The organism is Scytonema sp. PCC 10023, assembly GCF_963920835.1.
Classification (GTDB): Bacteria; Cyanobacteriota; Cyanobacteriia; order Cyanobacteriales; family Nostocaceae; genus Kalymmatonema.
This window is the reverse complement of record NZ_CAWUDP010000038.1, coordinates 1-54,749: the sequence shown is the minus strand read 5'-3', so window position 1 is coordinate 54,749 and position 54,749 is coordinate 1. Positions and strand designations below refer to the sequence as shown.

60 protein-coding genes and 2 pseudogenes are annotated in these 54,749 nt (G+C 42.4%); 40 read left to right on the top strand and 22 right to left on the bottom strand.

Annotation, left to right across the window (positions count from 1 at the left end):
- Nucleotides 1–10 precede the first annotated feature (10 nt).
- Nucleotides 11–151 (top strand): DUF433 domain-containing protein, encoded by a 141-nt coding sequence (locus tag ACM0OZ_RS22690; protein ID WP_414585075.1) that lies wholly within the window; start codon nt 11–13, stop codon nt 149–151.
- A 144-nt stretch (nt 152–295) separates the two neighbouring features.
- Here the strand turns inward: ACM0OZ_RS22690 and ACM0OZ_RS22685 are convergent.
- Nucleotides 296–481 (bottom strand): annotated as a pseudogene (locus tag ACM0OZ_RS22685) (LL-diaminopimelate aminotransferase); the annotation flags it as partial.
- A 203-nt stretch (nt 482–684) separates the two neighbouring features.
- Between ACM0OZ_RS22685 and ACM0OZ_RS22680 the strand changes: the two are divergent.
- Nucleotides 685–909: a hypothetical protein gene (locus ACM0OZ_RS22680; RefSeq protein ID WP_414585074.1), complete on the top strand. Its 225-nt coding sequence runs from the start codon at nt 685–687 to the stop codon at nt 907–909.
- A 28-nt stretch (nt 910–937) separates the two neighbouring features.
- Here ACM0OZ_RS22680 and ACM0OZ_RS22675 read toward each other — a convergent pair whose 3' ends face one another.
- The 3 genes from ACM0OZ_RS22675 to mtnC form a co-directional block, all read right to left on the bottom strand.
- Nucleotides 938–1,141: a DUF6887 family protein gene (locus ACM0OZ_RS22675; RefSeq protein WP_414585073.1), complete on the bottom strand. Its 204-nt coding sequence runs from the start codon at nt 1,139–1,141 to the stop codon at nt 938–940.
- A gap of 140 nt (nt 1,142–1,281) precedes the next feature.
- The gene (locus tag ACM0OZ_RS22670; protein WP_414585072.1) at nt 1,282–2,517 is read right to left on the bottom strand and encodes an LL-diaminopimelate aminotransferase; all 1,236 of its coding nucleotides are present in this window, start codon (nt 2,515–2,517) and stop codon (nt 1,282–1,284) included.
- Between the two features lie 180 nt (nt 2,518–2,697).
- Nucleotides 2,698–3,426 carry an acireductone synthase gene (gene mtnC / locus ACM0OZ_RS22665; RefSeq protein WP_414585071.1) on the bottom strand — a complete coding sequence of 243 codons (729 nt, stop codon included), beginning with the start codon at nt 3,424–3,426 and terminating at the stop codon, nt 2,698–2,700.
- A 119-nt stretch (nt 3,427–3,545) separates the two neighbouring features.
- On the opposite strand from mtnC, the gene ACM0OZ_RS22660 reads away from it, so the two are divergent.
- The 3 genes from ACM0OZ_RS22660 (at nt 3,546) to ACM0OZ_RS22650 (ending at nt 4,792) form a co-directional block, all read left to right on the top strand.
- A complete protein-coding gene (locus tag ACM0OZ_RS22660; RefSeq protein WP_414585070.1) occupies nt 3,546–3,941 on the top strand; it encodes a helix-turn-helix domain-containing protein in 396 nt (131 codons plus the stop codon).
- Entirely contained in the window at nt 3,919–4,401 is a 483-nt protein-coding gene (locus ACM0OZ_RS22655; protein WP_414585069.1) for an RNA-guided endonuclease InsQ/TnpB family protein, read from the top strand. Before ACM0OZ_RS22660 ends, ACM0OZ_RS22655 begins: the two co-directional genes overlap by 23 nt.
- Nucleotides 4,402–4,504: 103 nt before the next feature.
- Nucleotides 4,505–4,792 carry a zinc ribbon domain-containing protein gene (locus ACM0OZ_RS22650; RefSeq protein ID WP_414585068.1) on the top strand — a complete coding sequence of 96 codons (288 nt, stop codon included), beginning with the start codon at nt 4,505–4,507 and terminating at the stop codon, nt 4,790–4,792.
- Between the two features lie 124 nt (nt 4,793–4,916).
- On the opposite strand, the gene ACM0OZ_RS22645 is transcribed toward ACM0OZ_RS22650, so the two are convergent.
- Both ACM0OZ_RS22645 and ttcA read right to left on the bottom strand, forming a co-directional pair.
- Nucleotides 4,917–5,435 (bottom strand): pentapeptide repeat-containing protein, encoded by a 519-nt coding sequence (locus ACM0OZ_RS22645; protein WP_414585067.1) that lies wholly within the window; start codon nt 5,433–5,435, stop codon nt 4,917–4,919.
- 34 nt (nt 5,436–5,469) lie between these two features.
- Entirely contained in the window at nt 5,470–6,297 is an 828-nt protein-coding gene (gene ttcA / locus ACM0OZ_RS22640; protein ID WP_414585066.1) for a tRNA 2-thiocytidine(32) synthetase TtcA, read from the bottom strand.
- 91 nt (nt 6,298–6,388) lie between these two features.
- Here ttcA and ACM0OZ_RS22635 point away from each other — a divergent pair, with 91 nt between their 5' ends.
- Nucleotides 6,389–7,141: a CHAT domain-containing protein gene (locus ACM0OZ_RS22635; protein ID WP_414585065.1), complete on the top strand. Its 753-nt coding sequence runs from the start codon at nt 6,389–6,391 to the stop codon at nt 7,139–7,141.
- Between the two features lie 28 nt (nt 7,142–7,169).
- On the opposite strand, the gene ACM0OZ_RS22630 is transcribed toward ACM0OZ_RS22635, so the two are convergent.
- Nucleotides 7,170–9,029, bottom strand: a complete 1,860-nt coding sequence (locus ACM0OZ_RS22630) for a trypsin-like peptidase domain-containing protein (protein WP_414585064.1) — start codon at nt 9,027–9,029, stop codon at nt 7,170–7,172.
- A 47-nt stretch (nt 9,030–9,076) separates the two neighbouring features.
- On the opposite strand from ACM0OZ_RS22630, the gene ACM0OZ_RS22625 reads away from it, so the two are divergent.
- The 3 genes from ACM0OZ_RS22625 to ACM0OZ_RS22615 all read left to right on the top strand — a co-directional run bounded on the left by ACM0OZ_RS22625 (nt 9,077) and on the right by ACM0OZ_RS22615 (nt 13,660).
- Nucleotides 9,077–11,083 carry a pentapeptide repeat-containing protein gene (locus tag ACM0OZ_RS22625; protein ID WP_414585063.1) on the top strand — a complete coding sequence of 669 codons (2,007 nt, stop codon included), beginning with the start codon at nt 9,077–9,079 and terminating at the stop codon, nt 11,081–11,083.
- Nucleotides 11,084–11,119: 36 nt separating this feature from the next.
- Entirely contained in the window at nt 11,120–11,839 is a 720-nt protein-coding gene (locus tag ACM0OZ_RS22620; protein ID WP_414585062.1) for a TIGR04283 family arsenosugar biosynthesis glycosyltransferase, read from the top strand.
- A 273-nt stretch (nt 11,840–12,112) separates the two neighbouring features.
- Nucleotides 12,113–13,660: a mercuric reductase gene (locus ACM0OZ_RS22615; protein WP_414585061.1), complete on the top strand. Its 1,548-nt coding sequence runs from the start codon at nt 12,113–12,115 to the stop codon at nt 13,658–13,660.
- Between the two features lie 308 nt (nt 13,661–13,968).
- Here ACM0OZ_RS22615 and ACM0OZ_RS22610 read toward each other — a convergent pair whose 3' ends face one another.
- A complete protein-coding gene (locus ACM0OZ_RS22610; protein WP_414585060.1) occupies nt 13,969–15,147 on the bottom strand; it encodes a PAS domain S-box protein in 1,179 nt (392 codons plus the stop codon).
- Nucleotides 15,148–15,808: 661 nt separating this feature from the next.
- On the opposite strand from ACM0OZ_RS22610, the gene mgtE reads away from it, so the two are divergent.
- Nucleotides 15,809–17,209: a magnesium transporter gene (gene mgtE / locus ACM0OZ_RS22605; RefSeq protein ID WP_414585059.1), complete on the top strand. Its 1,401-nt coding sequence runs from the start codon at nt 15,809–15,811 to the stop codon at nt 17,207–17,209.
- 173 nt (nt 17,210–17,382) lie between these two features.
- On the opposite strand, the gene ACM0OZ_RS22600 is transcribed toward mgtE, so the two are convergent.
- A complete protein-coding gene (locus ACM0OZ_RS22600; protein ID WP_414585058.1) occupies nt 17,383–18,459 on the bottom strand; it encodes an RNA-guided endonuclease InsQ/TnpB family protein in 1,077 nt (358 codons plus the stop codon).
- Nucleotides 18,460–18,516: 57 nt separating this feature from the next.
- On the opposite strand from ACM0OZ_RS22600, the gene ACM0OZ_RS22595 reads away from it, so the two are divergent.
- Nucleotides 18,517–18,696: a hypothetical protein gene (locus ACM0OZ_RS22595; RefSeq protein ID WP_414585057.1), complete on the top strand. Its 180-nt coding sequence runs from the start codon at nt 18,517–18,519 to the stop codon at nt 18,694–18,696.
- A 41-nt stretch (nt 18,697–18,737) separates the two neighbouring features.
- On the opposite strand, the gene ACM0OZ_RS22590 is transcribed toward ACM0OZ_RS22595, so the two are convergent.
- Together ACM0OZ_RS22590 and ACM0OZ_RS22585 are read right to left on the bottom strand one after the other, a co-directional pair.
- Nucleotides 18,738–18,995, bottom strand: a complete 258-nt coding sequence (locus tag ACM0OZ_RS22590; protein WP_414585056.1) for a hypothetical protein — start codon at nt 18,993–18,995, stop codon at nt 18,738–18,740.
- A 186-nt stretch (nt 18,996–19,181) separates the two neighbouring features.
- The gene (locus ACM0OZ_RS22585; RefSeq protein WP_414585055.1) at nt 19,182–20,036 is read right to left on the bottom strand and encodes an SDR family oxidoreductase; all 855 of its coding nucleotides are present in this window, start codon (nt 20,034–20,036) and stop codon (nt 19,182–19,184) included.
- Nucleotides 20,037–20,879: 843 nt separating this feature from the next.
- On the opposite strand from ACM0OZ_RS22585, the gene ACM0OZ_RS22580 reads away from it, so the two are divergent.
- The 4 genes from ACM0OZ_RS22580 to ACM0OZ_RS22565 all read left to right on the top strand — a co-directional run bounded on the left by ACM0OZ_RS22580 (nt 20,880) and on the right by ACM0OZ_RS22565 (nt 26,714).
- On the top strand, nt 20,880–22,484 hold the full coding sequence (locus ACM0OZ_RS22580) for a peptide ligase PGM1-related protein (protein WP_414585054.1): 1,605 nt from the start codon (nt 20,880–20,882) through the stop codon (nt 22,482–22,484).
- Between the two features lie 93 nt (nt 22,485–22,577).
- Complete coding sequence (locus tag ACM0OZ_RS22575) at nt 22,578–24,353, top strand: protein kinase domain-containing protein (RefSeq protein WP_414585053.1); 1,776 nt, start codon at nt 22,578–22,580, stop codon at nt 24,351–24,353.
- 390 nt (nt 24,354–24,743) lie between these two features.
- Complete coding sequence (locus ACM0OZ_RS22570; protein WP_414585052.1) at nt 24,744–25,307, top strand: pentapeptide repeat-containing protein; 564 nt, start codon at nt 24,744–24,746, stop codon at nt 25,305–25,307.
- A gap of 222 nt (nt 25,308–25,529) precedes the next feature.
- Nucleotides 25,530–26,714, top strand: coding sequence for a M20 family metallopeptidase (locus ACM0OZ_RS22565; protein WP_414585051.1), 1,185 nt, complete (start codon nt 25,530–25,532; stop codon nt 26,712–26,714).
- A 113-nt stretch (nt 26,715–26,827) separates the two neighbouring features.
- Here the strand turns inward: ACM0OZ_RS22565 and ACM0OZ_RS22560 are convergent, their stop codons facing one another.
- Nucleotides 26,828–27,877, bottom strand: coding sequence for a hemerythrin domain-containing protein (locus ACM0OZ_RS22560; RefSeq protein ID WP_414585050.1), 1,050 nt, complete (start codon nt 27,875–27,877; stop codon nt 26,828–26,830).
- A gap of 257 nt (nt 27,878–28,134) precedes the next feature.
- Between ACM0OZ_RS22560 and ACM0OZ_RS22555 the strand changes: the two genes are divergently transcribed.
- From ACM0OZ_RS22555 to ACM0OZ_RS22540, 4 genes are all read left to right on the top strand, one after another.
- A complete protein-coding gene (locus ACM0OZ_RS22555; RefSeq protein ID WP_414585049.1) occupies nt 28,135–28,875 on the top strand; it encodes a DUF2993 domain-containing protein in 741 nt (246 codons plus the stop codon).
- Between the two features lie 29 nt (nt 28,876–28,904).
- The gene (locus tag ACM0OZ_RS22550; RefSeq protein ID WP_073630785.1) at nt 28,905–29,447 is read left to right on the top strand and encodes a DUF2231 domain-containing protein; all 543 of its coding nucleotides are present in this window, start codon (nt 28,905–28,907) and stop codon (nt 29,445–29,447) included.
- A gap of 83 nt (nt 29,448–29,530) precedes the next feature.
- Nucleotides 29,531–29,941: a DUF2809 domain-containing protein gene (locus tag ACM0OZ_RS22545; RefSeq protein WP_414585048.1), complete on the top strand. Its 411-nt coding sequence runs from the start codon at nt 29,531–29,533 to the stop codon at nt 29,939–29,941.
- Entirely contained in the window at nt 29,925–30,149 is a 225-nt protein-coding gene (locus ACM0OZ_RS22540) for a DUF167 domain-containing protein (protein ID WP_414585047.1), read from the top strand. The genes ACM0OZ_RS22545 and ACM0OZ_RS22540 overlap by 17 nt, the downstream gene beginning before the upstream one ends.
- Before the next feature lie 610 nt (nt 30,150–30,759).
- Here the strand turns inward: ACM0OZ_RS22540 and ACM0OZ_RS22535 are convergent.
- Nucleotides 30,760–31,383, bottom strand: a complete 624-nt coding sequence (locus ACM0OZ_RS22535; protein WP_414585046.1) for a glutathione S-transferase family protein — start codon at nt 31,381–31,383, stop codon at nt 30,760–30,762.
- Between the two features lie 203 nt (nt 31,384–31,586).
- Between ACM0OZ_RS22535 and ACM0OZ_RS22530 the strand changes: the two genes are divergently transcribed.
- The 6 genes and pseudogenes from ACM0OZ_RS22530 to ACM0OZ_RS22505 all read left to right on the top strand — a co-directional run.
- Nucleotides 31,587–32,255, top strand: coding sequence for an SOS response-associated peptidase (locus ACM0OZ_RS22530; RefSeq protein WP_414585045.1), 669 nt, complete (start codon nt 31,587–31,589; stop codon nt 32,253–32,255).
- A gap of 113 nt (nt 32,256–32,368) precedes the next feature.
- On the top strand, nt 32,369–32,890 hold the full coding sequence (locus ACM0OZ_RS22525) for a photosystem I assembly protein Ycf3 (RefSeq protein WP_414585044.1): 522 nt from the start codon (nt 32,369–32,371) through the stop codon (nt 32,888–32,890).
- A 112-nt stretch (nt 32,891–33,002) separates the two neighbouring features.
- Entirely contained in the window at nt 33,003–33,293 is a 291-nt protein-coding gene (gatC, locus tag ACM0OZ_RS22520; RefSeq protein ID WP_414585042.1) for an Asp-tRNA(Asn)/Glu-tRNA(Gln) amidotransferase subunit GatC, read from the top strand.
- A gap of 130 nt (nt 33,294–33,423) precedes the next feature.
- Nucleotides 33,424–33,558 (top strand): hypothetical protein, encoded by a 135-nt coding sequence (locus ACM0OZ_RS22515; protein WP_414585106.1) that lies wholly within the window; start codon nt 33,424–33,426, stop codon nt 33,556–33,558.
- Nucleotides 33,559–33,674: 116 nt separating this feature from the next.
- On the top strand, nt 33,675–34,934 hold the full coding sequence (locus ACM0OZ_RS22510; RefSeq protein ID WP_414585041.1) for an RNA-guided endonuclease InsQ/TnpB family protein: 1,260 nt from the start codon (nt 33,675–33,677) through the stop codon (nt 34,932–34,934).
- A 47-nt stretch (nt 34,935–34,981) separates the two neighbouring features.
- A pseudogene (locus tag ACM0OZ_RS22505) lies at nt 34,982–35,623 on the top strand (glutathione S-transferase family protein); the annotation flags it as partial.
- A 380-nt stretch (nt 35,624–36,003) separates the two neighbouring features.
- On the opposite strand, the gene ACM0OZ_RS22500 reads toward ACM0OZ_RS22505, so the two are convergent.
- The 3 genes from ACM0OZ_RS22500 to aroA form a co-directional block, all read right to left on the bottom strand.
- Entirely contained in the window at nt 36,004–36,483 is a 480-nt protein-coding gene (locus ACM0OZ_RS22500) for a hypothetical protein (RefSeq protein ID WP_414585040.1), read from the bottom strand.
- 265 nt (nt 36,484–36,748) lie between these two features.
- Complete coding sequence (locus ACM0OZ_RS22495; RefSeq protein ID WP_414585039.1) at nt 36,749–36,922, bottom strand: hypothetical protein; 174 nt, start codon at nt 36,920–36,922, stop codon at nt 36,749–36,751.
- A 431-nt stretch (nt 36,923–37,353) separates the two neighbouring features.
- Nucleotides 37,354–38,703 carry a 3-phosphoshikimate 1-carboxyvinyltransferase gene (gene aroA / locus ACM0OZ_RS22490; protein WP_414585038.1) on the bottom strand — a complete coding sequence of 450 codons (1,350 nt, stop codon included), beginning with the start codon at nt 38,701–38,703 and terminating at the stop codon, nt 37,354–37,356.
- A gap of 127 nt (nt 38,704–38,830) precedes the next feature.
- Between aroA and ACM0OZ_RS22485 the strand changes: the two genes are divergently transcribed.
- Nucleotides 38,831–39,343: a hypothetical protein gene (locus ACM0OZ_RS22485; RefSeq protein ID WP_414585037.1), complete on the top strand. Its 513-nt coding sequence runs from the start codon at nt 38,831–38,833 to the stop codon at nt 39,341–39,343.
- Between the two features lie 442 nt (nt 39,344–39,785).
- On the opposite strand, the gene ACM0OZ_RS22480 is transcribed toward ACM0OZ_RS22485, so the two are convergent.
- The 3 genes from ACM0OZ_RS22480 to ACM0OZ_RS22470 all read right to left on the bottom strand — a co-directional run bounded on the left by ACM0OZ_RS22480 (nt 39,786) and on the right by ACM0OZ_RS22470 (nt 42,164).
- Nucleotides 39,786–40,370: a thioredoxin family protein gene (locus tag ACM0OZ_RS22480; protein ID WP_414585036.1), complete on the bottom strand. Its 585-nt coding sequence runs from the start codon at nt 40,368–40,370 to the stop codon at nt 39,786–39,788.
- 15 nt (nt 40,371–40,385) lie between these two features.
- Nucleotides 40,386–40,832, bottom strand: a complete 447-nt coding sequence (locus ACM0OZ_RS22475; RefSeq protein ID WP_414585104.1) for a YidH family protein — start codon at nt 40,830–40,832, stop codon at nt 40,386–40,388.
- A gap of 147 nt (nt 40,833–40,979) precedes the next feature.
- Nucleotides 40,980–42,164 (bottom strand): RNA-guided endonuclease InsQ/TnpB family protein, encoded by a 1,185-nt coding sequence (locus ACM0OZ_RS22470; protein ID WP_414585035.1) that lies wholly within the window; start codon nt 42,162–42,164, stop codon nt 40,980–40,982.
- A gap of 44 nt (nt 42,165–42,208) precedes the next feature.
- Between ACM0OZ_RS22470 and ACM0OZ_RS22465 the strand changes: the two genes are divergently transcribed.
- Entirely contained in the window at nt 42,209–42,373 is a 165-nt protein-coding gene (locus tag ACM0OZ_RS22465) for a ribbon-helix-helix protein, CopG family (protein ID WP_414585034.1), read from the top strand.
- A gap of 200 nt (nt 42,374–42,573) precedes the next feature.
- On the opposite strand, the gene ACM0OZ_RS22460 is transcribed toward ACM0OZ_RS22465, so the two are convergent.
- Nucleotides 42,574–42,789: a chlorophyll a/b-binding protein gene (locus ACM0OZ_RS22460; protein WP_414585033.1), complete on the bottom strand. Its 216-nt coding sequence runs from the start codon at nt 42,787–42,789 to the stop codon at nt 42,574–42,576.
- 252 nt (nt 42,790–43,041) lie between these two features.
- Here ACM0OZ_RS22460 and ACM0OZ_RS22455 point away from each other — a divergent pair, with 252 nt between their 5' ends.
- From ACM0OZ_RS22455 to ACM0OZ_RS22440, 4 genes are all read left to right on the top strand, one after another.
- Nucleotides 43,042–44,538 carry a thymidylate synthase gene (locus ACM0OZ_RS22455; protein ID WP_414585032.1) on the top strand — a complete coding sequence of 499 codons (1,497 nt, stop codon included), beginning with the start codon at nt 43,042–43,044 and terminating at the stop codon, nt 44,536–44,538.
- Nucleotides 44,538–45,089, top strand: a complete 552-nt coding sequence (locus ACM0OZ_RS22450; protein ID WP_414585031.1) for a deoxycytidylate deaminase — start codon at nt 44,538–44,540, stop codon at nt 45,087–45,089. The genes ACM0OZ_RS22455 and ACM0OZ_RS22450 overlap by 1 nt, the downstream gene beginning before the upstream one ends.
- A gap of 39 nt (nt 45,090–45,128) precedes the next feature.
- Nucleotides 45,129–45,851, top strand: coding sequence for a dCTP deaminase domain-containing protein (locus ACM0OZ_RS22445; protein WP_414585030.1), 723 nt, complete (start codon nt 45,129–45,131; stop codon nt 45,849–45,851).
- 75 nt (nt 45,852–45,926) lie between these two features.
- Entirely contained in the window at nt 45,927–46,406 is a 480-nt protein-coding gene (locus tag ACM0OZ_RS22440; RefSeq protein ID WP_414585029.1) for an XRE family transcriptional regulator, read from the top strand.
- Between the two features lie 51 nt (nt 46,407–46,457).
- Here the strand turns inward: ACM0OZ_RS22440 and ACM0OZ_RS22435 are convergent, their stop codons facing one another.
- The gene (locus ACM0OZ_RS22435) at nt 46,458–46,994 is read right to left on the bottom strand and encodes a P-loop NTPase family protein (protein ID WP_414585028.1); all 537 of its coding nucleotides are present in this window, start codon (nt 46,992–46,994) and stop codon (nt 46,458–46,460) included.
- Nucleotides 46,995–47,290: 296 nt separating this feature from the next.
- Here ACM0OZ_RS22435 and ACM0OZ_RS22430 point away from each other — a divergent pair, with 296 nt between their 5' ends.
- The 8 genes from ACM0OZ_RS22430 to ACM0OZ_RS22395 all read left to right on the top strand — a co-directional run bounded on the left by ACM0OZ_RS22430 (nt 47,291) and on the right by ACM0OZ_RS22395 (nt 53,281).
- On the top strand, nt 47,291–47,422 hold the full coding sequence (locus tag ACM0OZ_RS22430; RefSeq protein WP_414585027.1) for a hypothetical protein: 132 nt from the start codon (nt 47,291–47,293) through the stop codon (nt 47,420–47,422).
- A gap of 35 nt (nt 47,423–47,457) precedes the next feature.
- Nucleotides 47,458–48,015 (top strand): adenylate kinase family protein, encoded by a 558-nt coding sequence (locus ACM0OZ_RS22425; protein WP_414585026.1) that lies wholly within the window; start codon nt 47,458–47,460, stop codon nt 48,013–48,015.
- A 201-nt stretch (nt 48,016–48,216) separates the two neighbouring features.
- Nucleotides 48,217–48,957 carry a ribonuclease PH gene (gene rph, locus ACM0OZ_RS22420; protein ID WP_414585025.1) on the top strand — a complete coding sequence of 247 codons (741 nt, stop codon included), beginning with the start codon at nt 48,217–48,219 and terminating at the stop codon, nt 48,955–48,957.
- Nucleotides 48,958–49,197: 240 nt separating this feature from the next.
- On the top strand, nt 49,198–49,917 hold the full coding sequence (gene pgl / locus ACM0OZ_RS22415; protein WP_414585024.1) for a 6-phosphogluconolactonase: 720 nt from the start codon (nt 49,198–49,200) through the stop codon (nt 49,915–49,917).
- A 189-nt stretch (nt 49,918–50,106) separates the two neighbouring features.
- Complete coding sequence (locus tag ACM0OZ_RS22410) at nt 50,107–51,081, top strand: FHA domain-containing protein (protein ID WP_414585023.1); 975 nt, start codon at nt 50,107–50,109, stop codon at nt 51,079–51,081.
- A gap of 221 nt (nt 51,082–51,302) precedes the next feature.
- Nucleotides 51,303–52,046 (top strand): M50 family metallopeptidase, encoded by a 744-nt coding sequence (locus tag ACM0OZ_RS22405; RefSeq protein ID WP_414585022.1) that lies wholly within the window; start codon nt 51,303–51,305, stop codon nt 52,044–52,046.
- A 49-nt stretch (nt 52,047–52,095) separates the two neighbouring features.
- Entirely contained in the window at nt 52,096–52,266 is a 171-nt protein-coding gene (locus ACM0OZ_RS22400) for a hypothetical protein (protein ID WP_414585021.1), read from the top strand.
- 229 nt (nt 52,267–52,495) lie between these two features.
- A complete protein-coding gene (locus tag ACM0OZ_RS22395; protein ID WP_414585020.1) occupies nt 52,496–53,281 on the top strand; it encodes a DUF4058 family protein in 786 nt (261 codons plus the stop codon).
- A gap of 115 nt (nt 53,282–53,396) precedes the next feature.
- On the opposite strand, the gene ACM0OZ_RS22390 is transcribed toward ACM0OZ_RS22395, so the two are convergent.
- Nucleotides 53,397–53,783, bottom strand: coding sequence for a hypothetical protein (locus tag ACM0OZ_RS22390; protein ID WP_414585103.1), 387 nt, complete (start codon nt 53,781–53,783; stop codon nt 53,397–53,399).
- Nucleotides 53,784–54,323: 540 nt separating this feature from the next.
- Between ACM0OZ_RS22390 and ACM0OZ_RS22385 the strand changes: the two genes are divergently transcribed.
- On the top strand, nt 54,324–54,563 hold the full coding sequence (locus ACM0OZ_RS22385) for a hypothetical protein (protein WP_414585019.1): 240 nt from the start codon (nt 54,324–54,326) through the stop codon (nt 54,561–54,563).
- Nucleotides 54,564–54,749 lie beyond the last annotated feature (186 nt).

The window sequence follows — 54,749 nt, the reverse complement described above, 5'->3', positions numbered from 1 at the left end:
AGATTTAATCATGGTTCAGGCTACAGAGCATATCTATATTGTTAGGGATGATGCCATATTGGGTGGTGAACTTATTATTCGCGAAACACGCACACCCGTGAGAGCTATTGTGGAAACAGAGTTGTTTTACCAACACCACCTTTATTGTTAAAAACAGAAATTAATTTCATATAATCTTCTCCTTGTCCTAATAAATCTAGTCAGATAGGGTGGACAATGCCCACCGGAACCTCTGAGAGTTGTATATCGAGTTTAACGCAGGTGTAGAAATTGATACTGTAAAACTACCGCCCGACAGCTTAAACTTCTCCGTAATCCGCTGCATCGCCTCCTCGACATTCTCCCTACTATTAAAAGCCGAAATACGGAAGTAGTCTTCACCCGCTGCACCAAAACCTGAACCGGGCGTACCTACGACATTCATGGTGTGCAGCAACTTATCGAAAAAATCCGAACTGGACAAATCATAGGGCGTTTTCAGGGGAACTGAAAACCCATGTCTGGGGAGAGCGATCGCCCGGAGCGCAATGCTAAACGCGATCGCTATTTCTCAAACAGCAATAATTATGGTAGTAATTACTCTCACTAAATAGTATAAAATTTTGTTTTTTGTGCGGTTGGTGCGAAAAGCTATAGGAATGACTTAATAAGTATATTAAGTCAATTATTCTACCTGTATAAAATATGAGAAAACGCGACCAGATTAAGGAATTCGTACTAACTCATGTTGGCGCAAACTCTCCACCTAACCGTAGACGCAAGAGAAGAAAGGTTGCTCGATACGTTGCCTACAAAGTATTGGGGCTAGAGACAGAACAAGGGCGGCTAAATGACTCGTATAAATCTCTAGAAACAAATTACGAGACGGATTGTATTTATTGGGAAATAATGCGACAAATGTCAAAATAATTCAGTTCTACTTAACCCCGATATTCGGCTAACCATTATCACTCATCTGCTGACGAATTGCAGCTTGGATTTTGGCATCAAAATCGGGATCGTTCACATTTGTGATGACTGAATTGGAGCGCTGATGGCGACGATCCAAGTAAGCTTTCAATGCAGCTTCGCCGCCCCGATGTTCAAGCATATATTGCTTCAAATGCTGGTCAGACATTGCAGTATAGTCAATCTGACTCATTAAAACACCTCCCCATTAGGAGTCACTTCAAATTCGATGTCTTGATTGTCTAACAATGAAACCGCCGACTGCGGTTTAACCCTCTTGTTATGAGTATTATCCCGCAGACAGCAGCCTATCAATTTTCAAGAAGTGACGCCCTACACCTTAAACTTTTCCGTAATCCGCTGCATCGCCTCCTCCACATTCTCCCGACTATTGAAAGCCGAAATACGGAAGTAGCCTTCGCCAGCTGCACCAAAACCTGAACCAGGCGTGCCTACAACATTGCAGGTGTGCAGCAACTTATCGAAGAAATCCCAACTGGACAGAGCATGGGGTGTTTTCACCCAAACATAAGGTGCATTCTCACCGCCAAAAACTCCTAATCCCGCATCTGTCAGTTTCTTGCAAATAATTTTCGCGTTTTCAAGGTAAAAGTTGACTAATTCCTTAATTTGTGATCGTCCTTCTTCAGAGTAAACCGCTTCGGCACCGCGTTGCACGATGTAAGACACGCCATTGAATTTGGTGGACTGGCGGCGGTTCCACAGCTTCCACAGTTCCACATCAGAACCATCAGCTGCTTTTGCTGTGAGGTTCTTCGGTACTACGGTGAACGCACAACGGGTGCCGGTAAACCCTGCATTCTTAGAGAAAGAGCGAAATTCAATCGCACAGTCCCTTGCTCCTTCTATTTCGTAGATGGAGTGGGGAATTTCTGGATCGGTGATGTAGGCTTCGTAAGCGGCATCAAAGAAAATGATAGAGCCATTTGCTCTGGCATAATCTACCCACGCCTTCAGGTGTTCTTTGGAGGCGACGGCTCCTGTGGGGTTATTGGGGAAGCACAGGTAAATTAAATCGACTTTTTGAGAAGGAATTTCGGCAGTGAAGTTGTTTTCAGCCGTAATTGGCAGATACACTAAGCCCTCGAACTCGCCCTTATCGTTGGCGTCTCCTGTATTTCCCGCCATTACATTAGTATCTACGTATACAGGATATACAGGGTCTGTGACGGCGATGATGTTGTCCTTGCCGAAGATGTCGAGAATATTGCCCGTGTCGCATTTGGAACCGTCGGAGATGAAGATTTCAGATGCATCAACCTCGCACCCCCGCGCTTGGAAATCTTGAGCGGCAATTTTCTCCCGCAACCAAGCATAACCTTGCTCTGGACCATAACCCTGAAAGGTAGCGCGATCGCCCATTTCTTCAACTGCCTTAATCATAGCTGTGCGGCAAGCTTCCGGCAGTGGTTCTGTAACGTCACCAATCCCAAGCTTGATGATCTTAGCGTTACTGTTAGCTTGTGCGAAGGCATTCACCCGTCGCGCAATTTCGGGAAATAAATATCCTGCTTTTAGCTTGAGGTAGTTGTCGTTAATCGTTGCCATAGTCGTTTGTTACAAATGCGATAAATAAACAGCTTACTGCAATTGCTATGTGTAATTTGATGAATAACGTATTGAATATAGCTAGCAATTAAGTATCTTGCAATCCATTGCATCGATACAGCTCATGCATAGCATCGATACATTTGTAAAGACAATCTTGAAATAGCAGTACAAACCGACTCAAACGCTATCAAAATTCTGAATCGCCACAAATTCTTCGGACTCCGACGAGTGATTTCCTGGTCGTATGGAAAAGAGCGTTTGCATTCCAGCCACTTGAGCAGCTTTCAACTCAGCTGTTACGTCTGAGATAAAGAGAATCTTTTCTGGCACTACTCCTATAGCATCGGCTATTTTGTGATAGCTCTGAGCCTCCCTTTTAGAACCAGTTTGGGTGTCAAAGTAACCACTGATAAAACCAGTCAAGTCTCCTACTTCACTGTATCGAAACAGGAGCTTTTGCGCCTGAACACTGCCAGATGAGAAGATAAATAGCCGCTTAAGCGCCTTTGTCCAGCGTTCAAACGCGGGTTTTACGTCTGCAAAAATCTGCGATCGCAATGTACCATCCCGATACCCTTGCTCCCAAATCTTGCCCTGCAACGATTTTAACCCTGTTGATTTGCGGTCAATAGCAATCAAATGGTGTATGTACGCAACAACAGCGGTTGCCTCAGTTCCTTGCCAATCAGGAACTGATAACCCCTGTACCAAATCAGTTTCGTACTCTTGCCTTAACCATTGCAAATCGGTTTGTACCTCTACTTCCTGCTGATGAGTTGTGAGAAAATCGGCTACATAGTCACGGGCAAACGGAAATAACACGCCAAAGACATAGTCAACTGGGGTAGTTGTGCCTTCAATATCCACGAGGATAACGTCTGCTGTATCGGAATAGTGTGCAGTCATGACCGGAAATAATGGGATACAAGCCCCGCCCTTTAACGATAGTGGAGGGCGGCTTTTTCTTTGTTCTAAAAATTATGAATAAATGCAGCAGCGTTTGTTCATTATGTTATAGTAACTCCATGAGTATAACAGTAAACTACGAGTACAAACTTAAACCAACAGCGCAACAAGTTAAGACTTTCGAGGCATGGTTAACCGTGTGCAAGAAGGTCTACAACTTTGCTTTGCGAGAACGTAAGGATTGGGTCAATTCTCGCAAGTCTGCTGTTAATGCTTGTAGTCTAGTTTCCGAATATATACTTCCAGCGGATGCACCGCGACCAACCTATTACAGTCAATGTAAATCTTTAACGGCAGCAAAGAAAAATATCGAGGAACTCACAGAGCCACATATTCACGTTTTGCAGCAGACTTTAAGACAATTAGAAGCTGCTTTCGTATCAATGTGGGAACGTGGACATGGCTTTCCTAGATTCAAAAAGAAAATGCGCTATGATTGTCTATCCAGATGTTAAACAGAGTGCTGTTGAATCAGGAAGAGTCAAGCTACCAAAGATTGGTTGGGTAAAGATGAAAATGTCTCGTCCACTGCCTGTTGGCGAAGCCTGCCGGAAGGGCTTAGGCTTTATCCTCAAGCAGATTAGGGTAGTCAAGAGAGCAAGTGGCTATTTTGTTATGCTCACTTATCAACTAGGTGTACAAGTACCTGATGTGCCATTCTCAGGACACCCGCTAGGAGTAGATATCGGACTAGACAAATACTTGGCGACTTCAGATGGGGAATTAGTTTCTAGACCACGATTTTTTAACGCACTTCACCGCGAGTTGAAATTACTGCAACGAAGACTAAAGCACAAGAAAAAAGGTTCTAGTAATTGGCTAAAACTCCAGAGGAAAATAGCTAGAGTTCATCAAAGAATTAATGATACCCGAAAAGATTGGCATTTCAAATTAGCGAGCACGTTTATGCGATAATTCCGGAGCAATATTTGTTGAAGACATCAACTTTAAAGCTTGGGCAAAAGGGCTATTTGGAAAGCACACACTTGATGCTGCCTACGGACAATTTTTCAATATTTTGTCTTATATCTGTTGGAAGCGCGATGTCTTTTTTCTTAAAGTCAATAAAGACTACACAAGTCAAATTTGTCCTAACTGCGGTACGCATACAGGCAAAAAAGACTTGAGTGAAAGAATTCATCGCTGCAATGTGTGTAACTACACCACCTATAGGGATGTCGCCGCAGCACAAGTAATTAGAAATCGTGGTGTCCTCGCTGTCGGACAGCCAGTGGGGTTGCAAATTGCTTCTGGAGGAGTTCTGTCGGGGGCTAGTAGCAATGCTAGTCTAGATAAGATCCCGTGAGAGAAGAATCCTCATGCATCGACGGCTGAGGAGTGTCAATAAATCAGTAAACAGTTACCAGTTAACAGTTACCAGTTAACAGTTAACAGTATCAACTGATAACTGATAATTGATAACTGACAATTCAGCGACATCCTAAGCTATCACGAGTTGAGACGCCTGTCACCGGATTGACTCCATCAGCACGTTCGCACATCAACTTCGCTTCGTAGGTATCAAGAATTGCACCAGAAAAATCTGCTCCTGTAATGACCGCTTTTAAGAAGCGACTGCTGGTGAGAATAGCATCGGTAAAATTGGTGTTCGTTAAATTGGCTTCAGCAAAAATGACGCGATCAGCAAATGTTCCCGCAAGATTTGCTCCGCTTAAGTTTGCTTTCACGAACGACGCTTTGGTGATAATAGTTCCACTGAGATTTGCTCCTTGAAAGTTTGCCTCCTGCATATTTGCACCTGCAAAGGACGTTCCGTGTAAATCTTTATTGGAAAAATCTTGATATCGTAAGTCGGCAAGCGTATAGTTGACAGTATTTTCCTGTGCCAGAACAGCAGGGGTATTTACGAGCAACCAGCCAAGAGTCAGCCAAAGGAGCAACAGGGCACCGCAAATAGAGTGTAACCAAGTTTTAACTTTCTGCATCATTGATAGTCTCCCAAATGCATCATCATTTCAGATACTACCCTTCGGCATAGCTTGATTGAGCGTCCTGCTTTGTACTTAAGCTGGCAAAATCGAATAACTGGGTATCCGCGAGATGAGATGGGCAAACATTCTGAAGGCTACTAAATAAACTCTCAATCCTACCAGGGTTTTCTTTTTCCCACGCTTGCAGCATTTGCTTGATTTGTGTTCGTTGTAAGTTTTCTTGAGAACCGCAAAGGTTGCATGGAATAATCGGAAATTGTCTGAGCTTGGCGTATTGCTCAATGTCATGCTCACAACAGTATGCTAGTGGTCGAATGACTACGTGTTGCCTGTCGTCACTCAAAAGCTTTGGTGGCATGGCTTTGAGTTTTCCCGCATGGAACATATTCAGAAACAAGGTTTCCACAATGTCATCCCGATGATGTCCTAGTGCAATTTTCGTAGCCCCTTCTTCGCTTGCGATACGGTAAAGAATAGCACGCCGCAAGCGTGAACATAAACCACACATCGTCTTTCCTTCCGGAATAACGCGTGTCACAATGCTGTAGGTATCTTCTTCTACTATCCTGTAAGGTACACCTAGAGATTCCAAATATTCTGGCAATACCTGTTCTGGAAAACCTGGTTGTTTCTGGTCTAAGTTTACCGCGAGAATCTCGAAGTTTACTGGGGCTCTGCGCTGGAGGTTGAGCAGCAAATCAAGCATTGTGTAAGAATCTTTACCACCTGATAGGCACACCATAACGCGATCGCCATCCGAAATCATGTTGTAATCACTGATAGCTTTTCCTACCAAACTACGCAGGTGTACCTCTAGCTTTTTCAAGGTTTTGGAAGTGAAAACCTCTGTTGCTTCCATCAAATACCCCCCTAATTTTAGGATACTGCTTCTAAAATCTAAAGTAATTTACAATAGCCACTCCTCTAATTAAAGTTATTCCCCAGTAGTTATGTCTCAATCAGATCCGTCTTCAACACACAATGTCTTCAACATTTCAGGTAGTCCAATTACAAACCTGACTGGCTCCGGTTCAATTCATTATAATGAGGCAATTCTGAGAACAGAGAACGAGAGTTCTCAAGCTCCCAGTGCACAATCAATCGATGAACTAAGTTCACGGACGACAGTGCTTTCAGTCAAAACCATCCTATTCCTAGCAGCCAATCCCAAAGGTTCGCCCCAACTTCGCTTGGATGAGGAGGTGCGAGAGATTGATGCTGGGTTACAGAGAGCTAAACGACACGAGCAATTTGTGCTGCAACAGAGATGGGCTGTGCGTACTAGAGATATCCAACGGGCGATGCTAGACTTCAAACCCCAAATTGTCCATTTCTCCGGACATGGGGAAGGCGAAGAAGGCTTGGTACTGGAGGATGAAACTGGAAAAGCAAAGTTTGTAGACGCAGATGCTCTAGCGGGATTGTTTGAATTATTCTCAAATAGGGTGGAATGCGTTGTTCTCAATGCCTGCTACTCAGAGGTTCAAGCAGAGGCGATCGCTCGCTATATCCCTTATGTGATTGGCATGAACAAAGCGATTGGAGATAAGGCTGCGATTGAATTTGCTGTAGGTTTCTATGATGCTTTGGGCGCTGGGGAATCTGTTGAGTTTGCTTATAAGTTTGCCTGTAGCAGCATCCGCATGGCAAGGATTCCAGAATATTTGATTCCGGTTTTGAAAAACAAGCCCTCATCTTTGTAAGAATTTGTAGACTATCGATGACAAATTCTTAAGTATCAAACTTGGGCAAGACTGGGATTGGACTGAGGCTATCACCCCATGCTAGGAGTCCTTGAGTAATGACTGAGGCAATAACTTCACTTTTTTCAGTAATGATTTTCCAGTCATCTGGGTTATGGAGAAACCCTAATCGCATTCTTAGGGAAGGTATTCTTAAATCACGACAAAAAGCAATCTTTCCTTTCTCTGTACCAAAATCTGATCTTGCTCCTTGATTAGGCAGTTCAGAAATCCTGTTTGAGAGTGATTGTAGTAGCAACTCTGCATGAAGACGACGCTCATCTTTATTCCCAATATAAAAGATAGTTGCTCCTCTTTCAGCTTTGGTTTCGCGCTCACTGATATAAATTTGCAGTGCTATATCTCCAACTTGATATTCATATTTTTTGTGTATTTCTTCAATAACTTTTTCTTCTTTTTCTAAATCTTCTGGAACTTCTATCACATCAAAAGTGTGTTTTTGCTCTTGATTTAATTGTTTCAATTCAGCAATAATTTTTTTGCAGAGCTGTTTAACTTGATTTCTGGCTTCTTCATTTGCATAGATATCAACATAATTAGCTACGAGAAAAATTCTACCTCGGACTATCGGACGGTTACTGAGAACAACATAGCGCTTTATAAATTCATTAAGTTCATTAGTGAATTCTGTTTCCGTCTTAGCTTGTGCTTGCAAATCCTTAATAATCTGATTAATTCTTACGCCTAAATTTCCGACAACACGATTTCTCTCATCATCAATCAAAGTTGCATGATGTAGACACACCAACTCCCAATTTTGCGTTAACACAGCACTTCCTGATGAACCTGGAAGTGTAGAGGTTTCATACTGTATAAAATTTTGATAGATTTTTTGAACTCTATTATTAAAAATTACAATTTCTTTTTGTCTACCTCTAGGATGTTGAATAATGATGGCAGGTTCACCTGCAATATCGTAAAGCTCTGATTTTTCCAGACTTTTTGGTGTTCTGGGTATATTGTAAGGTGGCGCAATTAGTCTGTGTTCTTCACACATTGATAGCCAGCCAAAGTTGTCACCTGCATCATTGAATGTCAAATTATACCTATTTTTTCTATCCTCATCGCTTAAAGGAGCAACTTTGACTAAAGTATAATCAAGTTTTTTATTAGTGATAAAGAATTGAGAATCGAGTTTATACTCTACTTGAGGAATTTCGCTACCAAGTGCATCTTGTTCATAAATAAATTGAGCAGTAAAATTCCTAACTATATCTCGGCTCGGCAATATGTGGTGATTCGTCAACAGATAGTTTTTACCCACTAAAAAGCCTGTACCCACTGGTAATTTACCTACTTTATCTTTGAGTTTATTAACAAAAGTTGTATTTTCTTTTAGTAATTTTATAAATATTTGTGGTTTTGTATTTTCAGAAATATTGTCATATTCAAACCAAAAATCACCGTCACCTTGTTGTATTGACAGAATATTATTAATTTCTTCTCTAGAATATAAACCGATACGTGTACCAAGTACAATAATTTTAATTATTTCATCAAGTCCTGATTCGGTAGTATAATCTCTTACTAATCTACATACAGCAGAGCTACATCTTAATCCTTTAGCTATCAAGGTTCTAAGAGCAGCGATTGGGAGAAAATTATCTGATTTACCAAATACTAATTGATTATTTTCAAATTGTGAAGACCGCGCTCGGACGATACTATCGAGTTCTACATAATCTATATATTCATCATCCTTTTCTATAGGTTCAACTTGTCCAACAAGCATATTATCCTGTACCATTTTCTTTAATTTTTCATTCCATACAATATACTTGGAAACTCCATTTCCAAGAAGTTTATGAAATATTTTATAATGAGTCATAAATTTAAGCCTTTTCAAAAATAGTCTCTTGACTTTATTTCTTTAAAATGGAAAAAACTAATCGTGATATCAGGGGTATTAAATATTCTCAACAATCTCTTGCAAAGAGAAGCAATGATTGTCAAGCTGTTATTACTGGTCAAGCGCTTGGCTTTAGATTTTTATTACTGTTATTTACCTGTATTCTCTTCCTTACTAGTGCTTGTTTGACAGGCATAATTGGGAGCATTATCGGCACAGGATTTTTTATAAGGGTAGAATATGCTAACTGGATATTTTTTAGTGTAGCTTTAGCTATCATAACTTGGTTCATAGAGACTATTCGTGTTAACTTTGCTCAAGGTTTGTGGAAAGCTGCTTTAAGCATAGTTACTGTATCAAGTCTTTTGGTGTTCAAGTATCATGATTGGCAGATAATTTCTTCTATTTTGTTTTTTACCATTGTTGGCATTGGCGCTGCTGTACTAAGTTTAGTAATTGGCTCTTTATCATCTAGTTTAATCTTAGTGCTTTTTGATAAAAACGAGAGATATGTAAAGAAGATTTATTTTCTTCAAATAGTATTTTTTATTTTTGTATCATTTCTGATTGCCTATCTCTTTGGGATAGCCATTCAACATAGGCTTTCATTAGAAGGCGGTGTAAATTTTGTTTTTGTCAGCAGTGTCGGCGGTTTCTTATCTGGAGTGATGTTTATCACTGCTTGTCTATTAGTAAGTCACTTTGCTGACACACATTTTCAGCATTTCCAATTCTTGCGTAGTTGGGCGATCGCTCTTTCATGTTGGGGAAGTACATCTTTTTATAACTTAGATTTAAGTAATGTTAATTTTAGAGGTGCAAAATTAGCCAACACTGACTTGAGAGCGCGAAAACTGTACCGCACCTGCTTTCAAGGTGTTGAAGGATTGGATAGAGCCAGGTTTGATAGTCGTTATATGGATTTGGAAATTCCTAAAGTCCAGAAATTATTGACTAAAGGTTGTTCTGATGATAGTGATTTTAGTCAATTGAATTTACGGGGAGCATATTTGCAAGACTTACAAATGCCGAAATTTCATTTTATAGACACAGATTTAAGCGGCGCAAATATGCAACGTGCAAACTTGAGCGAAAGTTTCTTTGTTCGCACTCAAGTCATTGGAGTTAATTTTAGTGGGGCAGATTTAACAGGAATATGTATTGAAGATTGGAGTGTAAATAGTCAAACCTGTTTTACAAATGTCACGTGCGATTATGTCTACCGCCGCTTGGATGAACAGGGGAAACCAACGGATCGCTTACCTGTAAACGTAAACTCCAATTTTGCACCTAGAGAGTTTGAGTCTTTGTATCAGCAAGTAGAAAACGTTATTGAGATAATTTTTAAGGAGGGAGAAAACTGGCAGGCTGCTTTATACAGTTTAATTAAACTCCAAACAGATGATGAGCACCTGAATTTACAGCTTAAAGGTGTGGAGAAGCGAGGAGATGTTTGGGTTGTCAAAGTTACCTATAATGAGACTTATCCCAAACAAGAAGTAGAACAAATCCTCAATACTACAGTTGAGGAAATGAAGCGTCAACTAGCTGCCAAAGAGCAGCAAATTTATCAATTGGAGCAGGAGAAGTATGAAATATTAGGAATTGTAAAGGAACAAGCAAAAGCTGTTGCAGATCAAGCGAAAGCTTTGGAAGGTTTAAGTAAACACCCACTCGGGCATAGTAATAACTTTTTCGTCTTTGGTAGTAACATTACTAACCTAGCTGGTTCTGGACAGATTGAGTATGGAGAAGCAGCTTCTCAAGTACGTAGTATTGTTGCTAGTAGTGCTGATTCAGCACAAGCCAGAACTATATTAGAGAATTTTTTAGCAAAACTTAAACGTCAAAGTGTTGCCACGGATATAGAGACACAAGCAGAGTTAATGCAGCAGATGATTTTAGCTGAGGCACAGAAGGATTTAGTGTTGAAGCAATTTTTGATTCAACAGGAACAGCAAATTGTATCTGCTTTTCCAGAGGGAACACTGGCAACAGCTATTCGATTTGCGATCGCTCAACTTAGGAGATAAGATACCTTAGTCTTCAAGTCTTGATGAAAGTTTTGCTTGGATATATATCACTTGTTAGAACTTCAAAGCCACAATATCGACACTGCAAGAATTTCCATAATTATTCCGGTTCTTAATGAGGCGATAAATATAAAACAAGCTGTTGCCAGCACTCAACCAAGTACAAATGTAGAAGTGATTGTGGTAGACGGCGGCTCAAATGATGGTACTGCGGAAATTGCTGAATCATTAGGTGTTAAGCTTATCTCTGCTCCTCGTGGTCGTGCTTATCAAATGAATGCTGGTGCTTTAGCTGCCAGTGGAGAGATTCTGCTATTTCTGCATGCAGATAGCCGCTTACCTGCTGAGTTTGATATCATGGTTCGCACTGCACTGCAACAAAGAGGGGTTGTGGCGGGTGCTTTTGCACTCAGGATAGACGCACAGCTATGGAGTTTGCGGTTGGTGGAATGGGGGGTGAATTGGCGATCGCGTTTTTTGCAAATGCCCTATGGCGACCAAGCCATTTTTTTAACAAAAGAAATATTTTATCGAATTGGTAAGTTTCCAGAACTCCCTATTATGGAAGACTTGGAACTGGTACAACGGTTAAGGCGGACTGGAGGAATTACCATCATTGCTGTACCTATTTTGACATCTGCACGTCGATGGCTGAAAAACGGAGTTTTCCAAACCACCCTGACCAATCAAATCATTATTGTGGCTTATTTACTTGGTGTTTCTCCAAAGCAGATTATAAGCTGGTTCCGACGATAGAAATTAAGAAAGATTTAAGCTGCACATCATATAAGTGTCGTATTCTTAGTTTGATATAGCGATTGGAGATATTCTTAAATTGGAATTAGAGTATTAAAATTACATTCTTTCGTGTTTAGTAGAGAAATGCTTGGAAAATATTTGTGATTTTTTTAACTGACAAAAAATTGCAAAGGTTCTCATCCTTGTGAAGTTAGCAATCTAAATTTTGTCCTGTGCAAAAGTAACAGCCATAAGGATTTTGCATTTTCAATTCTCAAAGGAGGTACGCCAATGTCAGAATTCCAAAGAGTTACAGTTCGCCCGATGGATGAGTATAACCAGACATTGGTTTCTTACGTACATCCACAGAATTGGGTCAATCCTCAACCTGCTGATTATTACGACTTAGTGGTGATTGGTGCGGGTACAGCAGGCTTGGTGGCGGCTGGAGGTGCAGCGCTTGTAGGTGTGGGTTTGAAAGTAGCCTTGATTGAAAAACACCTTATGGGTGGGGATTGTTTGAATTTTGGTTGCGTACCATCAAAGACCATTATCCGGTCTTCTCGGGTAGTTGGGGAAATGTGGAATGCGAAAAACTTTGGCATTCAAGCGCCAAGCCCATATATTGATGTTGATTTTCCTGAAGTTATGGCACGAATGCGGCGCATAAGAGCCGGGATCAGCTACCATGACTCAGCAGTGCGCTTTCAAAAGATGGGGGTAGATGTCTTTTTAGGGAACGCTCAGTTTGTCAGCAACGATACCGTGGAAGTTAACGACAAAACTCTCCGGTTTAAAAAAGCGGTGATAGCTACGGGAGCGAGACCCATGTCACCTTCGATTCCAGGAATTGAAGAAGCGGGTTATCTGACTCATGAAACAGTGTTTTCTCTGATCCAAAAACCCCAAAGCTTGGTGGTGATTGGTGGTGGACCTATTGGCGGCGAATTGGCGCAGGCTTTTCGACGCTTAGGTTGTGAGGTGACACTTTTGCACAAAGGAACTCATATCCTCAATAAAGAAGATGCGGACGCAGCGGAGATTGTCGAAAAAGTCTTCATTCGCGAAGGAATTCGCTTAGTGCTGAATTCCCAGATACAGAAGGTGGAAAAGACTAACGAGGGTAAAAATGTTTACTTTACCTGTAATGGTAAGCAGGATGTTGTCACAGTAGATGACATTTTAATAGGTACGGGACGCGCCCCAAATGTGGAAGGTCTGAATTTAGAAGCAGTCGGGGTAGAATATGACCAACGCCACGGTGTAATGGTGAATGATTACCTGCAAACCACGAATCCTAGGATTTTTGCAGCTGGCGATATCTGCATGAACTGGAAGTTTACCCATGCTGCTGATGCTGCAGCGCGGATTGTGATTAGAAATGCACTGTTTTCCCCTTTTGGTTTGGGACGGCAGAAACTGAGCAGTTTAGTTATGCCTTGGGTCACTTATACTGATCCCGAGATTGCCCATGTAGGAATGTACGAACACCAAGCGCAGGAAATGGGTATTGATGTCGCGACGATTAAAATACCATTTAGTGATGTAGACCGAGCGATCGCCGATGGTGAAGAGGAAGGATTTGTGAAAATCCACCATCCAAAAGGGTCTGATAAAATATTAGGCGCGACCATTGTTGCCCGTCATGCGGGTGAGATGATTTCACAGATAACAACGGCAATTGTTCATAATATTGGCTTGAACAAGCTGAGTCAAGTGATTCATCCTTACCCAACTCAAGCTGAAGCCATTAGGAAGGCTGCAGATGCTTACTATCTCTCCACTGCCCTCACACCAAACACCAAACGACTGTTAGCATGGGTGAAAAAGTTTTCTTGACCCGTAATAAAACTTCTTTGTAGTGAGGACTTCAGTCCTCTCTAAAGTTATGATTAGGAACTTCCGCAGCGAATAAAAATGAAACCACAGATGCACACAGATGCACACAGATGATTTATATATTTGGTGTTGCTGCAAGATATGATTTTATAATTCATAGGTGTGTAGAGACGTGACGCCAGTCGCCTGGGTCGGGAGACCCTCCTGCAGCGCTGGCTCGCCATGGCACGTCTCTACAAGCATTTCGCGTCAAACTACAAAAATATTTACAAACATAATTCATGACCAAATTCAGCAACGCCATATATTTATATATCTTTGAAAATTATGTGATGTTTGGAGTCAAAGTAAATTTGACCTTGTTGTTGTAACTTGCCCATCAGTCGTGTAATAGTTACTCTGGTTGTGCAGCAGGCGCTAGCAAGTTCTTCATGAGTGAAGCGAACACTCAGGCGAATTCCCTCTGCTACTGGTTCACCAATTTCTTGTTTTAAAAGGAGTAATAATTGGTCAAATCGGTCTTGTACTCGTCGTCTACCAGCAATCACCAAAAAAAATTCTGTTTGCCGTAATCGTTGATTGATTTTTGGTAACAGGGTATGACTGAGGTTTGGTGAAGCAGCAATTTCTGCAACGTCAATTGACACTAATTCTACTTCCGATAGAGCTGTTGCTTGGTAAATGTGTAGCATGGTCAAACTTGAACCAAAAACCATTCCTTCTGCTGCCAACCCAACCATGACTTCCTCGCCTGTTTCACATAGCGTACTCAGCTTGACGCAACCTTGACACACATACCAAAGAGTGCTTAAGTTGAGGGAAATAGATTCTCCTTTGCAATATTTATGCCAGAGGCGGTTTTGAGTTAGATCGCCGTCATTTTTCAACAGCGCTAATTCTGCTTGTTTGCGCTCAGTGATATCACGTATGAGCCAGCGGAGTGCTATTGGCTTACCTTGCTGATTGCGGACAACTCCCACTGTCATGGCGGCGTCCAATAACTCGCCATCACGTTTTTGCATGCGTACGACTAACTCTTTTACCTTGGTGCATTCGCATATTTGGGTCAGGTAGCTGCGAAAAGCCGGACGATCTGGGAGTGCCACAAAGTTTACTATTGGTTTGTCTATCAGATAGTTCTGTGAGACTTTCAGTAGTGTCGCCGTCGTATGGTTGGCTTCACGAATGATACCTAAGGTATCTGTTACTAAGTAGGCATCTGGTGCAAACTCGAATAAATCTTGGTAGCGTTGGCGTTCCGCTTCTAGCAAAGTTCGTGTTTGTATGAGTTCTTCATTCTGCTGATGAAGTTCCTCTGTAGCCAAACTGACTATTTCTGAAGCACTACCAAGTTCGACAAGAGCTTGCGGGAGCACATCTGGCATGATAGGCATTGTGTTCAGATTTTCGTATAAATCTGTTAAACGCCTGTACATTCCCTGTGTGCGTTGAGTAAATTTGTCTATTTCTAATTTGTCTATGTTCACTGCAAATTCCTAGGATAAAGCCTACAAAGATTGAACAGAATATCCTACTCAATGAACTGTAGGATAGACATAATGCGAATTAGGCAAACCTACATCACCAAATGACTAAATAAAAAAATTACCTTATCGTCATAGGCTTATGAAATTGGCTCTACAGCAGTCGTAAATAATTTGTGAGTAGGTAAAAGGTGGTTGGTAATGAGCAGTAGGTGTTCGGTGTGATTCTTTCCCTCTTTACTACACAATAACAGTTTCACAATACCAATACAATTGTTATATAACTTTACATTTCAACTTACATTTCAACGTTTTCGGTAATATCCAATCACCCACAATATTTTTCTAAAAACTGTTGAGGAATAGGAGACAAGGAAAGTCATTATTCCTAAAGGCACAATACATCTAAGCAACACAAAATAATAACAGACATAAGCCAAATATTTCTTCTATCTTTAGCCAGAGAATACTAAAAATTTACGCATATACAGAAAAATATCAAGTTTTACTTTTTACGTTTGCACTTTCTCGTAAACTAAGGTCAGAAACAGTTTTCAATTTCAATCCCTGATTTTCACTCCCTGCTGGGGATTCATAAGTAACTTGCCCTCCCTTATACATATTAAGTAGAATATACCATTTCGCATCACCCTCGTTGTATCTTATGCAAACTCCAAACGGTATGACTTCTACCTTCCAAGACGTATCGCGCAGGGAATTGCGAGAGTTAGTCAGAGTTCAATTGCAAATGCTGCTGGAAGCGGGAGATTTGCAGGGAGCAAAAGCGATTCTGGTACCCGTACAGGCTCCAGATATTGCCGAAGCAATTGAAGGGTTACCAGAAGCAATGCACGCTTTGGCATTTCGCTTGCTTTCCAAACAAGAAGCAATCGAAGTTTATGAACATCTCGACTACAGCGTCCAAGAACGACTCATCGAGGAATTGAGAAGTCAAGAAGTCCTTGATATTGTCGATAAAATGTCGCCAGATGACCGAGCTAGGTTATTTGATGAATTACCAGCAAAAATTGTGAATCGATTGCTGGAACAACTGAGTCCAGGCGAACGCCAAGCCACGGCTCAACTGTTGGGTTATGAAGCTGGAACGGCTGGGCGGATCATGACGCCAGAGTTAATCTCGCTCAAAGAAAATTTTACAGTGGCGGAAACTTTAGAGCGGATTCGTCGCTTAGCTAATGCGAGCGAGATGATTTATTATCTCTACGTCACGGATGGAGCAAGGCGTTTAACTGGGATTTTGTCTCTACGCCAGTTGGTGACGTCTCAACCGGAGCAAAAAATTGGCGACGTGATGATCCGTGAATCAGTGTTTATCTATACCGATACAGACCAGGAAGAAGTCGCCAGGTTGATACAACGATACGACTTTCTGGCTGTGCCTGTGGTGGATCGAGAACGGCGTCTTGTAGGTATTGTCACTGTTGATGATGTTATCGATATCCTGCAAGAAGAAACCACTGAGGATATATACACCTTGGGTGGTGGTGTGCAAACCGGAGGCGACAACTATTTTCAGTTGGATTTAATCTCAGTAGCTCGCAAGCGCGTTGTGTGGTTGTTGGTCTTGCTTGTGACCAACACTGTTACCGGAACTATTATTAGGTCACAAGAGGATATTTTGGCAAAAGTCGTGTCGCTGGCGGCGTTTATCCCCTTGCTGACTGGTACTGGCGGTAATGTTGGGGCGCAGTCTTCCACAGTGGTGATTCGCGGGATGAACACCGATGAAATTCGTGCCTTGGGACCATTGCAAGTCATTGGACGCGAAGGTCTTGCAGGTGCTTTGCTCGGAGGAATATTGGGGACGATCGCTACAGTGTGGGCTTTTTTCCTGCAAAATAATTTAGAGGTGGCGATCGCAGTCGGAATCAGTCTTGTAGCCATTTCTGTTTTAGCTTCTGTCTCTGGTTCCGCGCTCCCATTTTTATTCCGCCTACTCCGTTTAGATCCGGCATTAATGTCAGCACCATTCATTACCACAGCAGTGGATGTATTAGGTGTTTTGATTTACTTCAACTTAGCGCGAGTCATTTTAAGGATGTGAGTTACGAAGAAGAACTCAGAATGAAGTCTTTATTCGGAATTCTGAATTCTTCTTTTGCCACTCCTAACTTATCATTCCTAATTCCTAATTCTGCTATATAAATCCTAGACAAGTCTAGACATTTACTTCTTACTTCAATGGGAGCATGGGAGCGGTTATCCCTCAGTAAGCTTTCACGCTTTAGCCAAACGTGATAAATTAATTGCTGCGTTTAAATCTCTGTCCATCGAATGTCCACAATTTTTACAATTGTAAGTCCTTTCTTTTAGCGGCATATCTTGAACATGTCCACAGTTAGAACAGGTTTTACTTGACGGGAACCAACGTGAAGCAATGACTATTTCGCCGCCAAACTTTTTGGCTTTATATTCCAACTGGCGTTGAAACTCATGAAAACCACAATCAGCAATCACTTGCGCTAATTTGTGATTAGATAACATTCCAGAAACATTCAAATCTTCTACTACTATTTTTGCGTGGTTTTTGCATAAGAAAGTAGTGACTTGGTGAAGAGTATCTTTCCTGAAATTGGCTACTCTAGCATGATGTTTAGCGAGTTGAATTTTGGCTTTATGTCTGTTATTAGATCCTTTAACTTTTCTCGAAAGCTTTTTAGACAGTCTTCTTAGCTTTTGTAGACTAGTTTTATAATGTTTAGGATTGGGAAACACCACACCAGTAGATAGCGTAGCCAATTCCTTGATACCTAAATCGACTCCCACAACATCGTGCTGCTTGACAGTTGGTTCATGTTCCTGCTCATAAGCGAAAGCAATAAACCAATTGTCAGCAATCCGCGATATCGTGATTGATTTACATGTGGTATGTGGTAAACCTTCATAAGTCTTGACCCATCCAATCGTGGGAAGCTTTATTGACTTACCACCAACAGGGATAGGCTTGCCACCTGCATCAATAGTAAAAGAATCGTGATGACCTTTCTTTTTAAAATTAGGATAGCCACCAATACCCGTAAAGAATCTAGAGAAAGCGTCACCTAAGTTATCGAAAGCATATTGAGTTATTTTCTGACAAATACCTTTTTCTTTAATCCACTCAAGCTCAGGTTTCACGTGGTTGTTAAAGAACTTCTTGAGGATGTATTTATTAGGTTTTAATCCATCTTTAAACAAGCTATTCCAAGTTGCCAAACCCCAGTTATAAGTAAACCTAGCTATTCCAGCATGCTTACTCATTATCATTTCTTGAGTTTTACTTAGTTTTAGCTTTGTTTTGATGGATAAAAGCATTGTTCGACCTCTAATGCGATGCTATTGTTAGTATATCAACAGCTACACCCTATTGTTATGACTTTTCAGAAAAATAATAAGTTAGGTTTTACTAGTGACCGTCCGTTCGATAAAGACCCTGTATGTTTTAAGGTGTTGCCTGGTATCAAGGATAAGCTAAAAGCCGTTCCTGACTGGCAAGAACGGCTTAGAGAGTTTGTTGATGAGATGATTCGTAGTGTAGATAGTTGTCAATAGAAGTGTAGGCTTGTCTACGTTATTGACGGCTTAGGACAAGCTCACAGGTTTGATGCCGTATCTGGGGCAACGATTTCCCCAGTCCCCAAATTCAGTATCAAGTCTTGATCGGTAATCAAGTCGGTGAGTTCCTTAACTTGTAAATTCATTTCCTCACAGGCTATGCGTAATTCTTGTGCAAAGGTGTTAAGGTCATCTCCATAGCCACATTGATAAGCAGCAGTTTCAATTCCCTGCTTGGCATTCGCTCTTGCACAATCTACTAATTCGGTGCCTTGAAGTGGTGTTTGAGATGCCATATCTGTAGTTATTATTAATGAGAGTTTTCTTTGCTAAGTTATCAGTTAGTTTAAGATTAACTCATCTTCCTAATGATTTAGGAGAGCCAAGAGATAGAAATTATGAATTATAAATTATAATGATAAAAAATAATTTATAATTCACAATTTACATTTCCTCATTCAAAAGTCGCAACTCTTAACCTTTTACGCGTTGACAACGCTACCACCGTTCGGGTGTAAAACTTGACCAGAGAAATAAGAAGAGTCATCAGATGCTAAAAATACATAACTGGGTGCGACTTCTTCAGGTTGTCCGGCTCTTTGCATTGGAACTTGTTTGCCGAAACTTTCTACTTTCTCTTCCGGGAAAGTAGAGGGTATCAAAGGTGTCCAAATTGGACCGGGAGCTACAGCATTTACACGTATTCCTTTTTCTACTAAACTTTGTGACAAGGAACGCGTAAAGGCAACGATCGCACCTTTTGTGGAAGAGTAGTCAAGTAATTCTGGGCTGCCTTTATAAGCTGTTACCGATGTAGTATTGATAATGGCGCTTCCTTCTTTGAGGTGCTTCAGCGCCGCCTTCGTTAAGAAAAACATCGAGAAAATATTTGTGCGGAAAGTACGCTCTAATTGCTCTTTGCTTATCTCCTCAATGCTTTTTTTTGGATGCTGTTCAGCGGCGTTGTTAACTAAAATATCCAACTTGCCAAACTCATCGACAGTTTGTTGTACAGCTTGCTGACAAAAAGTTTCATCGCCAACATCGCCAGCGATCGTGACAGCACGACGCCCAAGGGATTCCACCAAATGTTTTGTTTCTTTAGCATCGTCGTGTTCGCTGAGGTATAATATTGCTACATCTGCTCCTTCTTTAGCAAATGCGATCGCCACTGCACGACCAATACCACTATCTGCACCAGTAATCAAGGCGACTTTGTCTTTTAACTTGTCACTTCCCTTATACTGAGGATCATCTGCTTTGGGTTTTGGCGTCATTTGTGATTCAACGCCTGGTGCTTCCTGAGTTTGAGGTGGCTGTAATTGTTCTTCTGGCATACTATAATGCTCCCTATAAATAGACAACGCAAAAAATGACATTTCAAAATTAAACCTTGGATCGATACTTCAATCCAAGGTTTGATTTTTGTGTTCGCTCCCAATTGCCATTTACCAGTTTAGGCTTTTCCCCCGTTTGTCAGCCTATCGTACTCATTGCCAAAGCAACTGTACGCAACTGTTCTTAATTTTCCTCACACCTAACGCACGCTCTTAATCTGACAATTGAACACAACTACACAACTCTACCGTCATGAAAGATTTAAAACTTCCATATGTCTATTAAGTTAGCTGTTGTGTTGCTGCTATTTATCGCTCTTTAGATGTAAACAAACTCAAAACTAATCAATCTAAAGACGTAAAAACAATTTATACAAAAAAAGTGAGAAGAACTCAGAATGCAGAATGTAGAACTCAGAAAGCAGTTATCATTTATGAGTTCACTGTTCACTAGACTTCTTGGAAAAGTCCTTCTTTTTGAAATGTTCTTTGCGCCTCTGCGCAAGACAAAAAAATTTATGCAAGAGGTCTACGGAACTCATCTCCCAGTCTTACAGAATCATGGCTGAGTTCTGTGTTCTGAGTTCTTCCTTACGGTTTATTGAAAGTTCTATTTATTTCTCCCTAGGATAGTAGAAATCATGAGATGAAAAGCCGTATGTAAAAGAAGTGTTGCATCTTATCGGCACCCAAAGATTAATTACGATATACCAGAGTTAGACAGTGCTAGAGAAAGCAAGGCAGGACTAAACAATTCACGCATTCCAAAATTTAAGAGCCAATTGAGGCTAGCAACCAGGCTGGAAAGTGTATGCAAGCTTATTTGTGGAACAGTTTATTACTATGCAAACGCTGAATATTTCTTCTTTAGAACAAACTGACAAGTTTCGGGATCTTCAGTTAACTTTACGCGATCGCTGGAAAACTACCGAGATATTTGATAACAGCGACGCCGATATTTTAGTCATTCCCTCACTCAGTATCGATCAACGCGAACTCAAAAAAATCGAAGGTTGCGAGCATTATGAGGAACGACTGCTATTTTCCTTGATTCGGTTGCAGAACCCCCGCACTCGGCTGATTTATATTACATCTATGCCGATGCATCCCAGTGTCATTGATTATTATCTGCAACTTTTGCCGGGAATTCCTTTTTCTCATGCTCGCAATCGCTTGCTGCTACTTTCCACTTACGATTCCTCTCTAAAACCCCTCACTCAAAAGATTTTAGAACGCCCGCGCTTACTTAAGCGGATTCATCAAGCCTTGAGGCTCGACAAATCATTTATGGTATGCTATAATTCCACCGAATTAGAAGCGGAACTGTCTTTAAAATTAGGAGTGCCGCTGTACGCTGCCGCACCAGATTTGCAAATTTGGGGAACGAAAAGTGGCAGTCGGCAAATTTTTGCTGAGAGCGAAGTTCCGCTTCCAGATGGCAGCGAAAGAGTTTGGAATGATATAGATTTGGCAGAAGCTGCTGCCCAGTTGTGGGAACGCCAGCCAACCTTAAAACGAATGGTGGTGAAACTCAACGAAGGAATTTCCGGAGAAGGAAATGCACTGTTGGACTTAAGACCGATAAAGAATTTAGCACCTCCTGATGGTTCTCATACCGAACGGGTAGAAGCGATGAAAGAGCGCTTCCAAACTATGCGCTTTCAAGCAAAACAAGAGAATTGGGAGAATTTTTCTGGACGAATCACTGAGTTGGGGGCAATTGTTGAGGCGTTCGTGGAGGGGGAAATCAAGCGATCGCCCTCTGTGCAAGGACGGATCACACCCAGTGGGGAAGTGGAAATCCTCTCAACCCACGACCAAATTCTGGGAGGACCAGACGGTCAGATTTATCTTGGTTGTCGATTTCCCGCCGATGAAACCTATCGACTGCAATTGCAGCAGATGGGGTTAAAAGTTGGCAGAAATTTGGCAAAAAAAGGCGCAGTAGAAAGATTCGGCGTTGATTTTATCGCCGTAGATAAGGGTGATGGACAGTGGGACATTCAAGCGATTGAAATTAACCTGCGTAAAGGCGGTACGACCCATCCGTTTATGACCATGAAATTAATGACGAACGGTCGCTATGAACTCTCGACAGGTTTATTTTACAGTCAGCAAGGGCGTCCTAAATACTACATGGCTACTGATAACTTACACAAAGAACGCTATCAGGGGCTTCTACCCAACGACTTGATGGATATCATCGCTCACCACAGACTGCACTTTGACACCGGAACCGAGACAGGAACGGTATTTCATTTGATGGGTTGTCTTTCCCAGTTTGGTAAGTTGGGATTGACGAGCATAGGTGATTCTCCACAACAGGCGGAAGAAATTTATAACAAAGTTGTCAAAGTCTTGGATGAAGAAACTTCCAGCAATAATAAGGATTTCTCCTCCGAATCGGAATACAACTTCCCCATCACCTGGGATGGATGTAGCTGTTAGAAAACAGTTCGTAGTTGGGCTTAAGCGCAACTACGAACTGTTTCTCTATCCCCAGTTATGTACAATCGACTCAGGCTATGTCTTTGAGCGCTTGTGTTTCACATCAATCAAAATGCAGTTCATTGCATTAATTCAGATTGTCCACGTCCTTATCCCCAGCCTTGGGGAAACAAATTTTGCCACACCTGTGGCGCACCGCTACACCTTTTAGACCGCTATGTCCCACTCCAACGTTTGGGATCGGGCGGATTTGCTCAAATTTATACAGTTTGGGATCAAAAGACGCAAACAGAAAAAGTGCTGAAAGTGTTGGTGGAAAGTTCACCAAAGGCGTTGGAATTGTTTGTTCAAGAGGCTGCGGTTTTAAGAAGTTTGCGACACCCGGGTGTTCCCAGAGTCGATGCTGATGGGTATTTTTCTGTAGAGATGTTGTCTGCAACGACTCTACAAAACAATATCAACCCTCACCAGTTCCGTTGTTTGGTGATGGAAAAAATTAACGGTAAAACTCTAGAGGAAATATTTGAGCAGTATCCCCAAGGGTGTCCCCAGGAGTGGGTGTTAAATTGGCTTGTCCAAGCTGTGGAGATTTTACAGGAGTTACACAGCCGCAAAATCATTCACCGCGATATCAAACCTTCTAATTTAATGCTGCGTACCCACCCAGCGTCCGTAAACAAGGGGGGGACAAAGAGGGATCAGCTCGTACTGATTGATTTTGGTGGAGCAAAACAATTTAGTTCCAACCAGTTTGGTTTAAAGGCTTCCTCAACTCGCTTGTATTCTTCTGGCTACAGTCCCCCAGAACAAATTGCTGGGGGAGTCATCGGACCTGGTGCTGATTTTTATGCCCTTGGTCGAACGATGATTGAGATGTTAACGGGTAAATCTCTCTCGGAGTTGGAAAATCCCGTGACGGGAGAGTTCGTTTGGCGCAATAAGGTAAATGTCAGTCCTCAACTGGCAGATTTTCTAGATGAGATGATACAGGAGGATGTGCGATCGCGTCCAGCAAACGCCGCAATCATTCAAAAACGTCTCGGAAAAATTTCCCGAGTATCGCCACAGCAGGCGGTATTTTCCCAAATAGAGCAATCTTTTCGTCAGGGGTTTGGACAAGCAAAGGGATTTTTATCCCAAGTTGAAGACTCCGTTGGACAAGCACTAACTACTTCTGCTCACGCCGTCGGTAACACGACTCTCTTTATATTCAAGGCGATTTTTAACATTTTACTCGCCTGTCTGGACACATTTTGGACAATGCTTCTTACCGGCATAGGCGCTAGTTCTGGTGCAATAGGTGGGTTTGTTTTGGCGTCTGGGACAACCATAGACGAAGATGTTACCAGATTTATGTCTCATCAGCTACCCGCACTGGTGACAACGACTCCAGCTATCTCAGGATCAGAGTTTCTTTTGTTTGCAGGAGCTGGTTTGGGAACCGCATGGGGATTAACGCTTGCAGGGGGTTTTGGTCAGAAGCGGCGGTTTTTTGTAACGTCGTTGATGGGTATTATTAGTTATGGATTCGGTTGGCTAGTTTTACAATTAATCACACCGCATCAGGGAGGTGAGGGATTAGTAGGATTGATTTTGGCTGGTGTTTCTCTGCTTACCATAAGTTTAGGTCTTCGCAGTCATCATATCGTTCACGCTGTGATTGCTGCATTTGGCACAGCTGTTGTCTTTGCGGGTTTAATTTTTTTAGGACTTCCAACGAATATATTTGACTTATTGCGATCGCCCGGCTGGAACGAGATATGGCTTCCGGTGACTTTTTTTGGTTTTGTCGGCGTCTTGCTCAGCTTCTGGTTAGGGGTGAGTTACTACCTCATTGTGCCTGGGTTGCGCTTGTTGGGCTGGCGTTAACTGCACAGGAAGTACGGGGACAAATCAATTCAAAATTCGCTCATTCAAAATTCGGAGTTTCTCCCTCATCCCCCTCATCTCCCTCCCTCCCTCACTCCCTCACTCCCTCACTCCCTCATTCCCCACCTAAAAATTAATTCCCCCCAGCCCTTCATATATCAGGCTCGGGGGGAACAAATAAGTCGTAGGCTATAGAGTTTCTGTATAAGTCTCAAGATATTTTTATTCTATTAACCATGTTCACTTTTGAACAGTGTATTTATAACAATTTACGCAATTTTAACAACTTCTTTATTAGTTCTTTATTTTTGCTATTTTTTAAACTAGGCGTATATGTAAGTATAACAGTACATATTGGTCCAAATCTTCTAACTTGATATGTGTAAAAATATGAACATTAAGATTGTCACTACTACTGTCCTGTTCACCTTTTTTGGGTTGACAGCACAAGCCTTTGCACTTAATGAGCAAGACTTGGAACTCTTGAAAACAACAAATAATTGTCCGCGTTGTGATTTAAGTGGTGCTGACTTATCTCAAGCTAATTTAAGTAAAGTAAATTTACGAGATGCAAATTTAAAAGGTGCTAATTTATCTCAGGCAAATCTCTCAAATGCGGATCTCACGGGTGCCAATCTAGAAACAGCGGTCTTAACTTCCGCGAATCTAAACGGCGCTTCCTTAACAGGTGCGAATCTCAAATCCGCATCCCTAGAAAATGCCGATTTGAGAGCTGCTGGCTTCATAAGTACCAATTTGGAAGCTGCTAATCTTAATGGCGCTAAATTGCAGTACACAAACTTCCGGGGCGCAAACTTCCGGCTGACAACAATGCCTACAGGCGTCGTCACTTCTAACAAACCCTATTGGTGGTCATTACAGCGTGAAACTCAAAAAGAATGTGACAAGTTTAAAACTGAGAAGGTTCCTGGTTCAACCTGCTACGGGGAGTGAGGGAGTGAGGAGGAGTGAGAGAGTGCAGCAGTGAAGGAGTGAAGGAGTGAGAGAACTTTCTCTCCCTCTCTCATTCTCTCCCTCTCTGATTCCCTCCCTCTCTCCGTCTTTTTCCTTATCCCCTAGCCCTACTTCCAAAAAATATGGAAGTTAAATCAGCAGTTGGTTAACATTTCTTTATCATAAGAAAAATGCCAAAACAGTATGTAACTTAATTCACCAATGCTTACTCGTATTAAAGACTTAGCAACAAAACTGGCACCCCGCTTAATTGAAATTCGCCGTCATATCCATTCTCACCCAGAACTCAGTGGTCAAGAATACCAAACATCTGCCTTTGTTTCTGGTGTTTTATCTTCTAGTGGTCTTCACGTACAAGAGGGAGTGGGTAAAACCGGCGTCATTGGAGAACTACAAGGGACTGGCAAAGATGAGCGTTTATTGGCAATTCGCACCGATATGGATGCGTTGCCAATTGTAGAACGCACTGGTTTAGAGTTTGCCTCCCGCTCACAAGGTATCATGCATGCCTGTGGTCATGATATCCACACTACAGTTGGCTTGGGAACGGCAATGGTTCTGTCTCAGATGGCAGAGGAGTTACCTGGTCGAGTCCGGTTTTTATTTCAAGCAGCAGAGGAAATTGCTCAAGGCGCTTCTTGGATGGTGAACGATGGGGCAATGGACGAGGTTTCAAATATACTGAGTCTTCATGTATTCCCCTCTATACCCGCAGGTTCGATTGGTGTGCGTTACGGCGCTTTGACGGCGGCTGCAGATGATTTAGAGATTATCATTATCGGGGAATCAGGACATGGCGCTCGTCCTCATGAGGCGGTAGATGCTATCTGGATTGCTTCGCAAGTCATAACTACACTGCAACAAGCGATTAGCCGAACGCAAAATCCTTTACGTCCTGTAGTCTTGAGCATTGGGAAGATTGATGGTGGTAGAGCGCCGAATGTGATTGCTGATAAAGTGCAGTTATTGGGAACTGTGCGTTCTCTGCATCCAGAAACCCGTGCCAATTTGCCAAATTGGATTGAACAAATCGTTGCTAACGTCTGCCATTCCTACGGCGCGAAATATCAGGTGAATTATCGTCAAGGTGTGCCTAGCGTGCAAAACGATTATTTCCTCACACAGTTGTTGCAATCGGCTGCAGAGGAAGCATGGGGAAGCGATCGCGTTCAAGTGTTACCCGAACCTTCCCTGGGTGCTGAAGATTTTTCTGTTTATTTAGAAAAAGCTCCCGGTTCGATGTTTCGCTTGGGTGTCGGTTTCAGAGATAGAGTCCTGAATTACCCGTTGCACCATCCGCTGTTTGAAGTTGATGAATCTGCCATCATCACTGGGGTTGTCACTATGGCATATACGGCTTATAAATATTGGCACCAGAATTGTTAAACGAAAACATTTAAACAAATACAACAAAACTCCCAGCACTAAGTGGTGGGAGTAGCTATTAGAGCGAGAGTGATCACCAGACGCAAATTTTTGCGTCTAGTGATTCCTACCAACTACTTAGCGCTGACAACGCCCAATTTCTTTTGAATCTCGGTCTTAGCAGCTTTGAATTCTGTAGCAAGTTGCTCGCTTTGGTCAGTGCTCAAGTTGTTGCGAATAGCAGCGAACATTGTGCTTTCTTCTTGACGAATATGGTCACCAACAGCGTCCATGAGCTGTTTGATCTTACCTTTGAATTGATCCATGTTAGAGGGGTTGATACCCTTAATTTCCTCCAACATCCGCTTCATTTCAGCTTGCTCGTCATACAGTTCTTGAGTATCGTTCTGACCGTAGAAAGGACGTACTCTGGGGTAGACGACTTGCTCTTCAGCTTCAGCGTGAGCGCTCAGATCCTTGTAGATTTGACCGAAGTACTCTTGAATCTTTTGTGGATCTTGGCTTGCCAACAGTTCAGTGAACAAAGTATTTACCTTGTTGTGATCCAAGCGGATAACATCTTGGATATTCATATCCTTCTTGTCAGTGTTTTGGGTAACAGCGCTACCTACCACGCCACTTACTGCAGCCATAGCGTCTTGAACGCGTGCCCAAATACCTTGATCCGCTTCTTGTCCAGTCAGTTCGCGAACACCCAAAATTTCCAGAACGCCTTTGAGTTGCTCTTGGTGAGCGCGGTTCTCAAAGTTGATGGTGTTGAGAGGTCCAATTGCCAGCAACACATCAGCACCAACTTTTTGTGCTGCCTTGTGAATTGTCAAGCCGGTCATGGTTTGCTGGTGCTTCAGCAATTCATGCTGAAATACTTTTTCGTACACGCTCAGTTCAGAGCTTTGCTGCAATTCACGAACCTTTTGAACCATTTGTGTAACGGTTTTTTCTGGCTCAGCTTGGATGCCATACTGACCGATTACAGTTTCCAGAATGCCAAGATTTTTTCTGTCACTCTCAAGAAAGCTCCGGAGGCGATCAGCGATTTCTTGGTCGTTGACTTGTCTGATCAACTGTTCTTCATTTTCGATAATCAAGTTTTGAAGCGCTTTCATATCTGCCAGTTTAATGGCAATGGCAGAACGCTTGGTATCGTCTAATGTTGTAACCATTTTCTGGTTCCCCTCTGGAAGTTTTTCGTGTTCATTTCTAATCTCAAATTTGCACAAGAATCAAATCCGTTCCATCTTTCTTTTGACCGATAGGCTGCAAAACTTCGGGTAGAAAAATGAAATTAAACTTCAAAAATATTTATATATACTTTTAGGTAGATAGGCGATCTACCTATGCTCCATCGCCAGATAGATAAATTTCTTATGCCAATTTTCTAGATTGACGCAAAGATGGTCAAATAGGAGATAAAGTCATAATGCCCGATAATCAGGGGCTGGGAGAGCAGGCACTCAATAAGGCCGCAGAAATAGGATTATCTAGCCAGTTAGATGAAGTAGAAAATTTGGATGTAGATGTCAAAACAGACCCACTGAAACTGCTTCAGGGAGAGGTCGATGCAGTCAAAATTGAAGGCGAAGGATTGGTAATGCAAAAAGACCTCCGCGTGGAGGAGTTGCAAATGCAAATGGGTAACGTCGCCATCAATCCCCTCAGTGTAGCTTTTGGTAAGATTGAACTCACCAAACCTACTAAAGGCAGTACGCGGGTTGTTTTGACCGAAGAAGATATCAACCGTGCCTTCAATTCAGAGTATGTCCGTTCACAACTGCAAAGCCAGAAAATTCACGTCAACGGGCAATTAGTGACGATTGTTCCTCAGCAAGTAAATTTTCGTTTACCTGGTAATAGTAAAGTTGCACTAAGCGCCTCGATTCTATTAAGAGAAACGAATGAAACTCACCAAGTCGCTTTTTCCGCAGTACCGAAAGTGAGTGCTAACGGACAAACAGTTTCTCTAGAAAATGTAGAGTATGGCGATACACAGGAAATATCGCCAGATTTGACAAAAGCTTTGATAGATGCAACGAGCGAAATTTTGAATTTAAGTAATTTTGATTTAGAAGGAATGACCCTAAGAGTTAAGCAACTCGAGGTGGAAACAGGTAAACTGATAATGCAAGCTGAAGCTTACGTAGAGCAAATACCCTCCGCATAAAATTAGGATACAAAAGAATACTAAAAATTATGGAAACTACAGAGAGAGCTTCGACACCGTTCCCAAATCTCCCACCAGTTATTGAAAGTGACGATAGAGAGTATAACGATACTGGTGTACCTAGCACAGTTGCGATCGCAGGGCATCCCTTGCACCCCCTAAGTGTCATCTTTCCCATTGCCTTTTTAGCCGCCGCCTTGGGGAGTGACTTCGGCTATTGGTTAACTCGTGATTTCTTTTGGGCAAGGGCTTCGCTGTGGTTAATCGGACTCGGATTGGTTGCAGGCGTGGTAGCAGCCCTAATCGGCATGAGCGACTTTTTGCAAATTGAACGAGTCCGCAAGCGCAAGGCAGGCTGGGCGCACATGATTCTTAACGTGAGCATCCTAGTCTTAACACTCGTCAACTTCATCTTGCGTCTGGGAGATCCTGCATCAGCAATATTACCTTGGGGACTTATAATCTCACTCATTGTTGGTACCCTGACGAGTGCTTCTGGCTGGTTCGGTGCCGAATTATCCTATCGCCACAAAATTGGTGTTGTGGGTGCTGGTAGCAGAAGATATCCCTAACAAGATTTTAGATTTCGCAAATTGCAACACAAAAAGCTTTGGTGCAAGGGCTAAAATCTTCTTTAGTCCCTAGTTTCTAGAAAATGCTATCAAAACCAACTCAAAGCTTTTATACCATCCCCTCCCTGCTCATCGTTATAGCGATGGGCTTTTTCTTTAAGTACTACACTGGTCCTGCCCATGAGTGGTTGAATGATTACGGAGCCGCTGTCTTTTACGAAATATTTTGGTGCTTGTTTGCATTTCTGTTTTTTAGGAGTGGAATCGCAGTCAGGCAAATTCCTTTATGGGTATTTATCATCACCTGCATACTGGAATTCTTGCAATTATGGCATCCACCTTTATTAGAGGAGTTTCGCGCTACGTTGATAGGTAAATGGTTAATTGGAACCACCTTTGCTTGGTGGGACTTTCCTCATTACCTGTTGGGTTGTATTTTGGGTTGGTTGTGGTTGCGACAATTACAAGCACAAGGTTATGCAAAAAAAAGTTAAAGTGAAACCGAATTCAAAAGTTCAAAAGATTGAGGAACAAGCTGACGGCAGTCTTAGCGTGCATTTAAAATCCCCTCCTGTAGATGGTAAGGCTAATGAAGAGTTAATTAAACTACTAGCAGAAAAATTTGATGTGCCAAAATCGCATATCACAATTAAGTCTGGTTTATCTTCTCGGCAAAAGCTGGTTGAAATTGATACATATTAAGCAATTTAAAATTCAAAATTAGACTTCACTTGAAAATAAATAATTATAGGATTCCTATTTGATTTTTGAAATACACCTAGGGGAGCCAGTGTGTTGGTGAGTCAGCACCCTTTGGAGAGCCGTTCAGTTTCTGTCCTAAACTACCTGGCGACTGCTATATATAAAAATTTTATTGATAATTAGATTTGTTCCAAAAATCTGGTTTCGGGCTATTTGGAACGGGACTCTGTAGCAGATAAACGCAGATAAATAACTAGTACATGGCAGCGGAAATAAAGCTACCCTTCGGGTTCAGCAGTCGCCTGGCTGTCGGGAAACCCTCCTGCAGCGCTGCTTCACCATTACAAACCAGCAAAAGAGTTACGGTATAAGTCTTTTGACTTGTTACCTTCACTTTTGACTTCCGCCCTGCGGTACTAGTGTCCACCCCCCTCATGCTCCCCTACAACAGGGGGAAGACAGAGGAAAAACTTTTATTTATTGTCCATCTGTGGTTTCATATTCCAAAAAATTGGCTTTTATATGCAATAGTGTGGATTGAAAAACCCGTCCTAGAGGAGGACGGGAGAGACGCCAGCTATACATGAAATTAATTGTTTTGAAAGCAAAATTACCAAGGCTTCAATTGTTCCGTAATACTGATATACCTGGGTTCTGCTTTCACTCGCTCTATCCAAGCTTGGATAGCAGGAAATTGTGTCAAATCAAATCCACCTTCATCAGCTACATGAGTGTAAGCAAATAAGCTAATATCAGCAATCGTATAACGCTCTCCTACCAAAAAAGTATGGTTGGATAAATGTTTTTCCATCGTCCTAAGAGCTGCGTAACCAGGTTCACGTTTTTGCTCTATGGCTGAATGGTATTCCTGAGCTTTACCTAGAATAGAAATCCAAAATCTCGATGTAGCAATATAAGGCTCATGGCTGTACTGTTCAAAGAATAACCATTGCAGAACTTGCGCTCGTAAAAAACGGTCATAAGGTAAAAATTCTGTCCCTTCACTCAGATACACCATGATCGCATTTGATTCTGCTAAATATTTCCCTGGTTCAACTTCCAAAACGGGAATTTTTCCGTTTGGATTTTTACTTAAAAATTCTGGCGTTCGAGATTCATTTTTAGTAATGTTAACCTCTACCCTTTCAAAAGGCATACCCATTTGCGTCAATAAAAGACGAATCTTGTAGCCATTGCCTGAGGGTAAAAAATCATACAAACGCAGGATTTCCATGCCAAAAAAAATAGGGATGAAATGGTTGATTAATCATGCAGTAAAAATACAGCATCTCATCGAAAAAGACAAATAGATATGATAAAATCAGTAGATATATAGCATTTTAGTACGATACAGAATTCTCTGAAAGATAAAAATTAAAAGTAATATTTGTTGCAGTATTTGGGTGTTTAATTTTAATTGGTGGTCAAGGAAAAAATATGTGTGGAAGATTTACTTTGAGCCAAACAGCAGAAGCTATATACCAAACCTTCCATGTAAACAAAATTCCCGACCTAGAGCCGCAATATAACATTGCTCCGACGCAAATGGTGGCGGCAGTCTTGCATAACCCAGAAACCAAGCAGCGTGAATTTCAAAAGTTACGCTGGGGGTTGATTCCCTCTTGGGCTAAAGACCTAGGAATGGGAGCAAAGCTGATCAACGCTAGGGCAGAAACAGCGGCAGAAAAACCAGCTTTTCGCTCTGCATTCAAGCACCGTCGCTGTTTGGTGGTGGCGGATGGATTTTACGAGTGGCAGACAAAAGAAGGCAAAAAACAGCCATTTTATTTTCATCTGAAAGAAGGAAAACCTTTTGGCTTTGCAGGCTTATGGGAGCAATGGCAATCGCCTCAAGGAGAGGAAATCACCTCATGTACAATTTTGACTACGAAGTGCAACGAATTACTGGAACCGATCCACGAACGTATGCCAGTGATTCTTCAACCGCAGGATTATGATTTGTGGTTAGATCCCCAAGTGCAAACACCTGAACCACTACAGCAGCTATTGCACCCGTACCCATCAGAGGCGATGATGGCTTACCCAGTCAGCACAGTGGTCAACAGCCCTAAACACAATAGTCCAGATTGTATTAAGCCTTTGTAACTCGCAATGAGCTACCAATCAGTTACATTAGCTTGTAGTGAACGCTCCTTTATGCGATCGCTACCAACCCAGTCCACAGTGATAATTGTGGCAAACCTATCACATAAGCCCTTATGTCAAGAAGCCAGAAAAACAATAACTTTATTGACAAAACCTTTACGGTTATGGCAGATATAATCCTCAAGATTCTGCCAACCAATAAACAAGCCAAAGAAGCTTTTGCTTATTACCGAGATGGTATGTCAGCGCAGGCAGATGGAGAATACGCCGAAGCTTTGGAAAACTACAAAGAAGCCCTAACACTAGAGGAAGACGCCAACGATCGCAGCTATATCCTGTATAATATGGGGCTGATTTATGCCAGCAATGGCGACTACGAACAGGCACTAGAGTTATATCACCAGGCTCTTGAGTGCAACGCGATCCTACCCCAAGCTTTGAACAATATCGCCGTCATTTATCAGTATCAGGGCGAAAAGGCGAAGGAAGCAGGAGAAGACGAATTCGGAGAAGCGCTGTTCGATAGAGCCGCCGATTATTGGATTAGAGCTATTCGCATGGCTCCGAACAACTACATCGAAGCCCAAAACTGGCTGAAAACTACTGGACGCTCTCAAATTGACATATTGTTGTAGTCGTTAGTCATTAGTCCTTTGTCATTTGCTAAGGACTAATGATTAATGAATGCCACTTGCTTGAACGGGGATCCCCCCCAACGCAGTGGCTCCTAATGACCAAGGACTAACCATGATAGACACTGAACAAGTTCGCAAAGTAGCTCATCTTGCCCGTTTAGAGTTGACACCCGAAGAAGAAGAGAAATTTACAACTCAGTTAGGTAGTATTCTTGACTATTTTGAACAACTGAGTGAATTGGATGTCAATAATGTGCCACCGACAACACGGGCAATTGATGTGAGTAATGTCACACGTGCAGATGAACTGCAACCTTATCCCAACCGTGAAGACATTCTCCAGAGTGCGCCTCAACAAGAAGGCGACTTTTTCAAAGTGCCTAAAATCCTCAACGAAGAATAGCCATTAGTCCTTTGTCGTTTGTTCGTATGCAAATAGGCAATGACTAATGACTAATGACTCTTGACTAATGACTAATGACTAATAAACGCCACTTGCGGGACTCGGGGGAAACCCCCTGCAGTGGCTTTTAATGACCAAGGAGTTATTTATGGGTTTGGGAATCCTCAAGGATGGCAAGTGGATATCTGAACGCGACCAAGAAGACTCAGAAGGTAAATTTATCAGAATGTGGGGGTTTGGGGGAGCAATAATACCCCCACTATAATCTTTGATTTAGTGGGGGATACATGGACTCCTCCAAAGAATATTAAGGGATTCGATGTCCCTTAATATTCTATTTACTGACGCGCTACATCTGAGTAAATGGCCTAAGATAGTACAATGCTAACACTTAACCACCGTTACCGAATCTATCCGACATCGACTCAAGAGCAAACGTTGATTGAGTGGATGGAGATTTGTGGTGGAGCATTTAACTATGCTTTACGAGAAATAAAAGATTGGTGTAATAGTCGTAAGTGTTTAGTGGATAGATGTTCTATCGAGAAAGAGTATATTCTTAGCGCAGGTTTGGGATTTCCAAATGAAGTCTTTCAACTGAACAATCTGCCGAAGGCTAAGAAAGAATTCCCGAAGTTGGGCGAAGTCCCTTCTCAGGTTCTACAACAAGCCGTAAAACAATTACACAGAGGATGGGAATACTTCCAGAGTAAAGGGTACGGCTTTCCCCGATTCAAGAAATATGGACAGTTTAAATCGTTGCTGTTTCCCCAGTTCAAGGAGAATCCAGTAACGAATTTGCATCTTATACTGCCAAAGATTGGTCCGATCCCAATCAACCTGCATAGACCTATCCCTGATGGGTTCGTGGTTAAGCAAGTACGAATAATGAGGAAAGCCGACTATTGGTATGCATCTATCAATATTCAATGTGATGTCAATATTCCTGACCCAGTTCCTCACGGTCATCCTATTGGAGTTGACATTGGATTAGAAAAGTTTTTAGCGACAAGCGACGGCGTTCTCGTAAAACCGCCCAAGTTTTTTAAAAGTATGCAAAGCAAGCTGAAATTGCTGCTACGCAGGCTTTCTAGAAAACAAAAACGGTCTAAGAATTACGAGAAACAACGTATCAAAGTTGCTCGACTTCATCACCGAATAGATAACACAAGAAAAGATTTTCACTTCAAGCAAGCACACACTCTTTGTGATAGCGGTGATATGGTCTTCATGGAAGACCTAAACTACCGCACCACAGCGAAAGGAATGTTCGGCAAGCATATGCTGGATGCCGCTTTTGGTCAGTTTAGAACTATCGTCAAATATGTGTGCTGGAAACGTGGAAAATTCTTCAGTGAGGTGGATGCTAGAGGTACTTCTCAGGAGTGTCCGGAATGTGGTGGTGAAGCCAAAAAAGACCATTACGTCAGAATCCATAGTTGTCTTGATTGTGGATATACAACAGACAGGGATATTGCCGCAGGTCAAAATATTAGAAACCGAGGCATAGCCCTCACTAGTACGCCGGGACTCGGCGGAAAGGAAACTGCCTGTGCAGACGGTCTACCGGGGACTGGTGAAAGTCAGTCTAGGCAAGTGTCGAAATCCCGCAAGGGAAGAACCAGGAAATCTTCAAAGTGATTTGGAGAAGCCCCCACTATAGTTTTTAATTTAGTGGGGGAGGATGTCACCTCAAAGCTGACCCCAACTACACCGGACGGGTGACAGTTCCGGTTTTGTGGGATACACAAACCTACACAATTGTCAATAATGAATCCCGCGAAATCATCCGGATGTTGGATACAGAGTTTAACGCCTTCGCCAAACAAGATGTAAACTTTTATCCAAAACATTTGCAAAAAGTTATTGACGAGACAATTGATGCAATTTACCAGCCGATAAATAACGGTGTGTATCGGGCAGGATTTGCTACGACTCAATCGGCTTATGATGAAGCGGTAACGGAACTATTTGAGGCTCTTGACCACTGGGAGAAAGTGTTAGGAAAGCAACGCTATCTTTGTGGCGAACAAATCACTGAGGCGGACTGGTGTATGTTTACGACCCTGTTTCGCTTTGATGCGGTTTACTATGTGCATTTTAAATGTAACTTACGCCGGATTGTAGATTATTCCAATCTGTGGAACTATCTCAAAGACCTTTACCAACATCCGGGAGTTAAAGAAACTTGCAATCTTGATCACATCAAACGGCATTATTACAGAAGTCACCCCAAGGTTAACCCAACTCGCATTGTGCCGAAAGGTCCGATTATTGATTTTGATGCACCACACAACCGCGAACAACTGCATACAGCTTTGGAAGTTTGATGAGTAGGTGTTGGTACTGTACTACTCAATTCCTATCTATCCCCCGCCCTCTACAAAGTAGGGCGGGATAGTTGAAATTAGAAAAGATTGGTACGGCTCCTCTGGCAAGTTGATGGAATATTTAATAGAATTCATGTCAAGATACTATATGATATGGCAAATTGTATTTGCATAGAATAAACCCCTCCCTAACCCTGGCCAAGCATCGGTGAGGATATGCAATACCCTGAGTAGACTATGCTGTATTCCACTAACCTGAAAAGCGGTATAACTTAGATGATTGCAATATTTTCTTCTTGCAAAAATTGTACGTAGTACTCCTATAACACGTGGCTACCGAGTCATCCACTTGCTGCTCATTTCACCCTGGAATGCGAAAATCAGTGCGAGTACCAATCATGAGGATTCACATTTTGCACAACTTTTCCTGCATTTACCTTTACAGGAATTGGACGCTGACTTCCCGGCTTCTGACTACACTCATAGGTTAAACCGCACCGAACAGACTCATTGTAGTAAGCACGTTTTGCATCATAGCCATCACTACAGGTTTTTTCAGTTCGATAACTTTTTTTACATGCAACTGCAAAAACATTGTAGGTTCCAACAGGAACCTTAAGAGAGTAACTTTTTTGGCTTTGCTTCGTTTCAACACAGAGCATTTTTTTGGTCTGAATATTCATAGCACAAACCTTCTGAGCAGGTAAGTAATCAGACGGATAAATTACAGTTCCGTCAATAGTGCCACTACTATTATTGGGTTGAGCATCAGCATGAAGCGTGGTGTTGTAGACAAAAGTCGTAGCCAAGAATGCATAAGTGAACAAAAATTTCAAGTTCATAAGCTCTAAATTTAACATCCTATTGATATGTGAGTCCGGCGTATAAAAATTAAGAAAAGTAAAGTGCGGTGATAAAAGCTCGGTGCGATCGCATTCTCCCAATAACAGAAGAAACTTGAGAAGCATTCGACCAAAAACATACGATAAGCCAAACTTTGCCTAAAACAGAATGGAGCCAGCGTCTTCTGGACAAGCTAAAACCCTTATAATTTCATTGAAAGTCTATTTGACTTCGCCTAATTCGGAACAAACTAGGCAAAGTTAAGCGACAGCTAAAAGACAGTCACCATAAGTTTTCTAGCCTTAGCGTACAAAATTGTTCCATTGCTACTCGCACCCCAACACCAAGGGCGGACGGAGTTGCTGCTAGTGTTGCAGTAAATGCCGCAGCTATTCCACAAGCAGTAGCTAAAATTGTTCCAATAAATTTTGTTTGCTTTTGATTCCAGTTTTTCATATTGTTAATTCCATATTTGATTTGCTTACACTTTTACTTACGTCTTAAATTTTTATTTTTAGGGCTTAGAGGTCATTTATAAAGTAAATATTAAGTAGGGTGTGTTACGGCTATGTAAGGATTTGAGCGTCTGCTCTCTGTAGGAATGAGCCGTAACGCACCACTGTTTGGCGGTGCCGTACTTTCGGCTTTAACGCACCCTACAATTTAAGGTTTACTTTATAAATCATCTCTTATGCACTTAGCCAAGAGTCATAAGGTGAATATGTACAATTCAACGGATGAAAACAAACAGAGGTCTTATTCTGTCAACAAAACTGATATAAATTCTCAAAAGTAGAACTAGAGATAGTTAGTAGTAAGCACGCTATGTGCTCACTACTAACCAATCGGTTTCCTTGTTTCAGACCAATCTACACCCGTGGTTAAATTTATCCACCACAAATTTGTTGCAGTGTAGTAACAAATTCTGGATATGAAACAGCAGCTGCTTCCGCACGATGGATAGTCGTCTTACTAGAAGCTTTGAGAGCAGCGATCGCGAAACTCATTGCAATACGATGGTCAGTATGGCTATCGACATCAGTCCCAACCAAGGAAGTTCCGCCAGTAATTTCCATACCATCGGGTAATTCTGTTACCTTTGCTCCCATTTTATTAAGTTGCTGCGCCATGACAGCAATGCGATCGCTTTCTTTGACTCGCAACTCAGCAGCATCGCGAATAATTGTCGTTCCTTCAGCAAAAACCGCCGCTACTGCCAAAATGGGAATTTCATCAATTAAGCTGGGGATAATATCACCTGCAATGGTGCAACTTGTCAAACGACTCGAACGCACCCGTAAATCAGCAACCGGTTCCCCAGCAACCTCCCGCTGATTTTCCTGTTGGATGTCTGCTCCCATCATCGCTAAAGCTTCTAAAATACCGGTGCGGCTGGGATTCACGCCAACATTTTCAATCACCAGCTCAGAATCTGGTACAATTGCCCCAGCGACTAACCAAAAAGCAGCGGAACTGATATCCCCTGGAACAATCACTGTTTGCCCATAAAGTTGAGTCGGTCCAGTGATGGTGACGCTGTTGGTTTCCGGGTCAGTGATTAAGTCTGCCCCAAATGCTCGTAGCATCCGTTCGCTGTGGTCGCGCGAAAGTGATGGTTCTGTGACCGTAGTTTTTCCTTCAGTTGCCAAACCTGCAAGCAGAATGCAGGATTTTACTTGGGCGGAGGCGATAGGGGAATTGTAGTGAATTGGTTTGAGAGACTTTCCTTGAACTGCTAAGGGTGCAAGTGTATTGCCTTTACGTCCCCAAATTTCTGCTCCCATCTGTTGTAATGGTTTGACAACACGGGACATAGGACGCGATCGCAACGAACTATCACCCGTTACGGTAAAAAAGCGCCCTGCATGAGACGCTAACAGTCCTAGCATCAGGCGTATTGTCGTCCCAGAGTTACCAGCATTCAACACATCAACTGGTTCTTGCAAATTCCCTAAACCAATGCCTTTAACCCGCACTAATTCCGTATTGAGTTCCGAAATTTCTGCCCCCATCGCTTGGAAGCAGCTTGCTGTGCTACAGGGATCTTCTCCCAAGAGTAGCCCTTTAATTTGGGTTTCGCCTTCGGCTAAAGCACCCAACATCAAGGCTCTATGAGAGATAGATTTATCGCCTGGAACACGGATGCGACCTTGTAGAGATTGAGAATCAGATCGCTGAATGATTAAGTTTTGAGAAGCGTTTTCTCTAGTTTCGACAGTTATAACAGAAGCTGACATTAGGTGAAACTGGCGTTGACTGCGCTAGTATCCTATCGCTTTCCCTGTACCGCCTGCTCTACCAATATTTATCAATTTCTTCTTGTAATTCATTTCATGTCATTGGCTTTTTGCCTTTATCGCTGCCATGCTTACTTATCATCGCAAGCCCGTGTGCCTATCACTTATTTCCACAGATCTGCCCGTTTGGTCTGTTGTTGAAGCTGCTGCGACCCTTTATCAAAAAGACCACGAGAGATTTCACCTACTTTTGTCCACACCGCCTGTAAAAAATTGTGAAGCGGTAGACAATCTTCCTTGTACACAGAACACTTCCCAACAGCAAGGTAACGTTCAAGCCCCCAGTACTCCCCGGATATTGTGGCTGGAGATTTCCCCATACCGAGTTATCATGACCATGCAAGGTAATGATCAGTTGAGTTACCGTCATTACTGGGAACAAGGGGTTTACGGTGTTACTCGTTACTGGTTACCTGGTGAGTCATTACAACTTAGCCAAGCTATTCGCTTACGAAATTATACTCGTAGCCTGACTGTCAACGGACGCCCCTTACCCAAGCATTTACGTGTGGAATACGAATTGTGGACCGGAAAAGTCCAACTGGGTTCTTACATCCTTAGTTTAGAAGTAAAACACTGAAAGCAAGTCATGAACATCCTCCTTTGCGATCACTTTTGATTTGCAAAGGAGGATTTTTCTTTTATCGTTGGGTAGATTCCGACAAGAAATATAGCGCTTCTCGTTTGAATGAAGTACAAATTTATCTGTGTCCATCTGTACGGCAGTTGCTTCAACGGGGGGAACCCCAACGCCAGTCACCTGCGACGGGAAACCCGTCTTCAGTGCTGGCTCCGCAACGCACTGCCTCGTCCATCTGTGGTTCTTATTTCTTGATGTATTGCACTCAACTCGCGAACCGCTATATATAGCAATCCTAAATCATTTGTGAAAAACTAGATCCCCGACAACTCTCACGAAGTCGGGGATTTATGTCTTCAATTTTCACAAATCAAATAGAATGTCTACTAAGGCGTCATTCTGACTTCTGATTTCTGACTTCTGACTCCTTCTTCAACATTCTTTAAGTAGCAAAATAATTTGGTTCGTTACCAGGCTTCCATTTAATGTTGCAACCAATACTTGGCTTTTGCTCGCCTGCAACTGGTTTATCCGCTAATACTGCATCAATAGCTGCCCGTAAATCTGCACCTGTTACAGGTTTGCCATTGCTGGGGCGGCTTTCATCTAATTGTCCTCGATAAACGAGTTGCTGCTTGGCATCAAACAGAAAGAAATCTGGTGTGCAAGCGGCTGTGTAAGCTTTCGCAGTTTCTTGGCTTTCGTCGTAGCAAAAGGGAAAGTTAAAATCAAGTTCTATCGCCATTGCCTTTAATAATTCAGGTGCATCATCTGGATAATTTTTGGCATCATTGCTGCTAATCGCAACTATTCCTAAACCCTTATTAATATAATCTTTACCCAACTGTGCCAATTCTTTTTTTACATGCTTGACAAATGGGCAATGCCGACAAATAAACATCACAAGTAGAGCTTTCTTCTGGGCAAAGGTGGAAAGGGAAATCGTCTGTCCAGACACCACATCCGGTAAGTGAAAATCTGGTGCCTGAGTACCCAGTGACAACATCGTTGAAGCAGTTAAAGCCATACTAATTCTGTGTGATTAACGAAAATTGCGTGAATGAGGCTGATTTGGAAGCCGATACGAGGAAGAAGGCACTTTAGTTCGTAAAAGGAGCAATGGAATACTGAGAATTCCAAAAATAATCACAACTCCAGTCATCACCCAAACGGTAAATCTACTGGGTTGATAGTTTCCTTGTTCAATTTGCCAAAAAACTTGGTTGTACCGCCACACTGCTAAAAGTAAAGTAACAATACCAAAGATGACCAAAGAAATACCCAAATTTTCTGAGGTGAAAAAGGGATGTGGCGCTGGTTCCTGTTGCTGTTGAGTCAGAGTAAAATTCAGCTGGCGTATAAATAGACCAAATCGAGCAATAGCAAATCCAAAGCCAATCAATGCTATGGAAGTGCGTAGCCAAGCCAGAAATGTCCGCTCGTTCGCTTGATGCTCCCTTTGGCGGTCAATTTTGGGCATTTCGCTCATAAATACCAGATGTACTGCTCCATAAAATTTACACAAAACGTTCAAATCTGAACAATTTGGCATTTACTTCCCGTTTCAGCCAAGGGAGTCGGCTCCACGCCAGTCGCCTCAACGGGGGGAACCCCCGCACGGCGCTGGCTCTTCTTGTCAACGGGCGTCAGTTCCGACTGAGCCAGCCGTACATACTCGTGTTTGGGCATTCAACAGATTAAAAGCCGCATTTACATCCCTATCCATCGTTATGGTGTGAGCTATGCAGACAGGATTAATACATTTGTATACCCTGTCTGATAGCTTCAACCCATCATGCTTTGTCCCACACATACAACAAAGCTTAGACGAGGGATACCATCTGCCAACTAACTCAACTTTAGTCCCGTACATTTGAGACTTGTAGACTAGCTGACGGCGGAACTCGTAGAAGCCCAAATCAGAAATTGCGGCTGACAATTTCCTGTTAGCGAGCATTCCTGATACATTCAAATCTTCTATGCGAATCCGGTAGTATTTGCGACTTATGTCTGTTGTTAGCTTATGCAAAAAGTCTTTGCGTTGATTAGCTATGCGATACTGTTTTCTAGCTAACGAATCAAAGTACTTCCTTGCCTTATTCGACTGCTTGATGCCTTGACGACAGTTGCCTATCTGCTTTTTACGGTTACGCCATTGTGTTTTTGCCAGCTTGGTTTTCGCCTTTTTCATCGGCTTTGGCGCTTCCACACTAGTCCCATCGCTCAAGGTTGCAAAGCACTTTACCCCTAAATCAATTCCAACCTTCTGTTGTTGGTGATACAAAGGTGGTATTTTCTCTGCATCCACCGCAAAACTTACAAACCATCTACCAGCTTGGTGACTAATAGTGAAAGTCTGTGTCACGTAAGCACAGGCTAAAGACTCTTTCAACCGGAAAGTCCCCAGTGTTGGAATCTTTATTTGCTTACCAGACTTAAGCAACACTTTACCGTTGCTGTCGTAAACAGTGAATGACTCGCTATCACGACGCCTTTTAAATTGTGGCTTATCACACAGTCCTTTGTACCAACGTTGATAAGCATTTTCCAAAGCTTGTAATGATGATTGATATACCTTCGAGGAAAGCTTACTCATCCACTGGTTCTCAGGCTGCTTTTTGGTGTAGTTGGTCAAAACCTTCTTGATGGCTTTGATTTTCTTGCCACATCCGCCTTTTATGCCATCCCGTTCTAACCCTTCCATGAGTGCAAGCCCGTAGTTGTACACAAAACGGGAAAACCCAGAATGTCTACGCATCAAAGTTCGCTCTTTGTTATTCAACTTTAGTTCGACTTTGATGGCGTACATCGCTTGACTCATAAAACGTTATCCTGGGATTGTACACACAAACTACGGATATGACAATGGTGAAACAAGATAAAAGGATAGATTTGCGAGTAACAGAAGCAGAAATAGAATTGCTTGACGAGTATTGTGAACTGGTTGGAAAGAATCGGACTGACGTGCTACGAGAATTTATTCGTAGCTTGAAAAAGAAAATGCGAAACGCTAAGGAATATTCGATTTAATCAACTTTTTGATTATTTAGTAACACCTCCTGATTACCACAAAAGAACACTACCGTATTAAGTCACGTACATACTCCATCTATTGGCTAGCTTTTACAAACGTATGAGACGCAAAATAGCCTGACTTCGCTTAGATGTGCGGCGTCAGGCTTCTTATTGGGGAGAATAGGATGTCAAATTACCAAGATTAAGATGAGTTTCTACAGGCTTGTTAACAAACCAAAAATTCCATGTCCTGTAAACACTTCCAACGCAATCAGAGATACAAAACCAATCATTGCCAAACGACCGTTAATGAGTTCTGCGTAGGGAGTAAACCCGGTGCGATCGCCTTGATCATCCACATAAACTTTTGGCTCAATGGCAAAATTGTTCAGTTTGCCTGCTTCGTCAATAATCGAACCTCTTGCAGTCATGAATATTTTCCTTATGAAATGATTGCGGCTATGTAAAGAAGTGTAACTGAATTATTAAAATATGTAAAGTAAATGAGCAAAGAGGCGATTGCAAGGGAGCGCAGTGGGCTTTAGCCCAATCGCCTACACGCTCCCTTGCAGTTAATCGCGTCGGTGTAAACTGGCTGGCTAAATTTTTCTGAACAATTTGCTCGACTAGCAGCAGTTGTGGTGATAAGCTATAAAGTTGGTTTTTTTGACTTTGAGCTAACCATGACAGCAACAGGTAAGGCAATTCAATATCAATACAAAGCACTGCACAAGCCTAACCAGCTGATTTATGGTCAAGGTCAAACGGCAGTGATTACGGGATGGACTGTAAAGAGTGCGATCGCCAAACATCTGCACCCGCAAGAGTATGCAGTCATTGGACAACTGTACTCGCCCACACGAGGACTGAATTTCCTGATTCGCAATTTACTGTTTAACCCCCACGTCCGTTACTTGGTTGTCCTTAACGCCACGAACGAAGACAAGAACGCTGGTGCTGGAAGCTGCTTGCTGGACTTTTTCCGCAATGGTTTTGAAGAAGGATTAAGCGATACTGGACGACTAGCTTATGTAATTCGCTCTACCATTCCTGGATATATTGATATTGAAGTTGATGCTAGCGCCTTGGAAAAACTGCGGCAGTCTATAGAGTTTAAAGAAGCAAAATCAACGGCTGAAGCTTGTACTCTGGCGAAGTCTTTTGCACAAAGAGAAGCGGTTGAACCTTGGGGTTTACCGTTAGAATTTCCCATGTCTACTGTAGTACCAACTGTTCTACCAGGACCGCGCTACGGGCACAGAATTGAAGGCAAAACCATTGCCGAAACTTGGGTGAAAATAATTCATCGAATCAAGACAACGGGAACAATTCGACCAACTGGTTATGATGGACAATGGCAAGAATTAATCGATTTAATGGCAATCATCACTGATGAACCACCTAATTTTTACTTTCCTGAACCGAATTATTTACCCGTTGACCGCCCTTTTATCGACGAATACCTCAAACAGATTCTCGATGATGCACCCTACACCGAAGGCGTGAAATACACATATGGGCAGCGTTTACGTTCTTGGTTTGGGCGCGACCAAATAGAGCAAGTGATTCACAAACTCATAGGAGAAATTGATGCTGCTAGTGCAGTTATGAATTTATGGGATGTGAAGGACCACGACAAAGGCGGTAGCCCTTGTTTAAATCATATTTGGTTGCGAGTTGTGGATAATGAATTATCGCTAACTGCAACTCTCAGAAGTAATGATATGTTTGCAGCATGGCCCGCGAATGCAATGGGATTGAGGGCTTTGCAGCAACACGTTCGGGATGAAATTGCCAAACGTTCTAAATATGACTTGAAAATGGGACCGCTAATTACCATTAGTCAGTCGGCTCATATATATGATGACACTTGGGAAAATGCAGAGCAACTGATTCAGCAACAGTATTTAGCCATTTGTAGACAAATAGATTATCACGATCCAACCGGAAACTTTTTAATAGAAATTTCGGAAGGGAAGATAGTTGTTACGCATACAACCCCCGGTAGCGGAGAGTTTGTAGGTTGCTATTCGGGTTTTGATGCCTTGAAATTAGTCAGAGAAATTTGCGCGGATTCGCCTTCAATACGTCCAGATCATGCTGGGTATTTGGGAATCGAATTACACAAGGCGGCTGACTGTTTGAAAACGGGTAAGCAATACGTTCAGGATAAGAAATAATGGCTTGGGATGACCAGAGACCAACATGGGATGAGTACTTTCTGATGTTGGCTAAATTAGCAGCAACTCGCTCAACTTGCCTTGCTTTTCCGGTGGGTGCTGTGATTGTGAAAAATAAGCAAGTTGTTGCAACAGGTTATAATGGCTCACCATCGGGTTCGGCTCATTGTACCGCTCAAGGATTCTGCTATCCGGGCTTGAGTAGTTGCGATGCTAGTAAAACTTTACCATCAAGAGCCGTACACGCGGAGGCGAATGCGATCGCCCAAGCAGCAAAGCATGGTATCTCCACAGATGGCGCAAGTATCTACGTCACCTTGGAACCTTGTCTGTCGTGCTTAAAATTAATTATTTCAGCAGGAATTAAGGAAGTTTTTTACGAAACTTCTTTCAACAGTGGAGAGAAAGCTTTGGTGAGAGATTCATTTATCAATGAAGGCTTAGTTATCCTTAAGCAGGTTAAACTGTCTGAATCTACAGCAAAAAGAGCAGCCTCATTCTTGCTATTCTCTACATCTGTTGTCAGTTCTGACATATTACATACTTCATAAACTCTCAGAAATAACATTAATTAAAATTTAAACTTGACTATGTTTAGCGATACAGATATCAAACAACAAATAGAGGAAAGAAGGAATAATTCAACAAAAGGAATATCTATAGACCCATTTGAAGAAAAGTATTTAACTCCTGTTGGTTATGATTTCAGAGTAGGAGTAAAAGGATTCTCATGGAAAAATAAGCGTGAATTTGACATAGAACAAGAAAGACGAATTGAGATTGAACCTAACGATACGGTAGTGATTGAAACTTTAGAGTCTGTGAGTCTTTCTAAAGAAGTTGGAGCTACCATACACGCGATGGCTACAAGAGCTGTTCTTCAGGGTTTCTCTCACATTTCTACTACTATAGATCCAGGATGGACAGGCAAACTGTTAATTTCAGTTCACAATTACCGTGATAGTTCTGTAGAACTTCGATTTAGAGATTCTTTTTGTACAGTTTGCTTTTATAAAACAGAATCTGAATCCAAAGTACCTCTGGGGCGACCTGTTGATAGGGATGACCTATGGCAAGGACTTTTAGAGAAAGCGAAGGAAGAAAAAGACAGACAAGCCAGAGAAATACAGAGAAATAAAGGAAGAGAAAAAACAGAATACAGCATTCGCATTGGGTTGTTAGTAGCTTTCATCTTGGTGGCTTCATTTGTTGGTATTCAAATCTCTTTCAAAGATCCAGCTTTAGGTGCCTCCCTAGCTGCCTTCCTAGCTGTGGTAAGCCCTAGTATAGTTGAGCTATTAAAGCCAAGATAAATATTGCTTTACTACAGAAGATGTATTTTTAGAAAAATCAAATTTAGTAATATAGTTTTGGTAGCATTAGAAAGTATGAATATAGCCAAAACGCGCGTATACATATCTGGCGCGTTGACAGGTATTGAGAACCCAGAAGCAATTAAAGTTTTCTATGAGGCTATTGGCTTGCTTTGCGAGGAAATAGGATTTCAGGCTTATGTTCCGCATCTAAACACCGACCCCATCAATCATCCTAATATCAGTCCTCGCCAGGTTTTTGAGACTGATAAGCACCAAGTCAGCACCTCAGATTTACTCATAGCTTACCTTGGCTTCCCCGCTTTTGGCGTAGGTATGGAACTAGCTTACGCAGAAACCAAAGGCATTCCCGTTATTCTCCTATACGAAAAAGGCAAGCGTGTATCCAGATTCCCACGCGGTATACCCACTGTGTTCTCTGAAATCGAGTTCAACGACTATCAAGATGCTTTGACTCAACTTGAGAGTGCTTTGAAACAGTGGAGACAACAGCACAGAAAACAATCCTCCTCAGCGCCGTCCTCCTCCACTTAATATCTGTTAGTCGCAATCCACCTTTTGAGCGATTAAATTGCGGCTATATAGCTAAGGTTGATGGCTACGACGGATTTCGGTGATTTGGTCTGCTATTTCCAGAATAGATTGAGGCATTTCCGGTCCTGTAAGGATAATATCGACGTGGGAAGGGCGTTTTGCCAGCAATGCTAAAACTTCTGCTTCGGGAATTAAGCCAAAATGAATGGCTAAGCTCAGCTCATCTAATACAACGAGAGAATACTTACCCTCAAAGATGACCTTTTGTGTATGTTGCCACAACTTTTGTAGGGATTCCGTTTCGGTTTCGTCCAACTCGGGTGTATCAATGCAACGAGGCAAATCACCGCGAATCCAATCTAATTTTTGTCCCAGTTGGATGGGGTTCTCGTGTCCTTGACGAATGCCACCCTTGAGAAACTGTACTATTAACACTGGTGTGCCTTGACCAGCAATTCTCAGTGCTTGAGCCATGATACTAGTAAAAAAGCTACGATGAGAACTAGTGAAAACTTGTATCAGCCCTTCAATGGAATATGGTAAGCTGAGGGTCAAATTTAAGCTTGGGGTTTCTAGCTGAACAACCATAAAAATGTTTCAAAAAATACAAAATTATAAAGCGTTTTTGCTTAGGGTGGTTCTGGCAAATCCACCTGTATTATCTAGCTGTTTTTGACAATATGTAATGTATTTGCCAAGCCGCATTCTTAGTCAAACACTAGGTTTATGCTGAAGTCAAGAGTTATGGAAACTCAAATTCTTGCCTTTTGCCGGAAAGTAGTTGTCAAAATGAGAACACGTAACTGAAAGGACAAATCAATCAAAAAAAACTGGGAGGATAGCTGTGAGAGTCTAAGATCAAGTCGATTTGATTGCTTATTGCTATGCCAGACCCATCAGCCACACCAGACGTTTTGACGCAGAGAATATTTACAGTCAGCGATGAAGCTAATTTCATAAGAAAATCTTATTGTGGAGAAGTGAAATTTCCCGCCGATGGCAAAACAGATGGATAACGTTTTGAATTTGACAAAATCAGGAGTGAATGGTTGTGAGATTAGTGATTCTAGGAGGTTCGGGTTCAGGGAAAAGCACTCAAGCACAAGGGCTTTGCAGATACTTTGATATTCCTGTGATCTCCACTAGTGAAATATTACGCGATGTGAGCGCAGGCTTTACCAATCTTGGTCATCTCGCACAGCCATATGTGGAGACAGGAGAACTTGTCTCGGATCAAATGATGGTTGAATTCATCCAGAGTCGGTTAAGAAAGCCAGATTTTAACCGTGGTTGGGTGTTAGAGGGTTATCCCCGTACAGCGTTTCAAGCTGAACAACTGGACTTTTTGTTGGACAATCTAGGGCACAATTTAGACTGGGCAATTTATTTACAAGTCCCACAAGCAGTTATGGTGAGTCGTTCACTAGGGCGTTCTCTGCCAGATGACCAACCGGAAATCGTGCAGCGTCGTGTAGAAATATTTTATGACCGTACCATTCCCATCCTAGAATACTACGACCGTCGTCGGCGCTTGTTGACTATCAACGGTGACCAGTTACCAGAAGCCGTGCAGCAAAATATAGTCACTCTGCTCTCAACCCCCGAATAGGGTATGTTGTTCTCTTTAATCATTAATAATTGAGAAAAAATACGCTTTATCCCCACAAAATTCAAAATGCTTGCAATTCTATCTGGTAATTTCTGATAATTTCACAATGTGAAATATTAAGTTGTTCTTTAAAAATACTTAAACCGTAATACTCAAAGTGTAAGCGGCTGTATCGTATATAAAAATTTTGAGGCAAACTTAATGGCTTGGCAGCGTTCAGACGGTCGGCAACCCTACCAACTACGTCCTATTAGCTTTCAGCAAGGTTTCACCCGCTTTGCTCCTGGTGCCGTTCTCACAAAATGTGGCGATACTCAAGTCCTTTGTAGCGTCAGCGTTACACAGGGAGTTCCCAAGTTTCTAGAAGGAACTGGCAAAGGTTGGCTAACTGCTGAATATAGAATGTTACCATCAGCTACGCCGCAACGACAAGAACGAGAATTCATGAAGTTGTCTGGACGAACTCAAGAAATCCAACGTTTGATTGGACGTAGCTTAAGAGCAGCACTGGATTTAGGTGCCTTGGGAGAACGTACGCTGACAGTGGATGCAGATGTGTTGCAAGCAGACGCTGGGACTAGGACAACAGCGATTACAGGAGGGTTTGTGGCGATCGCTCATGCAATTTCAAAATTGTTACAGCAGGGAGTATTAGAGCGATCGCCCATCATTGGACAAGTGGCAGCGGTTTCTGTAGGGTTATTGCAGGGAGAGCCATTTTTGGATCTCAATTATATCGAAGATGTGACGGCTGAGGTAGATTTTAATGTGGTGATGAATCAGCAGTTGGGGATAATTGAAGTTCAAGGAACTGCAGAATCCGGTAGTTTTAGTCGTACTCAACTCAATCATCTACTAGATTTTGCCCAGAAGGGAATTCAAGAATTGTTAATCGCCCAACAAGAAGCGATTGCAGACTGGAATGATTTGTATCAAGGCTAAGAGAGTGCTTAGTTGTGAGTAGTGGCTGTCAATGATTCAGTACTCATAACTAAGCACTGACAACTGTTTTGGTAACTTTAATCAATATTTTTGTTAAAATTTGACGATAATTTTTATAACTACCCCCTCAAGCTCTGTTGAATTCATGAACATGATGTTAAAAGTTTCAAAAAGTAAAAAGGAAAATTCTCAAAATTTCGCTATTGTAATGCTGGAAGTCGCTAGTGTGATGATGGAGCGATGAGCAAAAAAGTTGAAGTTCTTCCAGATCAAGGGGCGCTAATTACGCGAGCGCTAGAATTGATCCTGTCCAAAATGGAAACTGCTATTCAAGAGCGAGGGCAATTTACCATTGCCCTGTCTGGTGGCAGCACACCTAAACCGTTGTACGAAGCAATCTCTACCCAAAAGCTGCCTTGGGATAAAATTCATGTGTTTTGGGGAGATGAGCGTTACGTCCCACCTGATCATCCAGATAGCAATCAACTGATGGCGCGTCGTGCTTGGTTAGATCGCGTTGATATCCCAACGGGTAACATCCACGCCATACCTACAAATCAAAATGACCCGGCAGCAGGAGCGGCTGAGTACGAAAGACATCTGCAAGAATTTTTTCACTCCTCACCAGGCGAGTTGCCTTCTTTGGATGTCATTTTATTAGGAATGGGAGATGATGCTCACACCGCATCTTTGTTTCCGCATACGGAAGCTTTAAAAGTAACAGATAAGCTGATAACCGTAGGGAACAAAGATGGAAACCCCCGCATCACCTTCACCTACCCATTCATTAACTCTGCTCGCTGCGTTATCTTTATAGTTGCTGGTGCCAATAAAAAACCAGCTCTTGCTCAAATTTTTGCACCAGTGGCAGATGAATTCACTTACCCATCGCGCTTGATTCAACCTCAAGGAGAACTTTGGTGGTTGCTAGATGCAGCAGCAGGAAGTGACCTCAAATAAGGATGCAGGATAAAGCACAAAGGATGAAGTATAAAAGATGAAAAATTAATCACACTTCATGACTTAATACTTCATACTTAATACTTCATACTTCAGCCTGAAAACGTACTTGTTAAAATCGGAAGCTAGAGTTGCCCCTCTGCTTGCTAGCACTATTTTACGATTGAACTTCAACAAAGGCTTAACCTCATGATCGTCTGCCCTAATTGCAATCACCCAAACCCAGACGGCGCTGTCCAGTGCGAAGCTTGCTACACCCCATTACCAGCTACTACTAACTGTCCCAGCTGTGGGGCAACCGTGCAGGCAGATGCAGCTTTTTGCGGTCAGTGTGGTTATAACCTGCGTGCAGGTGCTCCCACTGGAGTTGCCGCAACCGTCGCACCTGATCTCCCACCAGATTTACCACCCTTTGTTAACCCTGATCCTCTTGTACAACCACAACCCATAGGGGTAAGTACTGCTAATTACACCTCCCCTAATTCCGCATCCTTACCACCAACAGCGGTTTCGCTTCCTGATCCATCGGAAGTCACACAAAGTAGCCCCCCGCCTTCAAACGTCGCTGCACCACCCCCAGCACCGGATTTCTCCGCACCACCCCCTCCACCCCCAGCACCGGATTTCTCCGCACCACCCACTCCACCCCCAGCACCGGATCTATCCGCACCACCCACTCCACCCCCAGCATCGGATCTATCCGCACCACCCCCTCCACCCCCAGCACCCGATCCATCTCCAATAGCCCCTCCACCCCGAGCCCAAACTGCACCGCCCCCAGCCCAAACTGCACCGCCCCCAGTCATACCATCTGCTTCTAGAACTCAGTTGCAGCAGGTGACAGCACGGCTGCTTCACATCCAAACAGACAGGGAAATTGAATTGCCGCAAAACCTCTCTGTTATTCACATGGGCAAGCCTAATGATCGTATCCCTCCAGATGTAGACGTTTCAGGATTTCCAAATTCGGAAATTGTTTCGCGGATTCATGCCGATATTCGTGTAGAAGGAGACGCCCACTACATCGAAGATGTCGGAAGTTCCAATGGCACCTACATCAATAACTTGCCTTTATTACCAGGAAATCGGCACCGCCTACGCCCAGGCGATCGCATAAGTTTGGGTAAAGGAGACATGGTAACATTCCTGTTTCAACTTGTATAACGAAGGCTCTAGTACCGCAACGAATGCAAGTCAAATGTCCTTTTTTCCTAGCTTTTGACCTGTTACAGATGGTCGGTTTATTTCCGCACCCTGTGTACTAGTATAAATTCAACAATGATTTGTGTCTGGTGGTTGATAGTCGCCGCCAGGCACAAACTGTAGTTAGCATGGATAAAACTGCAACAAAAGCAGTAGCGTGAATACGTTAAGGAAAGTGACCCATGAGCAGCCTTGGGAAAGATTTTGAACCCTTGCTAACAAAAGAAGCGCCGCCAGCAGTTGACCGCATGGGGCTGACGTGGCTCATTGCCGCAGCGATCGCCACCATTATACTGTGGCAAGTACCAGCAGGTGATTATATTTTATACCCATTCACTATCCTGGCAACTTGGTTTCACGAAATGGGTCACGGCTTGATGGCACTGCTATTGGGCGGACAGTTTCGGAAATTAGAGATTTTTGGGAACGGTTCCGGTGTAGCAAGTTATGCCATGTCCTTGTCTTTGGCACCAATTGGTCCGGCTTTAGTTGCAGCCGCAGGACCAATGGGACCACCGATTGCTGGTGCAGCTTTGATTTTGGCTTCCCGCAGTTTTAAGGCGGCAAATCTGAGTTTAAAAATTTTAGGTGGTTTTTTACTAGTTTCGACGATCATTTGGGTGCGATCGCTGTTTGGAATCGTGGCAATTCCCCTACTAGGTTTAATTATCCTGGGTATTGCCTTGAAAGCTCCGCGTTGGGTGCAGGGGTTTACTGTTCAATTTCTTGGCGTGCAAGCTTGTGTGAGTACGTATCATCAACTTGACTATTTATTTAGCTATAGTGCTGGTCCCTTGGGACTTTCGGATACAGCGCAAATACAGCAGCGGTTGTTGTTACCTTACTGGTTTTGGGGTGGATTAATGGCAGTTGCATCTCTGGTGATTTTAGTGCAAAGTCTCCGCATCGCCTATCGTTCGAGATGAGCAACGTACCTTTTCTAACTCAATTGCGCTGGAAAATATCACACAGAGATTGACCCAATTATGGGATAGTTACGCATCGTCTTTAATGCAAGCATTCGAGGCGCGCCTTCAAGACAGTAGTAAAAGTTTACAACGAGATTTAGGCGATCGCGCTGCAAAAGAGGCAGCTGATATTACGGCGATTTTGACGGAACTGCGTCAAAGCCAATCAATTGGATGAACCTGAGTTTAAGCAGTTGAAACTGTTTAATACTACAGAAAAAGAAGAGTTCTAGCGTAATATTAACAGCCTTAAAGTCATAGTTGAACAAATTCCCGTAGAAATTGAGCGCGAAGTAGCTGCAATTCAAGCTAAGTTCGCTAATGGCGGTTACTTACCTAATTCCCCAGAAACTAGCCCGTTAATTTAGAATTATCCCATCCCCCAATCCCCAATCTTCCACTTCAGTATGAATTCTCCATTTCCCGGGATGAATCCTTATTTAGAAAATCCTGTATTTTGGTCAGAAGTACATCATCGATTAATTACAGCCATAGCAGATACTCTTGAGGAAAATATTCCCCCACAATATCGAGTCGCAATTGAACAACGTACATATTTAAGTGATGATTCAGATTCTCTACTAGTTGGTATACCAAATGTTACTGTTTTTTCTCAACAAACATCACCGCAGCAGGACTCATCAACTGCTATCCAAACATCCACATCAGAAGGTATTACGGTGATGATACCTTTACCAGAACATATTACGGTAAAATACTTAGAAATTCGTGAAGTTTCTACAGGTTTTGTGGTTACTTCTATCGAAGTTTTATCTCCTAAAAATAAACGTCCAGGCGAAGGTAGAAAAGCCTATGAACTGAAACGCAAAAAAGTTTTAGTGAGTCTTACTCATTTAGTAGAAATTGATTTACTCAGAAGTGGAAAACCCATGCCAATTTTAGGGGAGTTCCCTGTCACAGATTATCAAATTATTGTGAGCAAAAGTGAAACACGTCCGCAAGCTAAATTATACGGTTTTAGCATCAGAGAACCAATTCCCGTATTTCCATTACCTCTACAGACAGAAGATACAGAGCCGATTTTAGATTTGCAATCTTTATTGCATGGTATATATAATCGTGCAAGATATTACTTAGCAATTGATTATAATCAAGAACCAGTACCACCCCTAAAACCAGAAGATGCTGTATGGTCTGATACCCTTTTACGCGAACAAGGGTTAAGAATTTAGTAATTGGTGATTGGTAAGGGCCTGCTTTGCGCAATAGCCGGACTGGTTGAGAAACCCACACTGTACCTGTAGTTAGGGAACGTGTGTGGAGTGTCTCACAAACTGGGTTTTTTAGTTATCGTTTTTTTGTCGTTAAAAACTGACGCAAACTCAGCAAATTTAGAGTTTGTCCCAAAGAAAGCGGTAGAATTGTCACTCCTTCTACACGAGACTGCACCCAACCTTCTCCCCAGTACCATTCGTGAAAGCCGTCTATTCCTTGACTCAGCAACAAGCGCAGGCAGTTGGGACGTGCCACATCCACTTGATGATGAATCGAGACTGGTCCGATCCGGGTGGTAAACTCGAATCCAGGATGGAGTTCTTGTGGCATTCCAGAGGCAAAGCGACCTGTGGGGAGCCATTTTTCTAGTTCCGTAGGACGCAACAGACTGTCGTGAATTGCAGTTGCCGATGCATCAACTTCTATCCGTATTTGGCTTTGTTGAAAATTACCCAGCATTTTTCGAGGATTGCGAGAAGCGCAAGAGAGTTGTTTTTTTAGTATTGCAAAGATTCCGGGCAACTGTGGCGTTACAGTCAGTTGCAATGGAAACTGCATAAGTACTTTTTGACTGCATTTACTTAAGAAACAGCATCCCACTGAGGGATGCATCGGCTTCGTTGCACCAGACTTGGATGCATAACAAGATTGCACTCAAGTTTTCTTGAAAACAAATCATGATCAAGGAGAATTTTCATGCCTTTAAATAGGCTAGTTGATTCAGGACAGCCGTTTAATTTCGTCTGGACAAAATTGCACGAGCGTCCACAAATTTACCCATCTAGAGTCCACGATTAGTGCAGCAAGGCGGGTTTATTCTCAATAACCGACTTTTCACAACTCAACAAACCCGCCTTGCTGCAAAGGCTGGGCAATTTTGTCTAAGAACAGCCCAACCCCGACGGCTATGAATATGTGGAGAGAGAAATCGGGACTTGGCCCATCGCCGACTTTATCAACGGTGATTTATTCGATATTCTCAAAGAGCGCGCCAAGGACGTGCTGAACAAAGTGCCGTCGCTCACAACAGTGCAAGATCCACCGATCACAGTGGCTGGTCAATCTCCTGGCTCTGGCTTATTGAGTATAGACAAGTTTAGCAGCTTGCCTCTGCTGCTCGATGCCATCCGCGAAGCTAGCGATGAAGCTCGCGAGGAAAAACAAAAGCAAGAGAAACAGCCGACGCAAGGTGTCTTGCGTCGGCTGTTTCTTGTGCCCAACGCCGAGGTCGTCAATTGAAGAACCTGTACCTAGCAAAACATATGTTGTGCGACAAGGTGACGATTTATCAAAGATATCTGAGAGAGCTTACAGTGATGGCAGTATCTTTACATTGATCTATAACGCTAACAGAAATGTGATTGGACCTAACCGTTATATAAATCCTACTCAAAGCTACTCAACAATATTCATTGCTTATCACTT

What these genes read in the sequence shown, in the direction of transcription:
- ACM0OZ_RS22690 (WP_414585075.1), top strand. Translation starts at nt 11, where the DNA reads ATGGTTCAGGCTACAGAGCATATCTATATTGTTAGGGATGATGCCATA.
- ACM0OZ_RS22680 (WP_414585074.1), top strand. Translation starts at nt 685, where the DNA reads ATGAGAAAACGCGACCAGATTAAGGAATTCGTACTAACTCATGTTGGC.
- ACM0OZ_RS22675 (WP_414585073.1), bottom strand. Translation starts at nt 1,141, where the DNA reads ATGAGTCAGATTGACTATACTGCAATGTCTGACCAGCATTTGAAGCAA.
- ACM0OZ_RS22670 (WP_414585072.1), bottom strand. Translation starts at nt 2,517, where the DNA reads ATGGCAACGATTAACGACAACTACCTCAAGCTAAAAGCAGGATATTTA.
- mtnC (WP_414585071.1), bottom strand. Translation starts at nt 3,426, where the DNA reads ATGACTGCACACTATTCCGATACAGCAGACGTTATCCTCGTGGATATT.
- ACM0OZ_RS22660 (WP_414585070.1), top strand. Translation starts at nt 3,546, where the DNA reads ATGAGTATAACAGTAAACTACGAGTACAAACTTAAACCAACAGCGCAA.
- ACM0OZ_RS22655 (WP_414585069.1), top strand. Translation starts at nt 3,919, where the DNA reads ATGATTGTCTATCCAGATGTTAAACAGAGTGCTGTTGAATCAGGAAGA.
- ACM0OZ_RS22645 (WP_414585067.1), bottom strand. Translation starts at nt 5,435, where the DNA reads ATGATGCAGAAAGTTAAAACTTGGTTACACTCTATTTGCGGTGCCCTG.
- ttcA (WP_414585066.1), bottom strand. Translation starts at nt 6,297, where the DNA reads ATGGAAGCAACAGAGGTTTTCACTTCCAAAACCTTGAAAAAGCTAGAG.
- ACM0OZ_RS22635 (WP_414585065.1), top strand. Translation starts at nt 6,389, where the DNA reads ATGTCTCAATCAGATCCGTCTTCAACACACAATGTCTTCAACATTTCA.
- ACM0OZ_RS22630 (WP_414585064.1), bottom strand. Translation starts at nt 9,029, where the DNA reads ATGACTCATTATAAAATATTTCATAAACTTCTTGGAAATGGAGTTTCC.
- ACM0OZ_RS22625 (WP_414585063.1), top strand. Translation starts at nt 9,077, where the DNA reads ATGGAAAAAACTAATCGTGATATCAGGGGTATTAAATATTCTCAACAA.
- ACM0OZ_RS22615 (WP_414585061.1), top strand. Translation starts at nt 12,113, where the DNA reads ATGTCAGAATTCCAAAGAGTTACAGTTCGCCCGATGGATGAGTATAAC.
- mgtE (WP_414585059.1), top strand. Translation starts at nt 15,809, where the DNA reads ATGCAAACTCCAAACGGTATGACTTCTACCTTCCAAGACGTATCGCGC.
- ACM0OZ_RS22600 (WP_414585058.1), bottom strand. Translation starts at nt 18,459, where the DNA reads ATGCTTTTATCCATCAAAACAAAGCTAAAACTAAGTAAAACTCAAGAA.
- ACM0OZ_RS22595 (WP_414585057.1), top strand. Translation starts at nt 18,517, where the DNA reads ATGACTTTTCAGAAAAATAATAAGTTAGGTTTTACTAGTGACCGTCCG.
- ACM0OZ_RS22590 (WP_414585056.1), bottom strand. Translation starts at nt 18,995, where the DNA reads ATGGCATCTCAAACACCACTTCAAGGCACCGAATTAGTAGATTGTGCA.
- ACM0OZ_RS22585 (WP_414585055.1), bottom strand. Translation starts at nt 20,036, where the DNA reads ATGCCAGAAGAACAATTACAGCCACCTCAAACTCAGGAAGCACCAGGC.
- ACM0OZ_RS22580 (WP_414585054.1), top strand. Translation starts at nt 20,880, where the DNA reads ATGCAAACGCTGAATATTTCTTCTTTAGAACAAACTGACAAGTTTCGG.
- ACM0OZ_RS22570 (WP_414585052.1), top strand. Translation starts at nt 24,744, where the DNA reads ATGAACATTAAGATTGTCACTACTACTGTCCTGTTCACCTTTTTTGGG.
- ACM0OZ_RS22565 (WP_414585051.1), top strand. Translation starts at nt 25,530, where the DNA reads ATGCTTACTCGTATTAAAGACTTAGCAACAAAACTGGCACCCCGCTTA.
- ACM0OZ_RS22560 (WP_414585050.1), bottom strand. Translation starts at nt 27,877, where the DNA reads ATGGTTACAACATTAGACGATACCAAGCGTTCTGCCATTGCCATTAAA.
- ACM0OZ_RS22555 (WP_414585049.1), top strand. Translation starts at nt 28,135, where the DNA reads ATGCCCGATAATCAGGGGCTGGGAGAGCAGGCACTCAATAAGGCCGCA.
- ACM0OZ_RS22550 (WP_073630785.1), top strand. Translation starts at nt 28,905, where the DNA reads ATGGAAACTACAGAGAGAGCTTCGACACCGTTCCCAAATCTCCCACCA.
- ACM0OZ_RS22545 (WP_414585048.1), top strand. Translation starts at nt 29,531, where the DNA reads ATGCTATCAAAACCAACTCAAAGCTTTTATACCATCCCCTCCCTGCTC.
- ACM0OZ_RS22540 (WP_414585047.1), top strand. Translation starts at nt 29,925, where the DNA reads ATGCAAAAAAAAGTTAAAGTGAAACCGAATTCAAAAGTTCAAAAGATT.
- ACM0OZ_RS22535 (WP_414585046.1), bottom strand. Translation starts at nt 31,383, where the DNA reads ATGGAAATCCTGCGTTTGTATGATTTTTTACCCTCAGGCAATGGCTAC.
- ACM0OZ_RS22530 (WP_414585045.1), top strand. Translation starts at nt 31,587, where the DNA reads ATGTGTGGAAGATTTACTTTGAGCCAAACAGCAGAAGCTATATACCAA.
- ACM0OZ_RS22525 (WP_414585044.1), top strand. Translation starts at nt 32,369, where the DNA reads ATGTCAAGAAGCCAGAAAAACAATAACTTTATTGACAAAACCTTTACG.
- gatC (WP_414585042.1), top strand. Translation starts at nt 33,003, where the DNA reads ATGATAGACACTGAACAAGTTCGCAAAGTAGCTCATCTTGCCCGTTTA.
- ACM0OZ_RS22515 (WP_414585106.1), top strand. Translation starts at nt 33,424, where the DNA reads ATGACCAAGGAGTTATTTATGGGTTTGGGAATCCTCAAGGATGGCAAG.
- ACM0OZ_RS22510 (WP_414585041.1), top strand. Translation starts at nt 33,675, where the DNA reads ATGCTAACACTTAACCACCGTTACCGAATCTATCCGACATCGACTCAA.
- ACM0OZ_RS22500 (WP_414585040.1), bottom strand. Translation starts at nt 36,483, where the DNA reads ATGTTAAATTTAGAGCTTATGAACTTGAAATTTTTGTTCACTTATGCA.
- ACM0OZ_RS22495 (WP_414585039.1), bottom strand. Translation starts at nt 36,922, where the DNA reads ATGAAAAACTGGAATCAAAAGCAAACAAAATTTATTGGAACAATTTTA.
- aroA (WP_414585038.1), bottom strand. Translation starts at nt 38,703, where the DNA reads ATGTCAGCTTCTGTTATAACTGTCGAAACTAGAGAAAACGCTTCTCAA.
- ACM0OZ_RS22485 (WP_414585037.1), top strand. Translation starts at nt 38,831, where the DNA reads ATGCTTACTTATCATCGCAAGCCCGTGTGCCTATCACTTATTTCCACA.
- ACM0OZ_RS22480 (WP_414585036.1), bottom strand. Translation starts at nt 40,370, where the DNA reads ATGGCTTTAACTGCTTCAACGATGTTGTCACTGGGTACTCAGGCACCA.
- ACM0OZ_RS22475 (WP_414585104.1), bottom strand. Translation starts at nt 40,832, where the DNA reads ATGAGCGAAATGCCCAAAATTGACCGCCAAAGGGAGCATCAAGCGAAC.
- ACM0OZ_RS22470 (WP_414585035.1), bottom strand. Translation starts at nt 42,164, where the DNA reads ATGAGTCAAGCGATGTACGCCATCAAAGTCGAACTAAAGTTGAATAAC.
- ACM0OZ_RS22465 (WP_414585034.1), top strand. Translation starts at nt 42,209, where the DNA reads ATGGTGAAACAAGATAAAAGGATAGATTTGCGAGTAACAGAAGCAGAA.
- ACM0OZ_RS22460 (WP_414585033.1), bottom strand. Translation starts at nt 42,789, where the DNA reads ATGACTGCAAGAGGTTCGATTATTGACGAAGCAGGCAAACTGAACAAT.
- ACM0OZ_RS22455 (WP_414585032.1), top strand. Translation starts at nt 43,042, where the DNA reads ATGACAGCAACAGGTAAGGCAATTCAATATCAATACAAAGCACTGCAC.
- ACM0OZ_RS22450 (WP_414585031.1), top strand. Translation starts at nt 44,538, where the DNA reads ATGGCTTGGGATGACCAGAGACCAACATGGGATGAGTACTTTCTGATG.
- ACM0OZ_RS22445 (WP_414585030.1), top strand. Translation starts at nt 45,129, where the DNA reads ATGTTTAGCGATACAGATATCAAACAACAAATAGAGGAAAGAAGGAAT.
- ACM0OZ_RS22440 (WP_414585029.1), top strand. Translation starts at nt 45,927, where the DNA reads ATGAATATAGCCAAAACGCGCGTATACATATCTGGCGCGTTGACAGGT.
- ACM0OZ_RS22435 (WP_414585028.1), bottom strand. Translation starts at nt 46,994, where the DNA reads ATGGTTGTTCAGCTAGAAACCCCAAGCTTAAATTTGACCCTCAGCTTA.
- ACM0OZ_RS22430 (WP_414585027.1), top strand. Translation starts at nt 47,291, where the DNA reads ATGCCAGACCCATCAGCCACACCAGACGTTTTGACGCAGAGAATATTT.
- rph (WP_414585025.1), top strand. Translation starts at nt 48,217, where the DNA reads ATGGCTTGGCAGCGTTCAGACGGTCGGCAACCCTACCAACTACGTCCT.
- pgl (WP_414585024.1), top strand. Translation starts at nt 49,198, where the DNA reads ATGAGCAAAAAAGTTGAAGTTCTTCCAGATCAAGGGGCGCTAATTACG.
- ACM0OZ_RS22410 (WP_414585023.1), top strand. Translation starts at nt 50,107, where the DNA reads ATGATCGTCTGCCCTAATTGCAATCACCCAAACCCAGACGGCGCTGTC.
- ACM0OZ_RS22405 (WP_414585022.1), top strand. Translation starts at nt 51,303, where the DNA reads ATGAGCAGCCTTGGGAAAGATTTTGAACCCTTGCTAACAAAAGAAGCG.
- ACM0OZ_RS22395 (WP_414585020.1), top strand. Translation starts at nt 52,496, where the DNA reads ATGAATTCTCCATTTCCCGGGATGAATCCTTATTTAGAAAATCCTGTA.
- ACM0OZ_RS22390 (WP_414585103.1), bottom strand. Translation starts at nt 53,783, where the DNA reads ATGCTGGGTAATTTTCAACAAAGCCAAATACGGATAGAAGTTGATGCA.